Source organism: Pseudomonas glycinis, from assembly GCF_054871425.1.
Genome location: NZ_JBTYHF010000010.1, coordinates 57,304 through 112,037, shown reverse-complemented (window position 1 = coordinate 112,037; position 54,734 = coordinate 57,304). Strand labels below are relative to the sequence as shown.

General features: G+C 60.4%; 59 protein-coding genes (2 of these 59 only partly in view). 29 read left to right on the top strand and 30 right to left on the bottom strand.

What is annotated here, in order from left to right:
- Nucleotides 1-260, bottom strand: the 5' portion of a protein-coding gene (locus ACYSTU_RS22810; protein ID WP_016770883.1) for an ABC transporter ATP-binding protein. 424 nt of this gene lie to the left of the window's left edge; only the first 260 of its 684 coding nucleotides appear in the window; the start codon lies at nt 258-260; its stop codon lies beyond the left edge, outside the window.
- Between the two features lie 10 nt (nt 261-270).
- Between ACYSTU_RS22810 and ACYSTU_RS22805 the strand changes: the two genes are divergently transcribed.
- From ACYSTU_RS22805 to ACYSTU_RS22795, 3 genes are all read left to right on the top strand, one after another.
- On the top strand, nt 271-876 hold the full coding sequence (locus ACYSTU_RS22805; RefSeq protein WP_217878623.1) for an arylesterase: 606 nt from the start codon (nt 271-273) through the stop codon (nt 874-876).
- 57 nt (nt 877-933) lie between these two features.
- Entirely contained in the window at nt 934-1,227 is a 294-nt protein-coding gene (locus tag ACYSTU_RS22800) for a hypothetical protein (RefSeq protein ID WP_016770881.1), read from the top strand.
- A 214-nt stretch (nt 1,228-1,441) separates the two neighbouring features.
- Entirely contained in the window at nt 1,442-2,413 is a 972-nt protein-coding gene (locus ACYSTU_RS22795; RefSeq protein WP_024013783.1) for a L,D-transpeptidase family protein, read from the top strand.
- A gap of 126 nt (nt 2,414-2,539) precedes the next feature.
- Here the strand turns inward: ACYSTU_RS22795 and oprI are convergent, their stop codons facing one another.
- Entirely contained in the window at nt 2,540-2,791 is a 252-nt protein-coding gene (gene oprI, locus ACYSTU_RS22790) for an outer membrane lipoprotei OprI (RefSeq protein ID WP_003183784.1), read from the bottom strand.
- Nucleotides 2,792-3,430: 639 nt separating this feature from the next.
- On the opposite strand from oprI, the gene ACYSTU_RS22785 reads away from it, so the two are divergent.
- Nucleotides 3,431-3,712 (top strand): GNAT family N-acetyltransferase, encoded by a 282-nt coding sequence (locus tag ACYSTU_RS22785; RefSeq protein WP_016770879.1) that lies wholly within the window; start codon nt 3,431-3,433, stop codon nt 3,710-3,712.
- A gap of 60 nt (nt 3,713-3,772) precedes the next feature.
- Here the strand turns inward: ACYSTU_RS22785 and ACYSTU_RS22780 are convergent, their stop codons facing one another.
- Entirely contained in the window at nt 3,773-4,849 is a 1,077-nt protein-coding gene (locus ACYSTU_RS22780) for a 3-deoxy-7-phosphoheptulonate synthase (protein ID WP_016770878.1), read from the bottom strand.
- Between the two features lie 129 nt (nt 4,850-4,978).
- The gene (locus ACYSTU_RS22775) at nt 4,979-5,422 is read right to left on the bottom strand and encodes a PilZ domain-containing protein (protein ID WP_024013780.1); all 444 of its coding nucleotides are present in this window, start codon (nt 5,420-5,422) and stop codon (nt 4,979-4,981) included.
- Between ACYSTU_RS22775 and ACYSTU_RS22770 the strand changes: the two genes are divergently transcribed.
- From ACYSTU_RS22770 to cysB, 5 genes are all read left to right on the top strand, one after another.
- Nucleotides 5,421-5,807 (top strand): thioredoxin family protein, encoded by a 387-nt coding sequence (locus tag ACYSTU_RS22770; protein WP_110601540.1) that lies wholly within the window; start codon nt 5,421-5,423, stop codon nt 5,805-5,807. The genes ACYSTU_RS22775 and ACYSTU_RS22770 overlap by 2 nt on opposite strands.
- Nucleotides 5,804-6,760 carry a putative 2-dehydropantoate 2-reductase gene (locus ACYSTU_RS22765; protein WP_110601538.1) on the top strand — a complete coding sequence of 319 codons (957 nt, stop codon included), beginning with the start codon at nt 5,804-5,806 and terminating at the stop codon, nt 6,758-6,760. Before ACYSTU_RS22770 ends, ACYSTU_RS22765 begins: the two co-directional genes overlap by 4 nt.
- 22 nt (nt 6,761-6,782) lie before the next feature.
- On the top strand, nt 6,783-7,688 hold the full coding sequence (locus ACYSTU_RS22760; RefSeq protein WP_024013777.1) for a 5'-nucleotidase: 906 nt from the start codon (nt 6,783-6,785) through the stop codon (nt 7,686-7,688).
- 97 nt (nt 7,689-7,785) lie between these two features.
- Nucleotides 7,786-8,289 (top strand): universal stress protein, encoded by a 504-nt coding sequence (locus ACYSTU_RS22755; protein WP_016770874.1) that lies wholly within the window; start codon nt 7,786-7,788, stop codon nt 8,287-8,289.
- Nucleotides 8,290-8,402: 113 nt separating this feature from the next.
- The gene (cysB, locus tag ACYSTU_RS22750; RefSeq protein ID WP_016770873.1) at nt 8,403-9,377 is read left to right on the top strand and encodes an HTH-type transcriptional regulator CysB; all 975 of its coding nucleotides are present in this window, start codon (nt 8,403-8,405) and stop codon (nt 9,375-9,377) included.
- Between the two features lie 9 nt (nt 9,378-9,386).
- Here cysB and ACYSTU_RS22745 read toward each other — a convergent pair whose 3' ends face one another.
- On the bottom strand, nt 9,387-9,869 hold the full coding sequence (locus tag ACYSTU_RS22745; protein ID WP_024013776.1) for a GreA/GreB family elongation factor: 483 nt from the start codon (nt 9,867-9,869) through the stop codon (nt 9,387-9,389).
- A 2-nt stretch (nt 9,870-9,871) separates the two neighbouring features.
- Entirely contained in the window at nt 9,872-10,288 is a 417-nt protein-coding gene (locus ACYSTU_RS22740) for a hypothetical protein (RefSeq protein ID WP_056788478.1), read from the bottom strand.
- 125 nt (nt 10,289-10,413) lie between these two features.
- On the opposite strand from ACYSTU_RS22740, the gene earP reads away from it, so the two are divergent.
- Entirely contained in the window at nt 10,414-11,556 is a 1,143-nt protein-coding gene (earP, locus tag ACYSTU_RS22735) for an elongation factor P maturation arginine rhamnosyltransferase EarP (protein WP_264365583.1), read from the top strand.
- Between the two features lie 48 nt (nt 11,557-11,604).
- On the top strand, nt 11,605-12,174 hold the full coding sequence (locus tag ACYSTU_RS22730) for an elongation factor P (protein WP_003226785.1): 570 nt from the start codon (nt 11,605-11,607) through the stop codon (nt 12,172-12,174).
- A gap of 161 nt (nt 12,175-12,335) precedes the next feature.
- On the opposite strand, the gene ACYSTU_RS22725 is transcribed toward ACYSTU_RS22730, so the two are convergent.
- The 5 genes from ACYSTU_RS22725 to ACYSTU_RS22705 form a co-directional block, all read right to left on the bottom strand.
- A complete protein-coding gene (locus tag ACYSTU_RS22725) occupies nt 12,336-13,346 on the bottom strand; it encodes an alpha/beta hydrolase (protein ID WP_281120607.1) in 1,011 nt (336 codons plus the stop codon).
- A 37-nt stretch (nt 13,347-13,383) separates the two neighbouring features.
- Nucleotides 13,384-13,803 (bottom strand): organic hydroperoxide resistance protein, encoded by a 420-nt coding sequence (locus ACYSTU_RS22720; RefSeq protein WP_264365581.1) that lies wholly within the window; start codon nt 13,801-13,803, stop codon nt 13,384-13,386.
- Between the two features lie 83 nt (nt 13,804-13,886).
- Nucleotides 13,887-14,063: a hypothetical protein gene (locus ACYSTU_RS22715; protein ID WP_499001717.1), complete on the bottom strand. Its 177-nt coding sequence runs from the start codon at nt 14,061-14,063 to the stop codon at nt 13,887-13,889.
- A gap of 69 nt (nt 14,064-14,132) precedes the next feature.
- Nucleotides 14,133-14,588 (bottom strand): MarR family winged helix-turn-helix transcriptional regulator, encoded by a 456-nt coding sequence (locus ACYSTU_RS22710; protein WP_073472431.1) that lies wholly within the window; start codon nt 14,586-14,588, stop codon nt 14,133-14,135.
- A 76-nt stretch (nt 14,589-14,664) separates the two neighbouring features.
- On the bottom strand, nt 14,665-15,621 hold the full coding sequence (locus tag ACYSTU_RS22705) for a LysR family transcriptional regulator (RefSeq protein ID WP_016770867.1): 957 nt from the start codon (nt 15,619-15,621) through the stop codon (nt 14,665-14,667).
- Nucleotides 15,622-15,732: 111 nt separating this feature from the next.
- Here ACYSTU_RS22705 and ACYSTU_RS22700 point away from each other — a divergent pair, with 111 nt between their 5' ends.
- Nucleotides 15,733-16,479 carry a sulfite exporter TauE/SafE family protein gene (locus ACYSTU_RS22700; protein ID WP_221264894.1) on the top strand — a complete coding sequence of 249 codons (747 nt, stop codon included), beginning with the start codon at nt 15,733-15,735 and terminating at the stop codon, nt 16,477-16,479.
- On the opposite strand, the gene ACYSTU_RS22695 is transcribed toward ACYSTU_RS22700, so the two are convergent.
- Nucleotides 16,469-17,323 carry a LysR substrate-binding domain-containing protein gene (locus tag ACYSTU_RS22695; protein WP_172667885.1) on the bottom strand — a complete coding sequence of 285 codons (855 nt, stop codon included), beginning with the start codon at nt 17,321-17,323 and terminating at the stop codon, nt 16,469-16,471. The genes ACYSTU_RS22700 and ACYSTU_RS22695 overlap by 11 nt on opposite strands.
- A 97-nt stretch (nt 17,324-17,420) precedes the next feature.
- On the opposite strand from ACYSTU_RS22695, the gene ACYSTU_RS22690 reads away from it, so the two are divergent.
- Entirely contained in the window at nt 17,421-17,642 is a 222-nt protein-coding gene (locus ACYSTU_RS22690) for a DUF1127 domain-containing protein (protein WP_016770864.1), read from the top strand.
- A 64-nt stretch (nt 17,643-17,706) separates the two neighbouring features.
- Nucleotides 17,707-18,933, top strand: coding sequence for a winged helix-turn-helix domain-containing protein (locus ACYSTU_RS22685; RefSeq protein WP_264365580.1), 1,227 nt, complete (start codon nt 17,707-17,709; stop codon nt 18,931-18,933).
- A gap of 89 nt (nt 18,934-19,022) precedes the next feature.
- Here ACYSTU_RS22685 and ACYSTU_RS22680 read toward each other — a convergent pair whose 3' ends face one another.
- A complete protein-coding gene (locus tag ACYSTU_RS22680; protein ID WP_038861070.1) occupies nt 19,023-20,369 on the bottom strand; it encodes a class II 3-deoxy-7-phosphoheptulonate synthase in 1,347 nt (448 codons plus the stop codon).
- Nucleotides 20,370-20,520: 151 nt separating this feature from the next.
- Between ACYSTU_RS22680 and ACYSTU_RS22675 the strand changes: the two genes are divergently transcribed.
- Entirely contained in the window at nt 20,521-21,276 is a 756-nt protein-coding gene (locus tag ACYSTU_RS22675; protein WP_125926341.1) for a spermidine synthase, read from the top strand.
- 109 nt (nt 21,277-21,385) lie between these two features.
- Here ACYSTU_RS22675 and ACYSTU_RS22670 read toward each other — a convergent pair whose 3' ends face one another.
- A complete protein-coding gene (locus tag ACYSTU_RS22670) occupies nt 21,386-22,177 on the bottom strand; it encodes a crotonase/enoyl-CoA hydratase family protein (RefSeq protein WP_024013767.1) in 792 nt (263 codons plus the stop codon).
- Between the two features lie 418 nt (nt 22,178-22,595).
- Between ACYSTU_RS22670 and ACYSTU_RS22665 the strand changes: the two genes are divergently transcribed.
- The gene (locus ACYSTU_RS22665) at nt 22,596-24,269 is read left to right on the top strand and encodes a DEAD/DEAH box helicase (RefSeq protein WP_016770859.1); all 1,674 of its coding nucleotides are present in this window, start codon (nt 22,596-22,598) and stop codon (nt 24,267-24,269) included.
- A 117-nt stretch (nt 24,270-24,386) separates the two neighbouring features.
- Here the strand turns inward: ACYSTU_RS22665 and ACYSTU_RS22660 are convergent, their stop codons facing one another.
- Complete coding sequence (locus tag ACYSTU_RS22660; RefSeq protein WP_123443528.1) at nt 24,387-25,154, bottom strand: DODA-type extradiol aromatic ring-opening family dioxygenase; 768 nt, start codon at nt 25,152-25,154, stop codon at nt 24,387-24,389.
- A gap of 103 nt (nt 25,155-25,257) precedes the next feature.
- On the opposite strand from ACYSTU_RS22660, the gene ACYSTU_RS22655 reads away from it, so the two are divergent.
- The gene (locus ACYSTU_RS22655) at nt 25,258-25,914 is read left to right on the top strand and encodes a thiopurine S-methyltransferase (RefSeq protein ID WP_264365579.1); all 657 of its coding nucleotides are present in this window, start codon (nt 25,258-25,260) and stop codon (nt 25,912-25,914) included.
- Between the two features lie 172 nt (nt 25,915-26,086).
- Here ACYSTU_RS22655 and htpX read toward each other — a convergent pair whose 3' ends face one another.
- Nucleotides 26,087-26,974, bottom strand: coding sequence for a protease HtpX (gene htpX / locus ACYSTU_RS22650; protein WP_007908619.1), 888 nt, complete (start codon nt 26,972-26,974; stop codon nt 26,087-26,089).
- A 303-nt stretch (nt 26,975-27,277) separates the two neighbouring features.
- Nucleotides 27,278-28,489, bottom strand: a complete 1,212-nt coding sequence (locus tag ACYSTU_RS22645; protein ID WP_016770856.1) for a pyridoxal phosphate-dependent aminotransferase — start codon at nt 28,487-28,489, stop codon at nt 27,278-27,280.
- A 224-nt stretch (nt 28,490-28,713) separates the two neighbouring features.
- On the opposite strand from ACYSTU_RS22645, the gene msrB reads away from it, so the two are divergent.
- From msrB to ACYSTU_RS22630, 3 genes are all read left to right on the top strand, one after another.
- The gene (msrB, locus tag ACYSTU_RS22640; RefSeq protein WP_016770855.1) at nt 28,714-29,109 is read left to right on the top strand and encodes a peptide-methionine (R)-S-oxide reductase MsrB; all 396 of its coding nucleotides are present in this window, start codon (nt 28,714-28,716) and stop codon (nt 29,107-29,109) included.
- Nucleotides 29,110-29,213: 104 nt separating this feature from the next.
- On the top strand, nt 29,214-29,699 hold the full coding sequence (locus ACYSTU_RS22635; protein ID WP_071173117.1) for a glutathione peroxidase: 486 nt from the start codon (nt 29,214-29,216) through the stop codon (nt 29,697-29,699).
- Nucleotides 29,696-30,154 (top strand): MarR family winged helix-turn-helix transcriptional regulator, encoded by a 459-nt coding sequence (locus ACYSTU_RS22630; RefSeq protein WP_125917343.1) that lies wholly within the window; start codon nt 29,696-29,698, stop codon nt 30,152-30,154. Before ACYSTU_RS22635 ends, ACYSTU_RS22630 begins: the two co-directional genes overlap by 4 nt.
- Here ACYSTU_RS22630 and ACYSTU_RS22625 read toward each other — a convergent pair.
- On the bottom strand, nt 30,138-32,459 hold the full coding sequence (locus tag ACYSTU_RS22625) for a hybrid sensor histidine kinase/response regulator (protein ID WP_499001705.1): 2,322 nt from the start codon (nt 32,457-32,459) through the stop codon (nt 30,138-30,140). The genes ACYSTU_RS22630 and ACYSTU_RS22625 overlap by 17 nt on opposite strands.
- 165 nt (nt 32,460-32,624) lie before the next feature.
- Between ACYSTU_RS22625 and ACYSTU_RS22620 the strand changes: the two genes are divergently transcribed.
- Nucleotides 32,625-33,515: an ATP-binding protein gene (locus tag ACYSTU_RS22620; RefSeq protein WP_016770851.1), complete on the top strand. Its 891-nt coding sequence runs from the start codon at nt 32,625-32,627 to the stop codon at nt 33,513-33,515.
- A complete protein-coding gene (locus ACYSTU_RS22615; protein ID WP_016770850.1) occupies nt 33,512-33,994 on the top strand; it encodes a free L-methionine (R)-S-oxide reductase MsrC in 483 nt (160 codons plus the stop codon). Before ACYSTU_RS22620 ends, ACYSTU_RS22615 begins: the two co-directional genes overlap by 4 nt.
- Here the strand turns inward: ACYSTU_RS22615 and ACYSTU_RS22610 are convergent, their stop codons facing one another.
- The 8 genes from ACYSTU_RS22610 to ACYSTU_RS22575 form a co-directional block, all read right to left on the bottom strand.
- Nucleotides 33,995-36,940, bottom strand: a complete 2,946-nt coding sequence (locus ACYSTU_RS22610; protein ID WP_264365577.1) for an HD domain-containing phosphohydrolase — start codon at nt 36,938-36,940, stop codon at nt 33,995-33,997. It abuts the gene before it with no gap.
- A gap of 49 nt (nt 36,941-36,989) precedes the next feature.
- Nucleotides 36,990-40,634: a transporter substrate-binding domain-containing protein gene (locus ACYSTU_RS22605; RefSeq protein ID WP_499001700.1), complete on the bottom strand. Its 3,645-nt coding sequence runs from the start codon at nt 40,632-40,634 to the stop codon at nt 36,990-36,992.
- An 8-nt stretch (nt 40,635-40,642) separates the two neighbouring features.
- A complete protein-coding gene (locus ACYSTU_RS22600) occupies nt 40,643-41,269 on the bottom strand; it encodes a response regulator transcription factor (RefSeq protein WP_016770847.1) in 627 nt (208 codons plus the stop codon).
- A 369-nt stretch (nt 41,270-41,638) separates the two neighbouring features.
- Entirely contained in the window at nt 41,639-42,967 is a 1,329-nt protein-coding gene (locus ACYSTU_RS22595; protein ID WP_264365575.1) for a deoxyguanosinetriphosphate triphosphohydrolase, read from the bottom strand.
- A gap of 69 nt (nt 42,968-43,036) precedes the next feature.
- Nucleotides 43,037-44,200 (bottom strand): EAL domain-containing protein, encoded by a 1,164-nt coding sequence (locus ACYSTU_RS22590; RefSeq protein WP_024013699.1) that lies wholly within the window; start codon nt 44,198-44,200, stop codon nt 43,037-43,039.
- Nucleotides 44,201-44,320: 120 nt separating this feature from the next.
- A complete protein-coding gene (locus tag ACYSTU_RS22585) occupies nt 44,321-44,659 on the bottom strand; it encodes a hypothetical protein (RefSeq protein WP_016770844.1) in 339 nt (112 codons plus the stop codon).
- Nucleotides 44,656-45,042 carry a phage holin family protein gene (locus ACYSTU_RS22580; protein ID WP_008079909.1) on the bottom strand — a complete coding sequence of 129 codons (387 nt, stop codon included), beginning with the start codon at nt 45,040-45,042 and terminating at the stop codon, nt 44,656-44,658. Before ACYSTU_RS22580 ends, ACYSTU_RS22585 begins: the two co-directional genes overlap by 4 nt.
- Nucleotides 45,043-45,044: 2 nt before the next feature.
- Nucleotides 45,045-45,359: an ElaB/YgaM/YqjD family protein gene (locus ACYSTU_RS22575; protein WP_016770842.1), complete on the bottom strand. Its 315-nt coding sequence runs from the start codon at nt 45,357-45,359 to the stop codon at nt 45,045-45,047.
- A gap of 301 nt (nt 45,360-45,660) precedes the next feature.
- Between ACYSTU_RS22575 and ACYSTU_RS22570 the strand changes: the two genes are divergently transcribed.
- Entirely contained in the window at nt 45,661-46,869 is a 1,209-nt protein-coding gene (locus ACYSTU_RS22570) for an ammonium transporter (protein WP_133339371.1), read from the top strand.
- Here the strand turns inward: ACYSTU_RS22570 and ACYSTU_RS22565 are convergent.
- On the bottom strand, nt 46,866-48,578 hold the full coding sequence (locus ACYSTU_RS22565; RefSeq protein WP_499001693.1) for a cation:proton antiporter: 1,713 nt from the start codon (nt 48,576-48,578) through the stop codon (nt 46,866-46,868). The genes ACYSTU_RS22570 and ACYSTU_RS22565 overlap by 4 nt on opposite strands.
- A 198-nt stretch (nt 48,579-48,776) precedes the next feature.
- Here ACYSTU_RS22565 and ACYSTU_RS22560 point away from each other — a divergent pair, with 198 nt between their 5' ends.
- The 3 genes from ACYSTU_RS22560 (at nt 48,777) to ACYSTU_RS22550 (ending at nt 50,405) form a co-directional block, all read left to right on the top strand.
- Nucleotides 48,777-49,013, top strand: a complete 237-nt coding sequence (locus ACYSTU_RS22560; RefSeq protein ID WP_016770838.1) for a glutaredoxin family protein — start codon at nt 48,777-48,779, stop codon at nt 49,011-49,013.
- Between the two features lie 113 nt (nt 49,014-49,126).
- Entirely contained in the window at nt 49,127-49,444 is a 318-nt protein-coding gene (locus tag ACYSTU_RS22555; protein ID WP_016770837.1) for a hypothetical protein, read from the top strand.
- A gap of 70 nt (nt 49,445-49,514) precedes the next feature.
- A complete protein-coding gene (locus ACYSTU_RS22550; RefSeq protein WP_130887918.1) occupies nt 49,515-50,405 on the top strand; it encodes a pseudouridine synthase in 891 nt (296 codons plus the stop codon).
- A gap of 82 nt (nt 50,406-50,487) precedes the next feature.
- Here ACYSTU_RS22550 and ACYSTU_RS22545 read toward each other — a convergent pair whose 3' ends face one another.
- Nucleotides 50,488-50,709: a YgdI/YgdR family lipoprotein gene (locus tag ACYSTU_RS22545; RefSeq protein ID WP_016770600.1), complete on the bottom strand. Its 222-nt coding sequence runs from the start codon at nt 50,707-50,709 to the stop codon at nt 50,488-50,490.
- 78 nt (nt 50,710-50,787) lie between these two features.
- Nucleotides 50,788-51,390 carry a molybdenum cofactor guanylyltransferase MobA gene (mobA, locus tag ACYSTU_RS22540; protein WP_499001688.1) on the bottom strand — a complete coding sequence of 201 codons (603 nt, stop codon included), beginning with the start codon at nt 51,388-51,390 and terminating at the stop codon, nt 50,788-50,790.
- Between the two features lie 81 nt (nt 51,391-51,471).
- Between mobA and moaB the strand changes: the two genes are divergently transcribed.
- Both moaB and ACYSTU_RS22530 read left to right on the top strand, forming a co-directional pair.
- A complete protein-coding gene (gene moaB / locus ACYSTU_RS22535; RefSeq protein ID WP_125917349.1) occupies nt 51,472-52,011 on the top strand; it encodes a molybdenum cofactor biosynthesis protein B in 540 nt (179 codons plus the stop codon).
- A complete protein-coding gene (locus ACYSTU_RS22530) occupies nt 51,995-53,221 on the top strand; it encodes a molybdopterin molybdotransferase MoeA (protein ID WP_136493005.1) in 1,227 nt (408 codons plus the stop codon). The genes moaB and ACYSTU_RS22530 overlap by 17 nt, the downstream gene beginning before the upstream one ends.
- 59 nt (nt 53,222-53,280) lie before the next feature.
- Here ACYSTU_RS22530 and ACYSTU_RS22525 read toward each other — a convergent pair whose 3' ends face one another.
- Nucleotides 53,281-53,589 carry a hypothetical protein gene (locus tag ACYSTU_RS22525; protein WP_016770834.1) on the bottom strand — a complete coding sequence of 103 codons (309 nt, stop codon included), beginning with the start codon at nt 53,587-53,589 and terminating at the stop codon, nt 53,281-53,283.
- Nucleotides 53,590-53,904: 315 nt separating this feature from the next.
- Between ACYSTU_RS22525 and yegS the strand changes: the two genes are divergently transcribed.
- Nucleotides 53,905-54,734, top strand: the 5' portion of a protein-coding gene (gene yegS, locus ACYSTU_RS22520) for a lipid kinase YegS (RefSeq protein WP_016770833.1). The gene runs 88 nt beyond the window's last position; the window shows 830 of its 918 coding nt (coding positions 1-830); the start codon lies at nt 53,905-53,907; the stop codon falls past the right edge of the window.

Here is a 54,734-nt window from a genome sequence, read left to right as displayed (position 1 = left end):
TCGGCACGGATTCGTGCGCGCTGGTCTTCGTCGAGATTGCTCAGGCCCTGGCCGGCGAGGGTGACTTCGCCGCTGCTCGGCAGGTCGAGGCCGGCGAGCAGGCCGAGGAGGGTGGATTTGCCGGAACCGGACGCGCCGACGATGGCCAGGCTGTCGCCCTTGTTCAGTTCCAGGCTGAGTTCGTGCAGGATAGTCAGTTCACCTTCCGCGCTAGGGACCACTTTGCTGAGGTTCTTCGCGGTGAGAATGCTTGCGCCCATGGAGAATCCGATGCGTGTATGGTTTTTGAGTGCTGGCCTGGCCTTGATGTGCATGGCCCAGAACGCAGCGGCGGGTACTGTCCTGATCGTTGGCGATAGTATCAGCGCCGGTTTCGGCCTGGATACCCGTCTGGGGTGGGTGTCGCTGCTCGAGCAGCGGCTCAAACAGGAGGGTTTCGACGATAAAGTGGTCAACGCCTCGATCAGTGGCGACACCAGTGCCGGAGGCCAGGCGCGGCTGCCGGCGCTGCTTGCAGAGCATAAGCCGGAGTTGGTGATCCTCGAGCTGGGTGGCAATGACGGCCTGCGCGGGATGCCGCCAGCGCAATTGCAACAAAATCTTGCCTCGATGATCGACAGCTCGCGGCAGAGCGGCGCGAAAGTGCTGCTGCTCGGCATGCAGTTGCCACCCAATTATGGCAAGCGCTACACCGATTCGTTCGCCGAGGTTTACGGCAAGCTCGCCGAAGAGAAAAACATCCCGTTGGTGCCGTTTTTTCTCGAAGGTGTCGGTGGTCATCCGGACCTGATGCAGGCCGACGGTCTGCACCCGGCGGCCGGGGCTCAGAGCAAATTGCTGGAAAATGTCTGGCCGACGCTAAAACCGCTCTTATGAGGCTTTTCTAGTGGCAGGCTTTCGGCTAATGTGGCGCCCCCTAATTTGGAGCCCCCGATGCCGCGTCCTGCCTGGTCCCTGTTTGCCTACCAACTGATCGAGCCTGACGAGCAGCTGGATCTGTTCGCCTGCCAGGAAGTGCGGGTGCATCTGGTGACGCGGCAGCTGGAACTCGGTGGCTCGGCCGATCGCACGCTGTGCGGCACTCTGCTGCCGGCGCAACCGCGCTGGTCGAATGTTGATCGCCGGGTGTTCCAGGATCAGCGTCTGTGCTCGCTGTGCCGGGCGATTCTTGAATCGCAGAAGCGCGGCACCTCGCCGATCTGGCCTGAGCTGCGATTCGAACTCTGAGCGCTCAAGATCAAAAAATGTTGGAGCGAGCCTGCTCGCGAAGGGGGTTTATCAATCGACATTTATGGTCGCTGACACACTGCTTTCGCGAGCAGGCTCGCTCCCACCTTGAAAGCACCCTGTCGCCAATAGCGGTGCTACCTCCCCGAATCCCCAGGCCGCGGTGTACAATCGCGCCCTTATACCCTTGATGATCATGCGAAGGATTTTCCGGATGTTGCCGCGCTTTCCTGCCGTCACCCGCTGCCTGTCACTTGCCGCCCTGTGTGTGGCCGGTCCCGTTGCTGCATTGGAGCTTCCCCTGCCACCACCCGGCGAGGACATCGTCGGCCAGGTGCAGGTGATCAAAGCCAAGTACGAAGACACCTTCGCCGACCTGGGCACCACCTACGATCTGGGCTATTCGGAAATGGTTGCGGCCAACCCGGGCATCGATGCCTGGCTGCCGGGCGCCGGTACCGAGATCGTCCTGCCGACGCGCTTCATCCTGCCGCCGGGCCCGCGTGAAGGCATCGTCATCAACCTCGCCGAATACCGTCTCTATTACTATCCGAAAGGCCGCGACGTGGTGTACACGTTCCCGCTGGGTATCGGCCGCGAAGGCTGGGGCTCGCCGATCGCGCACACCTCGATCATCGCCAAGACACCGAACCCGACGTGGACGCCTCCGGCTTCGATCAAGGCCGAACACGCCGCTGACGGTGATCCGCTGCCGAATGTGGTGCCGGCCGGTCCTGATAACCCGCTGGGGCCGTTCAAGTTCACCCTCGGCACACCGGGCTACCTGATCCACGGTTCGAACAAGAAGTTCGGCATCGGCATGCGCACCAGCCACGGCTGCTTCCGCATGTTCAACAACAACGTGCTGGAAATGGCCGGCATGGTCCCGGTCGGCACCTCGGTGCGCATCATCAACGACCCGTACAAGTTCGGTCGCAGTGGCGGCAAGGTCTATCTGGAAGCGCACACGCCGCTCGACGACAAGGGCAACCCGTCGGTAGTCGACAAGCACACCGCGGTAATCAACGCGATGCTCAAGCGTGAAGACATCACCAGCAACCTGCGCATGAACTGGGATGTGGTGCGTGATGTGGTCGCCGCCGAAGACGGCCTGCCGGTAGAGATCGCCGTGCCGAATACCTCGGCGCCAATGGTGAGCAGTGCACCGATCGATCTGCAGCAATAAGAGCTGATTGAAAACCCGCCGATGCGTGCAGCGTCGGCGGGTTTTTTATTGCCCGGAGAAAAGCACCGGGCACAAAAAAGCCGACCCGGAAAACCGGATCGGCTCGATAACAATCCCGAGGGATTATTACTTGCGGCTAGCTTTTTCCAGCATGCGCAGAGCACGCTCGTTAGCTTCGTCAGCAGTCTGTTGTGCTTTTTGAGCAGCAGCCAGAGCTTCATCAGCTTTACGGTAAGCTTCGTCTGCACGAGCCTGGGAGCGAGCAGCTGCGTCTTCAGTAGCGGTCAGACGTGCTTCGGTTTCTTTCGATGCGCTGCTGCAACCGGTAGCCAGAACTGCGGCCAGAGCCAGAGCAGAGAATTTCAGAACGTTGTTCATCGTGTTCCCCTTCAAGGACTTTCAAATTAAGTGGCTGTCTCCTCACGATTGAGGAAATAGCCGGCGTACATACTACCCATTACTTGTAGTAAGTAAACTGACGTAGCGCAAGAAGCAAAAAAAATTGTAGGCGTTGATTCTTTTTCGAGCAACTTTTAACTGCGCTGTATAAAAAATATCCAGCTGCAAGCCCCGGCGTGAGCGACTCAAACGGAAAAAGTTCCCGCCCTCGTGCGCTGTTTTTGCGACTTCGGCTAAAGTCTTTCTAAATGAATTCGTCCACACTTTTGTTCAGGTTCTGCGAAGCGCTTCGCGTATCTTTGTTGATGTACAGGTGACTTTAAAAAAGGTTGCACGTCTTAAGTCTCAACATTCCGGCAATGTTCAGGCAAACGGCACGCAAAGATTGTCTTGCGGCCGAACCTGCGACCATCGATGCCAATGCACGCAAACCATCCGATGACGAGCGTACCTTGAGCATTTTCGCCAATGGTGCCTACTATTCAGCAGGTGTCAGATTGCGCGAGATCGATGTGGCTCTTCTCAGTGTCCATCAGGCACGGGGTGGCGTAGATGTTCCTTCGCCGGAAAAACATCGGTAAGGTAGGGGTCACAATTCAAGACCCGCGAGGAGTAGTGATGAGCGAGGCGTTGTCCATCCACCATGACCAGGCTGGTCATCAATTCGAGACCACTGTGGACGGTCATCGTGCTTACCTGACCTACATGGATCTGGGCAAGCAGACCCTGGATATCTATCGCACCTTCGTGCCCAACGCCCTGCGCGGCCGTGGCATTGCCGCAGCGCTGACTGAACGCGCGCTGCAATACGCCGAAGAAATGGGCTACACGGTGATCCCGTCGTGCTCCTACGTCGAGCGCTACATGGAACGCCATCAGCGTCGCGCCGCGAAGATCTGAAACGCACACACAAAAACGCCGGACAATGTCCGGCGTTTTTTTATGCCCGTAAAACGCAGCTTACGTGCGCTGACGCTTCGGCAATACGTCCTTGAGCTTGGCGTGCATGCTGCGCAAGGTGTTTTCGGTAGCAGACCAATCGATGCAGGCATCGGTGATCGACACGCCGTATTGCAGGTCGGCGAGGTCTTTCGGGATTGCCTGGCAGCCCCAGTTCAAATGGCTCTCAACCATCAGACCGATGATCGACTGGTTGCCTTCGAGGATCTGGTTGGCGACGTTTTCCATCACCAGCGGTTGCAGGGCCGGGTCCTTGTTGGAGTTGGCGTGGCTGCAATCGACCATGATGTTCGGCTTGATCTTCGCTTTGTTCAGCGCCTGCTCGCACAGGGCCACGCTGACCGAATCATAGTTCGGCTTGCCATTACCGCCGCGCAGCACCACGTGACCGTAGGCGTTGCCTTTGGTGGTGACGATCGACACGCCACCTTCCTGGTTGATACCGAGGAAACGGTGCGGGCTGGACACCGACTGCAAGGCATTGATCGCCACGGTCAGGCCGCCATCGGTGCCGTTCTTGAAGCCGACGGCCGAGGACAGGCCGGAAGCCATTTCGCGGTGAGTCTGCGATTCGGTGGTACGCGCGCCGATGGCCGACCAGCTGATCAGATCCTGCAGATACTGCGGGGAGATCGGGTCGAGGGCTTCGGTCGCGGTCGGCAGGCCTTTCTCGGCCAGGTCGAGCAGCAACTGACGACCGATGTGCAGACCGTCCTGGATCTTGAACGAGTCGTCCAGATACGGATCGTTGATCAGACCTTTCCAGCCGACGGTGGTACGCGGCTTCTCGAAATACACGCGCATGACCAGATACAGGGTGTCGGAGACTTCCTCGGCGAGCACCTTGAGGCGATCGGCGTATTCGTGGGCAGCCTTGATGTCGTGAATCGAGCACGGGCCGATCACGACGAACAGACGGTGGTCGGTCCCATCGAGAATGTTGCGAATGACTTCGCGGCCCTTGGTGACGGTGCGCAGGGCGGCGTCGCTCAGGGGGATATCACGCTTGAGCTGATCGGGAGTGATCAGGGTCTCGTTAGAGGCGACGTTTAGGTCGTTGATCGGTAAATCAGCCATCGTTTACTCGTCAGGTCACGGGTGCCGGCCGCCAGCGATCCCCGCGCGGCGGAGCACAGCAGATTTAGCGCGTCGGGGGAGCCGAACCTTAGCGCGTCAGAGGCGGCTCGACAATGGGCAAACCATGCTTTAGTCCAGCGCTGGCTGCGCAAAAGCCTTGCGCAGGTTGTCGTGGGAGAACTCTTCGGCGTGCTCCTCGACCCATTGCAGGGCCAGCGCCTGACTATCCTGCAGATCGTCGTGGCTGTCCTGCATGCGTGAATAGCGTTCGATCTGACACACCTGCTCACCCATTCGCGCGCTGAACAGGGTCTGTTCGTCAGTGAAGGCGATGCCCACCAGATAGCCTTTTTTACGCCGCAGACACCAGGCCACATAGCCCGGATAACAGAAGTCGGCATTCAGCGTCGGCATGCGTACTTGCAGTGCAGTGCCGTGGCGCCAGGCGCGGTGGTAATTGCAAGCGATGCCGCCGAGGCTGATAGTGTGCAGCTGTTGTCTGGAAATGCATTCAGGCTTGAGTAACGTCAATTCAACCGGCACTTCGTCCGGATGAGGAATGAAACGTCCCATGAGCACAGACTCCCTGTGTCGGCCATCTGACATTGTTTCCCCCAGTATAGTGGTCGAATCCGAGCTGACCGACTTCGACGCCGACCAGCGGCTGCTGGCGATGCGCGGGGTTTCTCTGGTGATCTTCACCAGCGTCGGCTGCGCCAGTTGTCGTTATGCCCGCGAGGTGTTGCCAGGCATGCCGCTGGCAATCGATCGGCTGTGCTGGATCGACGCCGGCAACAACGGCGGCCTGGTCGAGCGTTATCAGGTGTTTCATTTGCCGGCGCTGTTTGTGGTGCGCGACGGCGAGTTCTTTGGCGCAGTGCACAGCCGCCTGACGGTTGCCGAGCTCAACCAGGCAGTGGCACAGGCGCTGGGTCGAATTGCAGAGGAGTTGCCATGAGCGAGACAGTCAGCAAACCGGTGGTGGGGATTATCGGCACCGGTGCGATCGGCGGGTTTTACGGGGTGATGCTGGCGCGTGCCGGTTTCGACGTGCATTTCTTGTTGCGCAGCGAATTTTCCGCAGTGGCTGAGCGCGGTTTGCAGATCAACAGTGCGGTGCATGGGCCGTTGACGCTGAATCCGGCCAATGCCTATTCCGCTGCCGAAGAAATGCCACCCTGTGACTGGCTGCTGGTCGGCACCAAGACCACCAGCAACGCCGGTCTGGCCCCGGCGATTATTCAAGCCGCTAAACCCGATGCAAAGGTGCTGTTGCTGCAGAACGGTCTGGATGTCGAAGACAGCCTGCGGCCGCTGTTGCCGGATTCGCTGCATCTGCTCGGTGGTCTGTGCCTGATCTGCGTGCACCGCGAAGGGCCGGGGCAGATTACCCATCAGGCCCTTGGCGCGGTGAATGTCGGTTATCACAGCGGCTCGGCCATTGATGAAGTAGCGCGCATGGCGATCGTCGAGGAGGGCGCCGGACTGTTCCGTGCCGCCGGCATCGACTCGCAGGCGATGGCCAACCTGCATCAGGCGCGCTGGCAGAAACTGGTGTGGAATATTCCCTATAACGGACTTTCGGTATTGCTCGGCGCGGGAACCGAAGCGCTGATGGCTGATGCTGACAGCCGCGTGTCGATTCAGGCGTTGATGGCGGAAGTGGTGCAGGGCGCCCGGGCCTGTGGATACGAGATCCCGCCCGGCTATGCCGAGTACCTGTTCACCATGACGGAAAAAATGCCCGATTACTGGCCGAGCATGTACCACGACTTTGCACACAAACGCCCGCTGGAGCTGGAGGCGATTTACGCCCGGCCACTGGCGGCGGCGAAAGCGGCGGGCTGCGAGTTGCCGCGCATTGAGACGCTGTATCGCCATTTGGGTTTTATCGACCGACGCAATACCTGAGTCGGTTGTTCTGGGGGAAGGCATGGCCAATAACATCGATGACAAACTGGTGCTGGCGATTTCCTCGCGCGCCTTGTTCGACCTGAGCGAAAGCCACAAGGTCTACCTGTCGAGCGGCGTCGAAGCCTATCGGCAATATCAGATCGAGCACGAAGACGAAATCCTCGCGCCGGGCGATGCGTTCCCGCTGGTGGAAAAACTCCTGAGCCTGAACAGCCGCCTCGGTCGCGCGCGGGTCGAGGTGATTCTGGTCTCGCGCAACAGCGCCGACACCGGTCTGCGCGTGTTCAATTCGATTCATCATTACGGCCTGGCGATTTCTCGTGCGGCGTTCGTCGGCGGGCGCAGTCCGTATCCGTATCTGAAAGCGTTTGGCTGCGACCTGTTTCTCTCGACCCATGCCGAAGACGTGCGTGCCGCGCTGGACGCCGGGTTCGCCGCCGCCACGATTCTGTCCGGTGGCGCCAGCCGCGCGGCCAGCGATGAATTGCGTATCGCCTTCGACGGTGATGCGGTGATCTTCTCGGACGAGTCCGAGCGCGTCTATCAGTCCGGCGGCCTGGAAGCGTTTCAGGCCAAGGAACGCGAATCGGCACGCGAGCCTTTGCGCGGTGGGCCGTTCAAGGGCTTTCTGGCAGCGCTCAATCTGTTGCAGCGCGAGTTTCCCGATGACGATTGCCCGATCCGCACGGCGCTGGTGACCGCGCGTTCGGCGCCGGCCCATGAGCGGGTGATCCGCACCTTGCGGGAATGGGATATTCGTCTCGATGAGTCGCTGTTTCTCGGTGGCCTGACCAAATCGGCGTTCCTCGAAGCCTTCGCCGCCGACGTGTTCTTCGATGACCAGACCGGTCATTGCGAACTGGCTCGCGAAGTGGTCGCCACCGGCCACGTGCCCCACGGCATCAGCAACGAACCGCCGATCTAGAGCCTTTTCATTCAGGACGTTGCGTCGCACGTCGTACTCGCCAAGGCACTGCTAAGCTGAATCAATCTCCGCCATCGTTGGCTCGCGAGGAGGTCCCATGATTCGCTCAATGCTGTATGCCACCGACCTCGGTCTGTACGCACCGTTCGTGATGCAGCATGCCCTGGCCTTGGCGCGCACGTTCAATGCCGATCTGTATGTAGTACACGCGGTGGAACCCATGGGTCTGTTTGCCGAGTCAGTGCTGCAAAGCTATCTCGACGAACAGGCATTGAACGAATTCCATAGTCAGGGTCTGAAAACAGTCATCGCCAATATCGAACAACGGGTGCTCGACAGCTTTCGTGAAGAACTGGGGGACGACGGCGAACAGGATCTGCAGCGCATACGCGCGGTGCGCGTGCTGCAGGGCGACCCGTCGCAGGTGATTCTCGACCAGGTGCACAAGCTCTCGGTCGATCTGCTGATCGTCGGCAGTCACAGCCATGGTGTCGGTGCGGAAACACCGTTGGGGCGCACGGCGGCGCGGGTTCTGCAATTGGCCAAGGTGCCGGTCTATCTGGTGCCGCTGATGGAACGCCGGCGGCGTGAGGATCGCTGAAGCAGGAATAATGGCGTTTTGATAAAAAAGTTCTAGATTTATTCTTCGAACCATTAATATAGTTATATACCGTCGCTGATGCCCGTGGCGTCTACCTGCTTTGAGGGATTGATATGAAGCTTCAACAACTGCGCTACATCTGGGAAGTGGCGCACCACGACCTCAACGTTTCCGCTACCGCTCAAAGCCTGTACACCTCGCAACCGGGCATCAGTAAGCAGATCCGCCTGCTGGAAGACGAGCTGGGCGTCGAAGTCTTCGCCCGCAGCGGCAAGCACCTGACCCGCGTCACCCCGGCCGGCGAGCGCATCATCACCACCGCTGGCGAGATCCTGCGCAAAGTCGAAAGCATCAAGCAGATTGCCCAGGAATTCTCCAACGAGAAGAAGGGCACCCTGTCGATCGCCACCACCCACACCCAGGCGCGTTATGCGCTGCCGCCGGTGATCAGCAATTTCATCAAGCAATACCCGGACGTGGCCCTGCACATGCATCAGGGCTCGCCGATGCAGATCGCCGAAATGGCCGCTGACGGCACCGTCGATTTCGCCATTGCCACTGAAGCGCTGGAGCTGTTCGGTGATCTGGTGATGATGCCGTGCTACCGCTGGAACCGCTGCGTGGTCGTACCCCATGGCCACCCGCTGACCAAGCTGCCGAAGCTGACCCTCGAAGCGCTGGCCGAATATCCGATCGTCACTTACGTGTTCGGTTTCACCGGCCGTTCCAAGCTCGACGAAGCCTTCAGCCATCGTGGCCTGACGCCGAAAGTGGTGTTCACTGCTGCTGACGCCGACGTGATCAAAACCTACGTGCGCCTGGGCCTAGGCGTAGGCATCGTGGCTAAAATGGCGGTCGATACCAAACTCGATAACGACCTGGTGGTACTGGATGCCAGCGAGCTGTTCGAGTCGAGCATCACCAAGATCGGTTTCCGTCGTGGCACCTTCCTGCGTGGCTTCATGTGCGACTTCATCGAGAAATTCGCCCCGCACCTGACCCGCGAAGTCATGGCCAAGGCCATTCAGTGCCACAACAAGCAAGAGCTCGAAGAGCTGTTCGACGGCGTCGAACTGCCCGTTCACTAAGCACCCGCTTCAGAGCACCTCGGTGACAGCAAATTGTTGCCGGGTGCCCGCCACCAGAATCTCCACCTCATCGCCCGCGAACTTGCCCAGCAGACTTTTGCCCAGCGGCGAGCGTGGGGTGATGACGGTGATCGGCTGACCGACCACGTCGACTTTCAGCCCCGCCGCATCCGGCGCCAGAAACAGCCATTGCTCGCGACCCTTTTCGTCCTCCAGACCGAGCAGGGCGCCGACTTCAATGCCGCGATTTTCATCGTAGGCACGCAACGTCAGGTTCTGACACAGCGCCAGTGACTGACGGATTTCCTCAACCCGCTTCGCCTGACCCGCCGCCAGATACGACGCCTCCAGCCCCAGCGTGTCGTATTTGTTTTCGGCGATGTTTTCTTCGTGGGTCGCGGTTTCGTAAGCGGTTTGCGCGGCGCGCTCGGCGATGTCGAGGTCGATGCGCAGCTTGTCGAGAATCAACTGGTGGACGCTGTGTTTGTTCATGATCAATCGCAGAATTGCAAAACGTTGGCGCGGCTCTTTTCGGTCGGCGCGGTCTGGTCCTGCTGCAGCCAGAACTGGCATTTCGGATTGGACGCGTTACGCGAATTGGCGCGCGCCTGATCCAGTCGGGCCTGCTGTTCATTCTTGCGCAGGTTTTCTTCGTACTGTTGGAACAGCGGACTTTGCGGCGGAATGTCAGGCTGAACCTGCACGGGCGCCACAGCCGGGGGATTGACGCGCTGCTGCACCGCTTGCGCGACAGGGGCCAGTTGCTCGGGAAAGATAAAGCGCGAAAGCAGCCAGCAGGTCAGCGCAATCGCCAGGAACCCCAGCCACAGGCCCAGCGCAATGCTGCCGGTCAGATGCAGCGCGCTAAGCTGAACAGGCAAGGGACGACGGGGATTGGGACGGTAGGGCATGGCGGCCTCCTGGCGGATGGTTGCGGGCAAGCGGCGATTGTCGCACGAAGATTAATCGCCGTCGGCTCTTCTGCGCGAGCGCATTTATGCGGACAATCGAGGTTTTTTGCCAACGGGAGAACGGCATGCCTGAAGCGAAACCCCGCTGGGACATTTTTTGCACCGTGGTCGATAACTTCGGTGACATCGGCGTGACGTGGCGCCTGGCCCGGCAGCTGGTGGCCGAGCATGCCTTGCCGGTGCACCTGTGGGTGGATGATCTGCGCGCGTTCGAGCGCCTCTGTCCTGAGATCGATGTCGACGTTGTGCAGCAATGGCAGCAGGGCGTCGAGGTGCGTCAGTGGCCGAGCGAGTGGCTGCACGCCGAGGCGGCCGACGTAGTCATCGCCGCCTTCGCCTGTCAGTTGCCCACTGATTACATGGACAGCATGGCTGCGCGGGAAACGCCGCCGCTGTGGCTCAACCTCGATTATCTCAGCGCCGAAGACTGGGTCACCGGCTGCCACGGCTTGCCGTCGGTAAAATACAAAACGGTGCAGAAGTTCTTTTTCTTTCCAGGCTTCAAACCGGGCACCGGTGGCCTGCTCCGCGAACGCGGACTGCTCGAACAGCGTCGCCAGTTTCAGCAGGATCGGCCGGCCCAGCGACATTTCCTGCAAGCCTTGGGTATCGATCCTGCTCCGGACGCGCAACTGATCTCGCTGTTTGCTTATGAAAACCCCGGGCTGGCCAGTTGGCTGGACGTGCTGGCGGCCGATGCACGGCCGACTCACCTGATGGTTCCGGAAGGGCGGATTCTCGGCGATGTGGCGCGCTGGCTGAATGTGGAAACCCTGACGGTCGGCGCGATTCATGTGCGCGAGTCCCTGACCGTGCAAGTGCTGCCGTTCGTCCGTCAGGACCAATACGACCATCTGCTCTGGTGCTGCGATTTCAACGCGGTGCGCGGTGAAGATTCATTCGTTCGCGCGCAATGGGCTGGGCGGCCGATGCTCTGGCACATCTATCAGCAGGACGATGACATCCATCTGGACAAGCTCGATGCTTTTCTCGCGCTCTACACTCACGGCCTTTCACCCGCTGCGGCGCAGGCGATGAACGGTCTGTGGCGAGCGTGGAGTGCCGGGCAACCGATCGGCGAGCACTGGCTGGCGGTGCGAAATTATTGGCCGGAACTCGAGGAGAACGCCGAAGCATGGTGTCTGGAACAGGCCTTGCAGGCGGATCTTGCCACGGCGCTGGTACAGTTTTATGTAAATTGGATATGATACGCGGCCTAGATTTTTGTAAATCCCATCCAAATTCGGATATTCGCAATGAAAACTGGTAAAGAACTCAAACCCGGTACCGTGATCCGTATCGACAACGATCCTTGGCTGGTTCAGAAAGCTGAATTCACCAAGTCGGGCCGTAACAGCGCGATCATGAAGACCAAGCTGAAGAACCTGCTGACCGGTTACAAGACCGAAACCGTTTACGGTGCGGACGACAAACTGGACGACGTGATCCTGGATCGTAAAGAAGCCACCCTGTCGTTCATCAGCGGTGACACCTACACGTTCATGGACACCACTGACTACACCATGTACGAACTGAACGCCGAAGACATCGAAAGCGTTCTGCCTTTCGTTGAAGAAGGCATGACCGACGTTTGCGAAGCCGTGTTCTTCGAAGAGCGCCTGGTTTCCGTAGAACTGCCGACCACCATCGTGCGTCAGGTTGACTACACCGAAGGCTCCGCTCGCGGTGACACTTCCGGCAAGGTGATGAAGCCTGCCAAACTGAAGAACGGTACCGAGCTGTCGGTTGCCGACTTCATCGAAATCGGCGACATGATCGAGATCGATACCCGCGAAGGCGGTTCCTACAAAGGCCGTGCGAAATAAGCACTGCTTTTTGCGGAAAGAAAAAACCCGACCATTGAGTCGGGTTTTTTTGTGCCTGTAAGAAACACTCGGAACCCTGTGGGAGCGAGCCTGCTCGCGAAAGCGGTGTGTCATGACCGGACGCTTTCGCGAGCAGGCTCGCTCCCACAATGGGACGGTGGTTACTTCAAGTGTTGCTTCAGTTCTTCAGACGCCTGCAACATCGCCGAACGCACCGCCGGTACCTGGCTGACCACGTTGAGCAAGCCGTAATCATGGATCATGCCGTTGTAGCGCACCGAAGTTACCGGTACTCCGGCCTCGTCGAGTTTGCGCGCATAGGCTTCGCCTTCATCACGCAGCACGTCGGCGCTGGCCGTCTGCACCAGTGCTGGCGGCAGGCCTTTGAGCTGTGCGGTGGTGGCGCGCAGCGGTGAAGCGTAGATCTCGTTGCGCTGTTTGGCGTCGGTGGTGTAGTTGTCCCAGAACCACTTCATCATGTTGCGGGTGAGGAAGTGCCCTTCGGCGTACTGGTTGTACGAACCGGTGTCGAAGTTGGCATCGGTCACCGGCCACAGCAGCACCTGGAATTTGATCGCCGGGGTGCCCTTGTCCTTGGCCATCAGCGCAACCACTGCGGCCATGTTGCCACCGACGCTGTTGCCGGCCACGGCCAGGCGCTTGCCGTCGACATTGATCTCTTTACCGTGTTCCGCCACCCATTTGGTCGCAGCGTAGGCCTGATTGATCGCCACCGGGTAATGCGCTTCCGGCGAAGGGGTGTAATTGACGAACACCGCCGCCGCCCCCGAACCGACCACCAGATCGCGCACCAGACGTTCGTGCGTCGGGAAGTCCCCCAGCACCCAGCCGCCGCCGTGGAAGAACATGAACACCGGCAGCTCACCCTTGACCCCGGCCGGCCGGACGATGGTCAGGCTCAGCGGTTGACCATCGACCTGGATGGTCTTCTCGCTGACATCGGCTTTGGGCAACGTCAACTTGACCCCGGACTGCGCGCTGACCAGCACGGCGCGGGCATCCTTGGGCGACAGCTGCTCGATCGGCTTGCCGCTGCCAGAATTCAGCGCATCGAGGAATGCCTGGGTGTTGTGTTCGACATCACCGGCGAAAGCGCTGTGTACCGACAGGGCGAGAAGGGTACCGGTCAAGACTTTGCTGAAAGTGTTCATGTTCATTTTTCCTTGTTCGGGCCGGGGGCTTGAGTGATTACACAGTCACGTGCAGACGGACATCGACGTTGCCACGGGTGGCGTTGGAGTACGGGCAGACCTGGTGAGCCGCGTCGACCAGCGACTGTGCGTCGGCTTGTTCCAGACCCGGCAGGCTGATGTGCAAATCGATGTCCAGACCGAAACCGCCAGGGATCTGGCCGATGCCGACATGGGCGGTGATCGACGCGTCGTCAGGAATCTTGCGTTTGGTCTGGCTGGCGACGAATTTCAGTGCGCCGATGAAGCAGGCCGAGTAACCGGCAGCGAACAGTTGCTCAGGGTTGGTCGCCGCGCCGCCAGCACCACCGAGTCCTTTCGGCGTGGCCAGTTTGACGTCGAGTACGTTGTCGCTGGAGATCGCACGACCGTCACGGCCGCCAGTGGAAGTTGCGATTGCGGTATAGAGAGTTTGCATGGTGTGAGCCTCATTGGTTGTGGTTTTGCGCGCTAATTGTTTGCGCGCTAAGTAGGTGTGAAGAGAATGTATAGCGCTAATGTTTAGCGCGCAAGATAAATTTTTAATAAAAATCGCGTTTTGCTCAAGGGCATGGCGTGGAAGGGGCGGGTAAGGCTTGATTTAGAGCGCTTGACGAGGGAATGCAGCGGGGAAAATTTTTTTTTGTTGGCGCTGAAATCACTGTGGGAGCGAGCCTGCTCGCGAAGGCGGTGGAACATTCAACGACTCGCTGTCTGATCGGACGCTTTCGCGAGCAGGCTCGCTCCCACAGGGGAATGTAGCGGGGCTTAATTCAGGCTGTCTTGCAGATGCCCGCGCAGCGCTTGCAGCTCTGCCTGCAATTTCTGCAGACGTTCAAGGGTGAAGCCACTGGCGCCAAGGATGCACTGCGGCACGGTCTGCGCCTTGTCACGCAAGGCGCGGCCTGCTGCGGTCAGTTCGACAATCACCACCCGCTCATCTTCACGACTGCGGGTGCGGCTGAGCAGGCCTTCGGCTTCCAGACGCTTGAGCAATGGCGTCAGCGATCCCGGATCGGTCAGCAGGCGTGCGCTGATTTCTCCGACAGTCAAGCCGTCCTTCTCCCACAACACCATCATCGCCAGATATTGCGGATAGGTCAGGCCCAGCGCCTGCAACAGCGGCTTGTAGACCTTGGTCATCATCAGCGAGGTCGAATGCAGGGCGAAGCACGCCTGATTGTCGAGCAGAAGGTCGTCGCAGTTGTCGCGTTCGCAAGTCATTGTCAAAGCCTTGATCGTTGATCGTTTTTTAATCTAGCGCTCGAATCTTTAAGGCGCCAGATAAATATGTCCGGCGTCAGTGCCGGGCGAATTGCCGTTGCAACGCCAGATCCCACGGCGGCACCGGGCTGAAGCGGGTTTTCAGGTATTCCAGCAACAACCGACTGCGCGAATGGACCTGCTGTTCCATGCGCAGCGCGTAAATGCCGGTGGACTCCGGCGGCGGCAGGCCGTTTTCACAAAACAGCGGCACCAGCTCGCCACGCAGCAAGTATTCGCTGGCCAGCCAGGTCGGCAGGTGTGCGACGCCCAGACCCGCCGCCGCGCCACACGCCAGGGCTTCGGCATTGTTGGCGCTCAGGCGCACCCGCGATGGCCGGTGCAATTGCATTTGCCCGTCCACTTCGAATTTCCAGGCAAACGGCGGCGCAAGGCCCTCCCAGTCGAGCCCGTCGTGTTCACTCAACTGCGCCGGGTGCTCGGGCACGCCACGCTGCTTGAGATAGTCAGGGCTGGCGCAGGCGACGCGGACCATGCTCGCCAATGGCGTGGCGACCAGGCGCGAGTCAGCCAACTGGCCGGTACGCAGCACCAGATCGACTTTGCCCAGGCTGCTGCCGGCCATGTCGCTGAAGCTGTCGATCAGGTGCATCTGCACATCCAGTCCCGGATACAGCAGGAGAAAATCGGCAATCACCGGCGCCAGATGCCGCCGCCCGAAGGCTGCTGGCGCATCGATGCGGATCAGGCCTTCCGGTGCACTGCTCAATGACACCGCTTCGGCACGCGCCAGTTGCAACTCGGCGATGATCCGTCGCGCCCGTTCGGCAAAGGCCAGGCCGGCCGAAGTCGGCAGCACGGCATGGGTGCTGCGCACGAACAGCTGACTGCCGACGGCACTTTCCAGGCTGTCGATGCGCCGGGCTACAGCGGAAGGCGTCAGCGGATGGCGGCGCGAAGCGGCAGAAAAGCTGCCACTCTCCAGCACATCGAGAAACAGGCCGAGCTGATCGGTCAATTGGTTGGGATTCATGGAAACCACGCTTGTGCAAAATCGGCATAGCCATTGTGCGTTGCTATGCGTTTCCCCGCTAGGCGCGAGTGCGTAGCATTGGCCGCCTGTCGTTAGAGGATTACCGTTGTGATGGATTTTCTGTTGTACCTGCTGTTCGGCGCCGCCCTGGGCACATTGGGCGGGATCTTTGGCATTGGCGGTGGCTTGATTGCGATTCCGTTGCTTGGCGTGTGGTTTGGGCTTGATCAGCAAATCGCCCAGGGCACGGCACTGGTGATGGTGGTACCGAACGTGATGCTGGCGCTGTGGCGTTATCACCAGCGCAATCGCATCGAATTGCGCCATGCGCTGCCGCTGGCGGTGATGGGTTTCTGCTTTGCCTGGCTTGGCTCGATCTGGGCGGTGGGCATCGATGCGCAGACCATGCGTATCGGCTTTGTCGCCTTTCTGGTGGCGCTGTCGGCCTACAACCTGTTGAAGATGTTCGGTCCGCGACCAGCGCCGACTGCCGAGATGCGCTATTCGTGGCCGTGGTTGGGCGTGCTCGGCGCCGCCTCAGGGACCATGGGCGGTTTGTTCGGCGTCGGCGGCGCAGTGGTGGCGACGCCGGTGCTGACCAGCCTGTTCGGCACCAGCCAAGTGGTCGCTCAGGGATTGTCGCTGGCGCTGGCCCTGCCGAGCACTGGTGTAACCCTGGTGACCTACGCCGTGCACCATGAAGTCGACTGGATGATCGGTCTGCCTCTGGCGGTCGGTGGTCTGCTCAGCATCAGTTGGGGCGTGAAAGTTGCCCACGCCATGCCGGAAAAAATTCTGCGCGGGCTGTTCTGCGGCTTCCTGGTGCTGTGTGCGGTGATGCTCGCGTTTAAAGTTTGAAGCCCTCGACAATGTGTTCGGCCAGGCACTCGGTGATCGGCGACGGGTTGTTCAGATTGCGGATCAGCATGATGCTCGCCTCGGGCAGCAGTGGCAGGTCTTCGGCGGCGCCAAGGATGCGCATGTCGGGGGTGATCAGACTCTCCAGTTGCGCGGTGATCGCCAGCCCTGCGCTGACCACGGCCATCAGCGCCGACAGGCTGCTGCTGTTGTAGGCGATGCGGTAATCGCGGCCCATCGCGTCCAGCGCATTGCACGCCCACAAGCGGCAGAAACAATCACTGTTGAACATCGCCAGGGGCAGCGGCGTCTGTTCATGGGCGCTGAAGTTCTGCGCCTCGGCCCAGACAAAGCGCTCCTTGCGCAGCAACTGGCCGATCTCGTTGCCCGGCTCACGGGTGACGATCGATAAGTCCAGATCAGTGCGTTGCAGCAACTGCTTGCTCGACTCGCAATGCACTTCGATCTGGATCAGCGGATAGAACTGCGCGAACCGCGACAGGATCCCCGGCAGAAAACGCATCACATAATCATCCGGCGTACCGATGCGCACGGTGCCGACCATGTGCGGCTCGCGCAGGGTGTTGAACACCTCACTGTGCAGTTTGAGGATGCGCCGCGCATAACCGAGCAGCACTTGGCCTTCAGCCGTAAGCCGCACCTGACGGCCATCGCGCTCGAACAGCTGGCGCTGCAACACGTCTTCTTCCAGACGTTTCATCTGCATGCTCACCGCCGACTGGGTGCGGTTGACCATCTCGCCGGCACGGGTGAAACCGCCCTGATCGGCAATCGCGACGAAGGTGCGCAGGACATCGGTATCGATACTGGGGTAGGCGGACAATTGATGAATCTCCGTGATGCATGCCATCAGAAACATTCGTTGGATTGATCTTAGCGCCGGCGAGAGACTTGAGCCATCCACAAAAGGAGGCAAGACGATGAAAGGTCAAAGAGAGTATGCAAGCCAAGAACAGCTGTCCGGCCACGGCCATATCGTGTCCGATCTGCTGCACAAATTCAGCCGTTGGTATGAGCTGCATCGTGAACGGGAAATGCTCGCCGGTCTGAGCGATGAGGCGCTGAAGGACATCGGCATCAGCCGCGCCGATGTCGAACACGAAACCGTGCGGCCGTTCTGGGACGACCCGATGCATAAATGATGAGGCTATCGCTACACAAACCCCTTTCAGGTGAGGTAGGTTGCGAGCAGACATGGAGGAATAAATGCCCGCGACAGTGTCCTTTTCCCTCAAACAGGCGCGACGTCTGGCGCTGGCCGCCCAAGGGTTCAACGGGCGCCAGCCGCCGACCGTCAATGCCAGTCATCTCAACCGGCTGATCGAACGGTTGGGCCTGCTGCAAATCGATTCCGTCAATGCCGTGGTGCGCTCGCACTACCTGCCGCTGTTTTCCCGTCTCGGCTCCTACCCCTCTGACTTGCTCGACCAGGCTGCCTGGAGTTCGGGGCGTCGGCGCACGCTGTTCGAATACTGGGGCCATGAAGCGTCGCTGTTGCCGCTGTCGATGTACCCGTTGCTGGGCTGGCGTATGCAACGGGCCAAGCGTGGCGAAGACATCTATCAGCAATTGGCGAGGTTTGGTCGCGAACAGCAGGAAACCATTCGCCGCGTGCTGACTGCGGTTGAGGAGCGGGGCGCGCTGGGTGCCGGCAGTCTGTCGACCCGCGAAGACAAGGCCGGGCCATGGTGGGACTGGAGCGCTGAGAAACATGCGCTGGAATGGTTGTTTGCCGCCGGTGAGGTCACAGTGGCGGGGCGACGCGGTTTCGAGCGCTTGTACGATTTGCCCGAGCGGGTGATTCCTGCTGCGATCCTGCAACAGCCCACGCCGGACGAGACCGAGGCGCAACGCGGTTTGCTGTTGCATGCGGCGCAAGCATTGGGCGTTGGTACGGAAAAAGACCTGCGCGATTACTTTCGCCTGAGCCCTGCGGATGCTCGGCCGCGTCTGGCTGAGTTGGTTGAAGCTGGTCAATTGCAGATGTGTGAAGTCGCCGACTGGCGGCAGATCGCCTATTGCCTGCCGGAGCCCAAAGTGCCGCGCAAGGTCATTGCCAGTGCGCTGCTGTCGCCGTTCGACTCGCTGATCTGGGAACGCAGCCGCACTGAGCGTTTGTTCGATTTCCGCTATCGCCTGGAAATCTACACACCGCAGCCCAAGCGGGTTTACGGCTATTATGTGCTGCCGTTTTTGCACAACGAGCGGATCGCCGCGCGGGTTGATCTGCGTGCCGAACGGGCGGCAGGGCAGTTGGCGGTGCATGCGGTGCATGAGGAAGAATCGGGACTGGACGAGGAGGGCATGCTGGCGCTGGCACTGAATCTGCGGCGGATGGCGGGTTGGCTGGGGCTTGAGCGGGTGCAGTTGAATTGTCAGCGCGAGAGTGCGGGGCGGTTGCGGGGGGCATTGGCGCGGATTGAGGTTGCCTGAGCCGGCGCTTTCGCGAGCAGGCTCGCTCCCACAGGGAAACGCATTGCAAATGTGGGAGCGAGCCTGCTCGCGAACGGGGGCGACGCTGTCTAACGGCGAACTTGCTTCAGGGTTTCGGCAATCAAAAACGCCAATTCCAGCGACTGGTCAGCATTCATCCGTGGATCGCAGTGGGTGTGATAACGGTCGGACAAGCCGTCCTCGGTAATCGGTCGGGCGCCGCCGATGCACTCGGTGACATTCTGTCCGGTCATCTCGATATGGATGCCGCCGGCATAGCTGCCTTCCGCTTCGTGCACCTGGAAGAACTGCTTCACCTCGCCAAGGATCTGTGCGAAGTCACGGGTCTTGTAGCCGCTGCTGGCCTTGATGGTGTTGCCGTGCATCGGGTCGGAGCTCCACAGCACTTGCTTGCCTTCGCGCTGCACCGCACGGATCAGTGCCGGCAGATGATCGCCGACCTTGTTCGCACCCATCCGCGCAATCAGGTTGAGGCGCCCCGGATCGTTGTCCGGGTTGAGCACGTCGATCAGGCGGATCAGATCATCAGGGTTCATGCTCGGGCCGACTTTGACGCCGATCGGGTTGTTCACCCCCCGCAGGAATTCAACGTGCGCGCCGTCGAGCTGGCGGGTGCGGTCGCCGATCCACAGCATGTGCGCCGAGCAATCGTAGTAATCGTTGGTCAGGCTGTCGCGGCGTACGAAGGCTTCTTCGTAGTTCAGCAGCAACGCTTCGTGGGCGGTGAAGAAACTGGTTTCGCGCAGTTGCGGCGAGCTGTCCATGCCGCAGGCGCGCATGAACGCGAGGGTTTCATCGATGCGGTCGGCGAGGTGGCTGTACTTCTCCGCCAGCGCCGAGTTGGCGATGAAATCCAGGTTCCACTTGTGCACTTGATGCAGGTCGGCAAAACCGCCCTGGGCGAAAGCGCGCAACAGGTTCAAGGTTGCTGTGGACTGATGATAGGACTGCAGCAAACGCTCCGGATCCGGCACGCGGCTCTTTTCGTCGAAGCCGATGCCGTTGACGATGTCGCCACGGTAGGCCGGCAGGGTTACGCCGCCGATGGTTTCGTCGTTGGCCGAACGCGGTTTGGCGAACTGGCCGGCCATGCGCCCGACCTTGACCACCGGGCAGCCAGCGGCGAAGGTCATGACGATTGCCATTTGCAGCAACACTTTGAAGGTGTCGCGGATCTTCGCGGCGGAAAATTCGGCGAAGCTTTCCGCGCAATCGCCGCCCTGCAACAGAAACGCGCGACCCTGGGTGACTTCGGCGAACTGGCGGCGCAGCTCGCGCGCTTCGCCGGCGAACACCAGCGGCGGATAGCTGGCCAGGGTCTGCTCGACCTGGCGCAGGTGCGCGGCGTCGGGGTATTGCGGTTGTTGCTGGATCGGCAGGGCGCGCCAGCTGTCAGGGCTCCACGGTTGGCTCATCACGGTCTCGAAGTTCATACGCAGGGAAGCGCCATGTTAGCAGCAATTAGTGCGTGACCTGCTCCCGCCCCATCGCCGACAATCGCCGCTTTGCCACGGCGCCACAGCGGTGCCATCGCGTCACCGCGCCCGGTGACCATCAGGAGACGAAATGACTGAGGAGCGCGTCGAGCATCTGCTCGCCGAAGTACAGGATGAGTTCGGCGTGATTCGCGTGCTGGAAGTGGCCGATTACCGCTTTCTCGAGTTCGGCGATGCGATCGAGCAGAGCTGCGTGTTCACCGCCGACCCGAGCTGGCTGGAGTACGACTACACCCGCGCCATGCTGATCGGCGCGCTGTGCCACGAGCAGCCGGAGAGTGCGCTGTTTCTCGGTTTGGGCGCGGGCACGCTGACCCAGGCTTGCCTGAAGTTTCTGCCGCTGGAAGACGTCGAAGCCATCGAACTGCGCCCGGACGTGCCGCGTCTGGCCATCGAGTACCTCGGTCTGGATGACGATCCGCGGTTGTACATCCGCGTCGGCGATGCGCTGGAATTGCTGCCGACTGCCGAGCCGGCGGATCTGATTTTCGTCGACCTCTATACCGATGTTGGTCCCGGTGTCGGGCATCTGGCCTGGAGTTTTCTCGGCGATTGTCAGAAGCGCCTGAATCCGGGCGGCTGGCTGGTGATCAACCAGTGGGCCACCGACGATGGCAAACCGCTGGGCGCGGCATTGTTGCGCGGGCTCTATCACCGGCATTACTGGGAGTTGCCGGTGAAGGAGGGCAACGTGATTCTGATCGTTCCGTCGGATCTCGATCAGGCGCTGGACATGCAGGCGCTGACCCAACGAGCCGAAGCGCTGGCGCCGCAGCTGGGTTATTCGTTGCAGTCGTTGATCAACGCGATTCGCCCGGCGACCTGAGCCGGCAGTACCGCCCCCTTCGCGAGCAGGCTCGCTCCCACATTTGAAATGCATTCTCCCTGTGGGAGCGAGCCTGCTCGCGAAGAGGCCCTGACAGGCAGCAGAATCTTCAGGCGCCTTTGAAGATCCCCGGACGCCGCTCCACCAACGATCGCACCCCCTCCCGGGCATCCTCAGTGGCGAGCAACTTCTTCACCAGCGCCGGTAACGCCTGCGCCGCCGCTGTCTCACCCTCATAACGCGCCTGTCGCGCTGACATCAAGGTCGCCTGCACGCCCAACGGTGCCTGCCGGGCAATCCGTTCGGCCAGCTCGATCGCGCGGGGCAGCAAATCTTCGCTGGCCATCACTTCCTGGACCAAACCCAGATGCAACGCATCGTGGGCATCGAACTCATCGCCAGTGAGCAACCAGCGCATCGCATTGCCCCAGCCGGCAATCTGCTGGAAACGCAAAGTCGCGCCGCCAAACGGAAAGATCCCACGCTGCACTTCCATCTGCGCGAAGCGGGTATTGCTCGCGCACAGGTTGATGTCCGCCGCCAGCATCAGCTCGATGCCGATGGTCAGGCAGTAACCCTGCGCGGCGACGATGACCGGTTTGCTCACCCGTGGGCCGACGAAAACGCCCCAGGGATCGCAGCCGCCGCTCGGAACCTGCCAACCTTCGGCCAGCGCCGCGCTGGCATTGACCAGATCGAGCCCGGCGGTGAAGTGTTCGCCATGGCCGAACACCACGGCGACCCGCGCTTCGCGGTCGGCTTCGAATTCGCCGTAGGCCAGGCTCAGGTCGTTGAGCAGGTCGATATCGAAAGCGTTGCGCTTGGCCGCCCGATCGAGGCCGATCAAGTGCACATGACCACGACGTTCTCGGCTGACGCGGCCGGCGCAGGGCTGATTCATGGCTAAATCCTCAAGCAGGAAGGCGGGTGCGCGGCGCTTTGCCGCAGGTCGGTGAACCGTTTAAGCGTCATCGCCCGCAGGGCCGGGCCTTTGCAAAATAGACCGTTGCGCGATTATCCGCAAAACCCCGTTACACGGCGGTGACACACGGATAAGGGCCACAAAAAAAGCTCCCTTTTCGGGCGAAATCCGGTATAGTGCGCGCCGGCCTTTAACCGGGCCGCGTTTAGGTAGCGCATTTCCCGAAGTCAGCTTCGGCTGCACGTCCGCATTGCGGGCTCTTCCTTGACGATTCATCTTCATTCATTCGTTTTCGCAAATCCCCGCCGACAAAGCTGCCAGGGCGACTCTTGAGTCTCAACACGGCATGCGCAGCTTTGGAGCATGGGTCTTTGCGGATGCACTTAGAGGCAGACCCATGACCCAGGAAACCGGCGGATTCGCCGCTTTTAATCTCAACCCGAATATTCTTGCAGCCGTCGCAGCGACTGGCTACGAAGAGCCTTCGGCGATTCAGCAGCAATCGATCCCGATCATCATGGCCGGCCAGGACATGATTGGCCAGGCGCAAACCGGTACCGGTAAAACCGCCGCGTTCGCACTGCCTATCCTGCACCGCATCGATCCTGCCAAGCGCGAACCGCAAGCCCTGATCCTGGCGCCAACCCGAGAGTTGGCGCTGCAAGTAGCAACCGCTTTTGAAACCTACGCCAAGCAAATGCCAGGCGTTACCGTCGTGGCTGTCTACGGCGGCGCGCCGATGGGCCCGCAACTCAAGGCAATCCGTAATGGCGCACAGATTGTTGTCGCTACTCCGGGTCGTCTGTGCGACCACCTGCGTCGCGACGAGAAAGTCCTGTCGACCGTGAACCATCTGGTTCTCGACGAAGCTGACGAAATGTTGAAGCTGGGCTTCATGGATGACCTGGAAGTCATCTTCAAGGCTCTGCCATCGACCCGCCAGACCGTGCTGTTCTCGGCGACCCTGCCGCAGTCGATCCGCGCCATTGCCGAACGCCACCTGCGCGATCCGCAACACGTCAAGATCCAGACCAAGACCCAGACCGTTACCGCGATCGAACAGGCTCACCTGTTGGTTCACGCCGACCAGAAAACCTCGGCCGTACTCAGCCTGCTGGAAGTCGAAGACTTCGACGCCCTGATCATGTTCGTGCGCACCAAGCAAGCGACCCTGGACCTGGCCAGCGCCCTCGACGCCAAAGGCTACAAAGCCGCCGCGTTGAACGGTGATATCGCCCAGAACCAGCGTGAGCGCGTCATCGACTCGCTCAAGGATGGCCGTCTGGACATCGTTGTCGCGACCGACGTTGCTGCCCGTGGTCTGGACGTTCCGCGCATCACTCACGTGTTCAACGTTGACATGCCGTACGACCCGGAATCCTACGTGCACCGTATCGGCCGTACCGGCCGTGCCGGTCGCGAAGGTCGTGCACTGCTGCTGGTGACTCCACGTGAGCGCCGCATGCTGCAAGTGATCGAGCGCGTAACCGGGCAGAAAGTTGCCGAAGTACGCCTGCCAGACGCTCAAGCCGTTCTCGATGCACGCATCAAGAAACTGACCAACAGCCTGTCGCCGCTGGTTGCTGATGCCGAATCGACTCACGGTGAACTGCTTGATCGCCTGACTGCCGACATCGGTTGCACCCCGCGTGCACTGGCTGCTGCGCTGCTGCGCAAGGCTACCAACGGTCAAGCGCTGAACCTGGCAGCGATCGAGAAGGAACGTCCACTGGTGCCGAACAACGCACCGCGTGGCGACCGTCCTGAGCGTTCCGGTGATCGTCCTGATCGTGGTGACCGCGAGCGTCGCGCGCCAATGCCTTTGGGCGAAGGCCGTGCTCGTTGCCGTACCGCGCTGGGTGCGCGTGACGGTATCGCTGCGAAAAACCTGCTGGGCGCCATCCTCAACGAAGGCGGTCTGGCCCGTGAAGCGATCGGTCGCATCCAGGTCCGTGACAGCTTCAGCCTCGTCGAACTGCCGGAAGAAGGTCTGGAAAAGCTCCTGACCAAGCTGAAGGACACTCGCGTGGCTGGTAAGCAGCTCAAGCTGCGTCGCTACCGCGAAGATTGATCCGCCTTTGGGCTGATTGATCGAACATAAAAAATCCCCGACTGGTTCGGGGATTTTTTTTGCCTGCTTTTTGGGTTTACACAAACCCCTGTGGGAGCTGGCTTGCCAGCGATGACGTCAGCCGAAGCGATAAATATCCATACCCAGCGCCCCCATCGTGAAACCCTGATGCGCCACGCTGAAAACCCCGCCAGCACCGCGAGCAAAATACAACGGCAACAAATGCTCATCACTCGGGTGACTGCGCACCGCATTTGGCGCCTGCTGGCGATAATCATGCAGCGCCGTTTCATCGTCGGCCGCCAGTTTGTCGATCATCCAGTCACGAAAATCCCGCGCCCACGGTTCAATGCTTTCCGGGCCGGCATGCCAGTCCAGCTCGCGGAGGTTGTGGGTGATGCTGCCGGAGCCGATCAACAGAATGCCGTGTTCGCGCAGGCTCGCCAGCGCACGGCCAACCCGCGTCTGTAACGCCGGCCCGCCACGACTCGGCAGCGAGACCTGCACCACCGGAAGGTCGGCCTGCGGATACATCAACGACAGTGGCACCCAAACACCATGATCAAACGGTCGTTGCGGATCGAGCCGCGCCGGCAAGTCATGGGCGTTCAGCAGTTCAGCCACTTCGGCGGCCAGCTGCGGATTGCCCGGTGCCGGGTACTGAACTTCAAACAGCGCACGGGGGAAACCGCCGAAGTCGTGCCAGGTTTCCGGATGCGGGTGGCTGCTGACCAGCAGTTCCTGGCTTTCCCAGTGCGCCGAGACGATGACGATGGCTTTGGGGCGCGGTAGTTCAGCGGCTAGTCGCGCCAGTGCCGGGCCGCTGGCACCGGGCTCCAGCGCGAGCATCGGTGAACCGTGGGAGATAAACAGGCTGGGCAACATGGACGGGCTCCTGAGCGCTAAGATGAACCATCTTCAGTCAGATCACCGATCTGAATCCAATATAAGTTTCTGCGGTTTTTCATCGGTTTTTCGGGAGTGATCCATGCAGCCTGAGTTTTGGTACAAGAAATGGGATTCGAACCAGATCGGCTTTCATCAGGCCGAGGCCAACCCGTATTTGCAGCGCTACTGGCCGGAGCTGGCGATTGCACCGTCGGCACGCGTGCTGGTGCCGCTGTGCGGGAAAAGTCTGGATCTGCTCTGGCTTGCCGGGCAGGGACATCAGGTGCTTGGAGTGGAGCTAGCGGAAAAGGCTGTCGAGGAGTTTTTCAGCGATCATCGATTGCAGCCGCAGATCAGCGAGCAGGGCGCATTCAAGGTTTATCGCACTGTTGCGTTCGAATTGTGGTGTGGTGATTTTTTTGCGCTGACGGCAGAGGATGTTGCTGGTTGCACGGCGCTGTACGACCGCGCCGCGCTGATTGCCTTGCCGGACGCGATGCGCCAGCGCTATGCGGCGCATCTGCAGCACTTGCTGGCGCCGGAGATGAAAGGGCTGGTGATTACCCTGGATTACGATCAGACGCAGATTCCCGGGCCGCCGTTTGCGGTGAATGATGATGAGGCGCAGCGGCTGCTGGGCCAGGGTTGGCAGCTGGAGAAACTGGAAGAGCGGGATATTCTGGCTGAGAGCCCGAAGTTTCAGCAGGGCGGGGTTGAGTGGTTGGTGGAGCGGGTTTATCGGGTTTCTTCCAGATAGTTTTCTGTCAGCAGCTCCGGCGTCTTCGCGAGCAGGCTCGCTCCCACAGTGGGATGCATTCCAAAGGTGGGAGCGAGCCTGCTCGCGAATGGGGCTTTGCCGACAACGCATGATCTGGAGATACAAAAAAAGGCCCGCATCGCTGCGGGCCTTCTTTTTCACTTCGGTCAAATCAACCGCGACGACGCAGTGCGTCAATACGCTCTTCCAGCGGCGGGTGGCTCATGAACATGCGGGCGAAGCCCTGTTTGATGCCACCGTTGATGCCGAAGGCGTTCAGGGTATCGGGCATGTGCACCGGCAGGCCCTGTTCGGCACGCAGGCGTTGCAGAGCGCCAATCATCGCGCTGGTACCGGCCAGGCGGGCGCCGGCTTCGTCGGCACGGAATTCGCGCTTGCGCGAGAACCACATGACGATTGCGCTGGCGAGGATGCCCAGCACCAGTTCGGCGAAGATGGTCGCCACGTAGTAGGCGATGCCCTGGCCTTCTTCGTTCTTGAAGATGACCTTGTCGACGAAGTTACCGATGATCCGCGCGAAGAACATCACGAAGGTGTTCACCACGCCCTGGATCAACGCCAGCGTGACCATGTCGCCGTTGGCGACGTGACCGATTTCGTGGGCCAGTACGGCTTTCACTTCATCGGGCGAGAATCGCTCGAGCAGGCCCTGGCTGACCGCGACGAGCGCGTCGTTCTTGTTCCAGCCGGTAGCGAAAGCATTCGCTTCGTAGGCCGGGAAAATCCCGACTTCAGGCATCTTGATCCCGGCTTCCCGGGACAATTGCTCGACCGTTTGCAGCAGCCATTGCTCATGACGAGTGCGTGGCTGGCTGATGATTTGCGTACCGGTGCTCATCTTCGCCATCCACTTGGAGATGAACAGCGAGAACAGCGAGCCGGCGAAACCAAAGACCGCACAGAAGACCAGCAGCTGACTGAGGTCGAGGTCGACCCCGTTGGCCGCCATGAACCCGTTGAAGCCGAACAGGCTCAGGGTGATGCTGGCTATCAGCACGACCGCCAGGTTAGTGGCCAAAAACAGCAGGATGCGCATCATGGTTGTAGAACTCTCCTCAAGCTAAAGATGTAGCGTACTGCGGGGTATATAAGGTGCGGCACCGGGCTATTCAACCGAGTGACTATTTCAAACTGTGTCCTACAGCGGTTTCCTGAGCAAAAAGAAAATTCCCACCCTCGATTCCGACACGGATGACACAGCCTTTCGCCCCGCCGCCATTAGGTCAGATACGTCTGTACGGCTCGCATCGCAAGTGTAGAAGGGCTGCAAAGGCGCGGAACAAAGATGTGTTGCTGAATCAGACAGTGCGCAACAGCCAATCCGTTGCGCACTGCTGGCCCATTACTGGCGGTAGGACTTGAGGAAGTTGCCGATGCGGCCGATGGCCATTTCCAGATCATCGACGCGCGGCAGGGTGACCACGCGGAAGTGATCCGGCCACGGCCAGTTGAACGCCGTGCCCTGCACAACCAGCAGCTTCTCGGAAAGCAGCAGATCAAGCACGAACTTCTCGTCGTTGTGGATCGGGCAGACCTTCGGGTCGATTTTCGGGAACGCGTACAACGCGCCCATCGGCTTCACGCAGCTGACGCCGGGAATATCGTTAAGCAACTCCCAGGTGCGGTTACGCTGCTCCAGCAGGCGACCCTGCGGCAGCACCAGATCGTTGATGCTCTGGTAGCCCCCCAGCGCGGTCTGGATCGCGTGCTGGCTCGGCACGTTGGCGCACAGGCGCATGTTGGCCAGCATGTCGATGCCTTCGATGTAACTCTGCGCGTTGTGTTTCGGCCCGGAAATGGCAATCCAGCCGGAGCGGAAACCGGCCACGCGGTAGGATTTCGACAGGCCGTTGAAGGTCAGGCAGAGCAGGTCCGGGGCCAGCGAAGCGGTGCAGATGTGCACGGCGTCGTCATAGAGAATCTTGTCGTAGATCTCATCGGAGAACACCACCAGATTATGCGCCCGGGCGATTTCCAGCATGCCCAGCAACACTTCCTTCGAGTAAACCGCACCGGTCGGGTTGTTCGGGTTGATGATCACCATGGCCTTGGTGTTCGGGGTGATCTTGGCCTTGATGTCGGCCAGATCCGGGAACCAGTCGGCGCCTTCGTCGCACAGATAATGCACAGCGTTACCGCCAGCGAGGCTGACGGCAGCGGTCCACAGCGGATAGTCCGGGGCTGGCACCAGCACTTCGTCGCCGTTGTTGAGCAGCGCCTGCAGCGACATCACGATAAGCTCGGACACACCGTTGCCCAGGTAGATGTCTTCGATGCCGACACCTTCAACCTGCTTCTGCTGGTAGTACTGCATCACCGCCTTGCGCGCGCTGAACAGGCCTTTGGAATCGCTGTAGCCCTGCGCGGTCGGCAGGTTGCGGATCACGTCCTGGAGGATTTCGTCCGGCGCTTCGAAACCAAACGGCGCCGGGTTGCCGATGTTCAGCTTGAGGATGCGCTGGCCTTCCTCTTCCAGTCGTTTGGCGTGCTTGAGCACCGGGCCGCGAATGTCGTAGCAGACGTTGGCGAGCTTGTTCGATTTGCTGAACTGCATGGCGATGTGATCCCGAAAATGAACGATCCAGGCGGCAAATGGACAACCGTACTGGGATTGCTGCGTCTTCGCACAGGCGGAGGTCTGGCGCTTTTGCGCTCAGAATCCGTTTGAATGCGCCCGGTCTGGCTGCCAGACTGGCGCGTGACGAGGCGCAATCATACGTGCCGCCCGATCCGTGGAAAAGGTACAGATCGGGCTTTTTCAGCCGCTGAGGTGTGATGATGGAAAAGTTGCAGAAAACCCTGGAAGAATGGCGTGCCATGCTCGACCCCGAGCAGTACAACGTCTGCCGTCTGAGTGCCACCGAGCGTCCCTTCTCGGGCAAATACAACGACACCAAAACCGACGGTGTCTACCACTGTGTGTGCTGCAACGAGCCTTTGTTCGATTCGAAGACCAAATTCGACTCCGGCTGCGGCTGGCCGAGCTTTTACGCGCCGATCGGCGATAGCGCGATGGCTGAGATCCGCGACACCAGCCACGGCATGATTCGCACCGAAGTGAAATGCGCGCGCTGCGATGCGCATCTGGGGCACGTATTCCCGGATGGCCCGCCACCGACCGGCCTGCGTTATTGCATCAACTCGGTGTGCCTGAATCTCGAGCCGCGCGAATAACCGAAACAGGCGACATTGCGTCGCCTTTTTATCGAGCAATTAGATTGCACGCAATTCAATTGCTCGTTATGTTTGCGCCTTCCTCACCATTGCGGAGCCGACCCATGAGCAACAACCTGCTGAATATCCCGTGCACCACCATCAAGGGTGAGCAAAAGACTTTGGCCGATTTCGCCGGTAAAGCGGTGCTGGTGGTCAATACCGCGAGCAAGTGTGGCTTCACTCCGCAATACAAGGGCCTCGAAGAACTCTGGCAAACCTACAAGGATCAGGGGCTGGTGGTACTGGGTTTCCCGTGCAACCAGTTCGGCAAACAGGAGCCGGGCAATGAGGGCGCCATCAGCGAATTCTGCGAACTGAATTTCGGCGTCAGCTTCCCGCTGTTCAAAAAGATCGACGTCAACGGCGCCGATGCTCACCCGCTGTTCGTGCAGTTGAAGAAGCGCGCCCCGGGCCTGCTCGGCTCGCAGGGCATCAAGTGGAACTTCACCAAGTTCCTCATCGGCAAGGATGGCCAGTTGGTCAAGCGTTTCGCCCCGACGACCAAGCCGCAGGACCTGAGCGGCGAGATCGAAGCTTTGCTGAAATGAGTCAGCCGAGTGATTCGCTGAAGCTCGACAGCCAGTTGTGCTTCAAGCTGTACGCGGCCTCGCGGGCGGTGATTCGCGCCTACAAGCCGATGCTCGATCAGTTGGGTCTGACCTACCCGCAGTACCTGGCGATGCTGGTGCTGTGGGAATGGCAGGATGCTGCGCCGGAGCAACCGACGGTCAAGGCCTTGGGCGAACGTCTGGCGCTGGACTCGGGGACGTTGACGCCATTGCTCAAGCGTCTGGAGCAGATCGATCTGGTCCAGCGCAGGCGCTCGGCGCGTGACGAACGTGAGATGCACCTGAGCCTCACGCCTGCCGGAGCCGCATTGCGCGAGCGGGTCGGGCCACTGAAGGCGCGCCTGCTCTGCGACAGTGGCGTTGATCTTGACCGGCTCAACGACTTGCGCGCTGGCCTCGATCACTTGCTCGGGCAAATCAAAGCGCTGGCGTAGTCGGCATCCACTGATCGAGCAGCGCGGCGAGTTCTTCGCGGCGAAACGGTTTGGCCAGATAGTCACTCATGCCCGCCGCGCGGCAGCGTTCGCGTTCCTCGGACATGGCATTGGCGGTCAGCGCGACAATCGGCAGATTCGGCCAGCGCCCGCTCTGGCGAATCTGCCGACTGGCTTCATAGCCATCCATCACCGGCATGTTGCAATCCATCAGCACCAGATCGAAATCGGCAAACTCCAGCTGATCCAGCGCCTCGGCGCCATGCCCCGCCACCACCACATCGCAGCCAAGCTTGCCGAGCATGCCTTTAGCGACCAGTTGATTGACCGGGTTGTCCTCGACCAGCAGCACCTTACCCCGGCGCGCGGACGGCGAGGCGTCCGCTTGCGCTTCGGTGAGGGCGGCGACCTCCGGTTGCAGAATCCGTCGCAGATGCTGGTACAGCGCGTTGCGCGCCAGCGGCCGGGCTTGCTGCTGCAAGGGGGCGAGGGCGGCGGCTTCTTCGCTGGGCAGAAAACTGCCGTAAGCAGTCACCAGCAGAATCGGCGCGGTGATGCTCGGGCGCAGACCGAACAGGCATTCCGGACAATCGGTGATCAGCACATCCGGATTCAGGCCCAGCAGCGAATCATCGATGGTGCGCTGCGTGTATTCCAGGCCCCACACCGGCAACAGGCTTTTCAGCAATTCCGCCAGGCCACTGCTGGCAGCGGTGATGGCGAGAACCTTGCCGCGTAACGGCTGCGGAGCGAGGGCGCGAGTGTGGCAGGGCAGTGGCAGCTCGGCACAGAACTGGCTGCCAAAACCGCTTTCGGAGCTGATGGTCAGGCGCCCCTGCATCGCTTCGCACAGGTTATATGTCAGCGCCAACCCCAGCCCGGTGCCGCCGTACTGACGGGTGATACCAGCGCCGGCCTGGGTGAACGGCTGGAAGATTTTCACCTGCGCTTCCTGGGCGATGCCGATGCCGGTGTCGCAGACTTCGATGCGCACGCCACCCTTGTGCGCCGACAGGCGCACATCGACCCGACCGAAACGGGTGAACTTCAGCGCATTCGACAGTAGGTTGCTGACGATCTGCCGCACCCGGGTCGGGTCGCCCAGCACCAGCGCCGGGAAGTGCGGTTCGATCAGACAGGTCAGCTCGACGCTCGGCGCGGCGTTCTGCGAGAGCAGGTTGGCGGTGTCTTCGATCAGCGAGCCGAGGTCGAACGGGATGTTTTCCAGCTCCAGTTGCCCGGCGTCGAATTTCGACAGGTCGAGAATATCGTTGAGCAGTTCCACCAGCACCTTGCCCGAGTCGTGGGCGATCGACAGTTGTTGCTGCTGCTCGGCGTTGAGCGGGCCATCCAGCGACAGCGCGATCATCCCCAGCAGACCGTTGAGCGGTGTGCGGATTTCATGGCTCATGTTCGCCAGAAACGCCGAACGCGCTTCGGCCATGTCCAGCGCAGTGCGGCGGGCCACTTCGAGCTCTTCGTTGGATTGACTGAGGCGGGCGTTGATTGCCTTGAGCTCGGCGGTGCGCGCCGAGACGATGTCTTCCAGTTGCGCGAGGTATTCGGTCAGGCGGTTTTCTGCGGTTCGCCGCTGCTGGATTTCGGTGGCGATGTTCTCGAACTGCTGATTGGCGACCTTGACCAGCACGCCGATCTCATCGTTGCCGTGGCCGGCCGGGCACTCGAGCGTGGTCGGCTCGGCGCTGCGCGGGTCGCGACCGCTGAGCTCACGGATGACCCGCACCAGTGGCTTGGTCAGCATCACGTAGAACAGCGCCAGGAGGATACCGGTCAGCAGCAGGCTGCGGGCGAAACCGTTGAGCAGGGTGACTTCCGCGCGGCGCAAGAAGCGGCTGCCAAAGGCGTAAGTGTCGACTTCCAGTTTGAGGACGCCGAGGGATTCGTTGGGCAAATGGTCGAGGTACAGGCGATCTTCGAAATGACGCTTGGCGCCGAACAGGAAGTCGCTGATCAGCCGATAGCTGCTCTGCAGTTCCGGGCGTTTGACGTTGGCCAGGACGGTCTCGTTGTTGTCGATCAGTTGCGCGGCGATGATCGCCGGCGAGCGCAGCAGGCCGAGGGTGAGCTCCTGCGCCAGTTCGGCATCGATGTTGTAGGCGATGCGCGAGGCCGGATTGTGGCTGATTTCCAGCAGTGCGAGGATTTCCCGGTTGATGGAAGCGTCTTCGCTGGCATAATCGATGCCGATCTGCAGCAGACTGAGCAGGGTGCCCAGAATGAACCCGACCAGCACGGTAAGCCTGGCTTGCTTGTAAGACAGCCGGTGGGTGAATTTGATATCCATGGGTTGTTGAACCACTTCCGTTTCCCTTCGCTGCTCAAGCATAGTCGATCATGCAGGGATACCGAGGTTCCCGAATCGCCTTGTAACAAGGCTTGCTGAGGCGATTTTATCTGTGTGTCGTCGCTGGATCGTCATCATCACTGTGAAAGTGCCCGAGGAGAAGACGTGGATTCCCGATTGAATGCTTTTCTTGAACGCGCCGAGTCGGTTCTGGCGCGAATCGAACCACTGTTGCCGGCACCGCGCCCCGTTATTGACTGGAACACATGCCTGGCAGCGCGCTGGCAGCGTGACGGTCGCAGCGGCTACCTGTTGCCGCTGGAAGTCAGCCTCGACATGCGTCTGTCCGACCTGATCGGCGTCGACCGGCAGTTGGAGCAGTTGGGGCGCAACACACAACAATTTCTTGATGGCATGCCGGCCAACCACGCCTTGCTCTGGGGCTCGCGCGGTACCGGCAAGTCTTCGCTGGTGCGTGCGTTGCTGGCTGAGCACGCCGCTGCCGGCCTGCGTCTGATCGAGATCGAACGCGATCACTTGGCTGACCTGCCACGGGTGGTCGAGCAAGTCGCCAAATTGCCGCAACGTTTCGTGCTGTTCTGCGATGACCTGTCGTTCGAATCCGGCGAAGGCGACTACCGCGTGCTGAAAAGCGTGCTCGACGGTTCGCTCGAGCAGGCACCCGACAACGTCTTGCTGTACGCCACTTCCAACCGACGCCACCTGGTGCCGGAAAAGGAAAGCGACAACGAAAACTGGAAGCGCGTCGACGGCGAGTTGCACCCGAGCGAAGCGGTGGAAGACAAGATCGCCCTGTCTGATCGTTTCGGTCTGTGGCTGTCGTTCTACCCGTTTACCCAGGAACATTTTCTCAACGTCGTCGAGCACTGGATCGGCCAGTTGGCCGCCAAGGCCGGCCTGAGCTGGCAGCGCGACGAAGCACTGGACATCCTCGCCGTGCGCTGGGCCACCGGCCGCGGTAATCGCAACGGACGTTGCGCGTATCAATTCGCCCGCTACTGGGTGGGACTGAAATTGCTGGAGCACAAGGCATGATTGATTTGCAACAAAGCGGCCAGGGCCTCGAAGGCTACGGTATGTTGGCCGCGCAACTGGAATCGCTACTGGCGGACGAACGCGACTTCATCGCCAATGCCGCGCAGTTTTCCGCGTTCCTGTTCAACCAGCTCGATGATCTGAACTGGGCCGGTTTCTACCTCAATCGCAACGAAGAGCTGGTGCTCGGCCCGTTTCAGGGCCAGATCGCTTGCGTGCGCATCCCGTTCGGGCGCGGTGTTTGCGGCGCTGCTGCTGCCAGCCTGCAAACCCAGCGCGTCGAGGATGTGCATGCTTTCCCGGGCCACATCGCCTGCGACAGCGCGTCCAACAGCGAACTGGTTGTGCCCTTGGTCAAGGACGGACGCCTGATCGGTGTGCTCGACCTCGACAGCCCGAAGCTGGCGCGTTTCGGCGCCGAGGATCAGGCCGGCATCGAGCAACTGGCGGCGATTTTCCTGCGCCTGACCGACTGCTGATCAACCGCTGAGGCCAGCCTTGTGCAACAGGCTGGCCGTATCCACGCTGTCGATTTGCGCGGGATCAAGAAACCGCGTCGCGTACTGCATGTACACACCCTCATTGATGAACAGGCCGAACAGCGGCGCATCGATGTGCGCTTCACGGCACATGGTCGCCATGATCCCCAGCGCCTCGCTCAACGACTTGGCTTTCTTGTAAGGGCGATCGGCGGCAGTCAGCGCTTCGAAAATATCGGCAATCGCCATCATCCTCGCCGGCAGGCTCATTTCCTCGCGCTTCAGCCGTTTCGGATACCCGGTGCCGTCCATTTTTTCATGATGGCCGCCGGCGATCTCGGCAATGCTGTCCAAGTGACCGGGGAAGGGCAGGTGGCTGAGCATCATGATCGTCTGCACCATGTGATGGTTGATGATGTAGCGCTCTTCGCGGGTCAGCGTGCCACGGGCGATCTTCAGGTTGTACAGCTCGCCGCGGTTGTACTTGTACTCGGGTACATCGAGTTTGAAGCCCCAAGGGTTGTCCTCGGGGATCAGCTCGTTCTTGTCGCGTTCGATCAGATGCTCGGGTTTGTCGGCCAGCAGTGTTTCACTGACGGGCAGTGTCGGCGCCGATGTTTTTGCCTGGCGGCGGTTTTCTTCCCAGGACACACCGAGGCGATCATCAAGTGTGCGCAGCCATCTGCGTTGCGCGACTTGCTCGAGGCGCAGCAGATCGGCCTCGGCCATGGCCTCGCCACCGAGATTGCAGCGGGCGACAAAGGCGAAGTCGTCGTCGAGCATCAGCAACTCACTATCACGGGCGCGGGCCAGCGCCGCTTCGTCTCCACCGCTTGCCAGCGTCTGCCAGTAGTTGATCCACACGTCACGCTTGAGCACCTCGAAGCGGGTGCGGATTTCGTGGATGCGGTCGTTGATGGTCTCGAGCTTGGTGGCTTTGTCGACCACGTATTCCGGCGTCGTGACCTTGCCGCAATCGTGCAGCCACGCTGCGATGTGCAACGCCTCCCATTCATCCTCGCTCGGCTGGTAGCCGCTGAACGCCGGGTCCTGGCTTGCCGCAGCGGCCTGGGCGAGCATCAGCGTCAATTCCGGAACCCGCTGGCAGTGGCCACCGGTGTAGGGGCTCTTGGCATCGATCGCGCTGGCGAGCAGTTGGATGAAGGCATCGAGCAGTTGTTTCTGCCGCGCTTGCAGACGCTGACTTTCGATGCTCACCGCCGCCGCGCCGGACACCGCCTGCAAGAAGGCGATACGGTCGGGGCGTAGCTTTTCCAGGTCGCCCGGCGCGCCGCTGTCATTGACCAGCAGAATCAGCAGGCCGATGGTTTCATCGTGCTGGTTGTGCAGGCGGATGCCGATCAGGTGAATGCGCGGTGATTCCATGGCCAGGAGGATTTTCTGCAAGTCGCCGGCCTGATCGAAGCCCAGATGGCTGACGGTATTGTTGGCGCTGGCCAGTTGCTCGAACCACGCCGGGCCAGTGTTTTTATGCAGCTCGCGTCCCTCAATGTCGAACGCCTCCAGCTTCTGCGGCACGCCATCAATCACCAGTCCATAGGGTTCCATGCGCGCGCCGTCGGCTTCGCGCAGGTAGATCAGACCGGCCTGCGCCTGAGCGATCTGCACGGTTTCGAACAGCACGCGTTCGAGTAGCGGGGCAAAACGGGTTTCGGCGCAAAGGCTGTCGGTGATGCGGAAGAAACTGCCGAGGGTTTCTTTCATCCGCGCCATCGACAGGCTCAATTGATCGACTTCCAGTACGGGCGAGCGGCGCGCCAGCGGAGAACTGAAGTCGAAGCTGCGGATCGCGTCGGCTTCCTTGACCAGGGCATGCAGCGGCTTGACCAGAATCCGCGAAATCACCCAGCCCAATGGCAGGCACAGCAACAGGATGGCGAGGGTGATCAGCGCGCCTTGCCAGCGCATCCGGAACGCATCCACCAGCAATTCGTCTTCCGGCACCAGCAGCGCCAGTTGCAAACCTTTCGGCCCGCCTTCCTCGATGCTGGTGCGCGCGACGATCCATTGCCGGTCGTTTACTTGCAGACGCTTGCCGATAGTGTCGGAGCTGAGCAGCGCGTTCAGTTCAGGGCTGAGATCGGCCGCTCTGGCCAGACGCGCAGTGCGGTCATCGACGATCAGGCGATGGCTGTCGTGATAGGCCACGGCGTTGCCATCGGTGTCGTACAGCGCGATCTCTGTCGAAGGCGTGACCCGGTGCTTGCCCAGGGCGGTCGACAGCGAAGCGAGGGTCAGATCGGCGCCAATCACCGCGTTCTCGCCGCTGCGCCGGGCCAGCGTGGTGCCGACATTGTGGGTCGAGAAAAATACATAGGGCTCGGTGGTGATTTGCCCGGCCTGTTGCAGGGCGTCGCTGAACCAGGTCCGGCTGCGCGGATCGTAAGGCTCGTCTGGATGATCGCGGCGGCTGAGCGGCGTCAGGGCCTGATCAAAGAACAGTGATTGCGAGCGTACAGTGCCTTGCGGCTCGTGCTCGATGCTCCAGACCTGATAGGCCGCCGCTTCCGGCGCCTGAAGCTGTGCCTTCAGAGCCGGAGTGCGCAGCGCGCGCACCATGAAGAAATCGCCATTGGCGTAACCCAGATACAACGACGCCAGCGCCGGGTTATCGGTGAGCGACTGGCTGAAGGGTTTGAGCAACGGCAGGCGTTGTTGCAGATCGCTCGCCTGGGCCGCCGGGGTGTCCGCCAGCAGGCTCAGCAGGTTGCGGATCGGCTGATAGGTTGCCTGCAGATCGAGGCGTACATCCTGCTCGATGCGGTCAAACAGCTTTTCGCTGCTCGACAGGATGATCTGCGTGGTCTGGTGGTAATTGAAAAGGCCCAGCACCACGCCCGTGAGCAATAAAAGAAAGGTGAACATGACGCTGATGTGCACGTGCAGCGGCAACCGGCGTTGCTCGGGGCGCAGTGGGCTGTGCATTGCTGGCTCTCCATGAATGTTTAACTCACTGCTCAGCGTCCAAGCATAGTTAAGACTCGCTGACTGTGCCTTGATCGGCCAGGGTCAATTGCTGCTGCAGGGCCTGCGCCAGTTCGAGCATCGCCTGGCTGGTTGCCGCCCAGCGACGGGCAATCTCCTGTGGCGCGAGCGCTTGCTCGCAAGCGGTCTCAAGCTCATCACAACATTCAATCAGCCGCGAGGCCTGCGCGATGCGTGCTGCGCCCTTGATCTTGTGCGCAACCACCGCCAGCGCTTCGCGATCATCCTCGGGTGACAGCCTGAGTAGTTCCTCGCGGTCGAGGCGGCTGCTCTTGAGGAGCTCCACCAGCATGCGTCGGGTTTGCCCGGGGTTGTTGCCGGTCAGCAAGCTCAGACTTTGCAGGTCGAACACCGAGGCCGGTGATGCCGGCGTGATGCCGTCGATCCACTGTCCGAGCAGGGTCAGACTCAACGGTTTGAACAGGCAGTCGTCCATGCCGGCGAGCTTGCAGCGCTGGACTTCTTCCGGCTGGGCATTGGCGGTGAAACCCAGCACGGTGCACGGCGGGCGATGGTTTTGCAGTTCAAGCTGGCGAATCCCACGGGTCATCTCGTAGCCGTTCATCAAGGGCATGTTGCAGTCGACGATCACCAGATCGAAATGATCGGCCTTCCACCGTTCGAGGCCGCTGCAGCCATCTTCGGCAATGCTGAAGCGATGACCGAGAAATTCCAGTTGCTGACACATGAGCAGACGGTTGGCCGGATGGTCGTCGACAACCAGGACATGTAACGGCGTTGTCGCAGGCTTGATCAACGGTTCGCTTTTCGGCGGATTCGCCTTTGCCGGCAGGCTGTCCAGCGGCAGCGATATGCACACCTGAGTGCCGATGCCGGGCTGGCTGCTCAACTGCAGTTGTCCGCCCATCATTTCGCACAGGTTGCGACTGATGACCAGCCCCAGTCCGGCGCCGTTTTTTGCCTGCCGACTGCCGTTTTCCGCCTGCGAGAATGGCTCGAACAAGCGCTGTTGATCTTCGGCGCTGATGCCTGAGCCGCTGTCCTGCACGGTCAGCTGCATCAATGTTCGACCAGCAGCGTCTGCCGGGATCAGGTCGAGGGTGATCCGCACGTGGCCGCTTTCGGTGAACTTGATAGCGTTGCTGACCAGGTTGGACAGCACCTGCTTGAAGCGCAGCGGATCCAGATGCACATCCACAGCCGGGTGCGGCGGGTTGAAGACGACTTGCAAGGCAAGGTTTTTCTGCCGCGCTAGGCCGTCGAAGATGCGTGCAACGGAGGTTACTGTGTCGACCAGATTGATCCACTCCGGGGACAGGCTCAGACGTCCCGACTCAATGCGGGCAATGTCGAGGATATCGCCGATCAGCCCGAGCAGATCCTTGGCCGAATGGTAGGCCGTGTCGATCGATGCGCGATCGGGGTGTTGCGGATCGATGCGTCGCAGGGTCAGTTCGAGCATGCCGATCACGGCGTTCATCGGCGTACGGATCTCATGGCTCATGGTTGCCAGGAAGGTACTTTTGGCCCGGTTCGCCTCGTCCGCCTGTTCTTTGGCTGCACGCAGTTTTTCAAACAATTGGCGGCGTTCACTGATGTCTATCCAGCCGCCGATAATCCCTTGAACGTCACCGCTGGAGTCGCGGTAGGGAAGAATCCAGTGGTAAATCGTCAAACGGCGGTTGCCGATGTGCAGGGGCCGGTCGAGGATCAACGGAGTGCCTTCGGCAATGACTCTCTGGTAATCGGCCTGGAATGCCTCGGCCTCGCATGCGTTGCTCAGGGTGCCCTGCATCACGCCTTTGCCGATGATGTCCTCGCGTCTGGCGTTGAACGCTTCGAGATAACTGTCGTTGCAACTTTGCAGCAGACCCTGGCGATCTCGCACGTAGATCGGGTGCGGCGTGCCGTTGACCAGCGAGCGCATGAACTCCAGTTGATCGTTCAGTGCACGTTCGGCAGCCTGGCGTTGTTTGATCTGGTGGCGCATGTAGGCGTTCCAGGTCAACAACAGCAGCAGGATCAGGCCGGCGGCTGCGACCACTTGGTAGAACAGGCGCTGGTAGTTTTGCCAGATGTTCTGTGATGCCGTGGAGTAACCGCGCCAGCGGCCGTTGATCACGCCGAGCTCCTCGGGAGCGATGCTCAGCAGCGCCTTGTTGATGATCGAGGCCAGTTCGGTGTTGTCACGTGCGGTCGCCAGCGAGAAGGCTGCCTGACTGGTGCCGATCGTGGTGGTGATTTGCAGTGGCCGATCGAATATGCGCGAGGAGATGAAATAGTTGGCGATCACCAGCGAGTTCACCGCACCGTCGACATGGTTGTCGGCGAGCATCGACACGGCGCTGAACGTGTCGGGGGTTTCGATCAGTTCGATGCCCGGAAAATTCTCATGCAAGTAGGCGACCAGCGGATTGCCTTGGGCGATCGCCAGACGCTTGCCTTTGAGTTGGCCCAGATTGGTCGGGCTGTCGGCGCTTTTGCGGGTCAGCAGCACGTAGGAATTTTCCAGATACGGGCGACTGAAGCTCAGGTTTTTTTCACGTTCGGCGCTGGGCAGCAGGGCGGCAATCAGATCGGCCTTGTGATTGTCGATCTGCCTGATCATTTCCGCATCGTTGCGGCTGCGCTGAACCTCGAAACGCAGGCCGGTACGCAAGCGGATCAGCTCGAGCAGGTCGGCGCTGATGCCGCGGAAATTGCCGGCGCTGTCGAAGAAGGTCAACGGTGCGTAAGCTTCATTGACCACCACGCTGACGACGGGGTGCTGCTTGAGCCACTTTTCCTCACGATCAGTCAGCTGCAGTTTTCTGTCAGTGAGCAGCAGGTCGCTGCCGGCGCTCCAGCGCTTGGCGATGTCGTCGCGCTGACTGCTCGGGATCGCCGCGAGCACCGTGTCGATGATGCCCAGCAGCTGCGGATTGCTGCGCCGCACGGCGAAGCTGAAGCCATGGGCTTCCTGCTTGCCGAAGTTGGCCATACGGACATTGTTGAGATAGCCCTTGTTGATCATGTAATGGGTGGAGAGGGTGTCGCCGAGAAACACATCGGCCTGGTCGAAGGCCACCGCGTTGATTGCGTTCTGGTAGGACGGATAGCAAGTGATCAGCGCTTTGGGATACAGCGCTTTGATCTCGGGCACCGGCAGATAGTGATACACCATGCTCAGGCGCAGGCCGGCGAGGCCTTCGGTCAGCGAGCGGGTTTCGTCCTCGCGGGTTACCAGTACCGGCTGATCGACCGCATAGGGTCTGGAAAGCGCGAGGTTGGCATTGCCTGCTTCGTAGCCGTTGGCTGTGCCAAGCAGGTCGATCTGGCCATCGATCAAGGCGCGAATTGCAGCCTCGCGCGAGGGAAAGCGTTGCACGCGAATCGGCAAACCGGTGGCCTGACCGAGAATCCCTGCGTAATCGGCGGTCAGTCCCTCGTAGTCCTGGCCACTGACGGTCATGTCGAATGGCGGGTAATCAGGTGCGGAGGTACCCAGTTTCAGTTCGCTGCGAGTCTGCAGCCATTGCCGTTGTGACGGCTGCAGGACAGTTTGCACGGCCTCGGTGGCCGAGCGGCTGAGCAATGCATAGTCCGGTGAAGCGCTTGGCGCGGCGAGGGCATTGGCGCTCAGGTACAGAACAGCGCTCAAGGCAATCAGGTAGTCCTTTACACGGCTGGGCATGCGGAGTCTCACACGAGTGCGTTACGTTTGGCCATCTCGATAAGTTCTACAAGGGATCTGGCTTTGAGTTTTTGCATCAGACGCTTTTTATAAGTGCTGACGGTCTTGTTGCTCAGAAACATGCCCTTGGCTATTTCCTTGTTGGTACGTCCCTGAGCAAATAACTGCAATACCATCAGTTCGCGGTCATTGACGGATTTGAACAGTTCAAGTTCAGCGTATCGAGTGTCGTCGGCGCGCACCGGATTAAGCGCTTGACTGGGGAAATAGTTATAACCGGAAAGTACCGCTTTGATTGCGCTGACCAATTCGCTCAAGTCTTCCTGCTTGCAGACATATCCCGATGCGCCGGATTGCATGCAACGAATGCCGAACAGCGTAGGACACTGCGCCGTCAGAATCAGAATCTTGAAATTCGAACCCATGGTGTTGAAGCGGGCCAGCACTTCGAGGCCGTCCAGCTTGGGGATGCTGATATCGAGAATGACCAGGTCGGGCATGCATTCACGGACCATCTGCATGGCATCGACACCGTTATCGGTCTCGCCGACGACCTTGTAGCCTTCATGTTCCAGGAGCATTCGCACGGCGAGGCGGATGACCGGATGATCGTCCACAATAAAAACGGAGTTCATAAATAGAGTCCCATGCAAGCATGAATAAAGCGCGCACCTTAGCTCAGATGCATGAGCACTCGCATGGACTGGTAGTGTCGCGACTACGTTATCGGATTAATCCTACGCGTAATGAGGAAAGAGACTACGTTGAAATTAGGTTCGGCGTAAGGAAGGGCGAGCAATCAATTGGCCGAAGATTGAAATGATCCGAAGGCCAATATTGATATTCAATTATTTGTCGATGTTTAAAGTTGCGTTTAATCAGCGGTGTTTATTTGATCGGGTTAATGGGTCAAGCGTAGTTGAATCTCACTCGGTGCACAGGGGCATTCAGCGAAACTCTCATGGTGGTCAGCCGGTCAGGTGACCGGCCGACCACCATCAGACTCAGTGACTTGAACGCCCGGTCATTTCCAGTGCCATGTCACTGGCGTAACTGTCGGTCATGCCGGCGATGAAATCGATCATGCGCAGAAACGAACTGTGCAACGAACCCTGCGGATCCGGCGCATTGTTGCCAAGCAAATCGAGGATGCGCCGGCTCTTGAACGACGGCGTGCGACCGTTGTGCTGCTCCAGCGCGGCGCCGCAGAACGAATTGAGCAGGATCTCCAGCGTCGTGTACGCGCCGATCTCATGCAGGGTCTTGCGTTTGTCCTGAAAGATTTTCTTGCGCGCGATGTCCTTGGCGTTCAACACGCAGCGCTTCGCCGGCCCGTGCATGTGTTCGACCAGATCGCCGGGCAGCGTGCCGGCGAGCAGAGCATCCTGCTGTTCGACAAATGCCCGCGCCGCCGCGTTGGTCAGGTGCTCGATGGCCTTGCCGCGCAGGATCGCCAGTTTACGCCGCCGGGAATCCTGCGGGCCGAGCTGGCGATAGGTTTCCGGCAAGTCGTCACCGACGAGACCGAGCAGCAGTGACTCGACTTCGGCGTATTCGAGCAACTCCATTTCCAGACCGTCTTCGAGATCGATCAGCGCATAGCAGATGTCATCAGCGGCTTCCATCAGGTAGACCAATGGATGGCGTGCCCAGCGCTGGTCTTCGATTTGCGGCAGACCGAGTTTGTGCGCGATCTGTTCGAGCAATGGCAGCTCGCTCTGATAGCAGCCGAATTTGTGTTTCTTGTAGCCGAGGGAGTCGGCGTGGCGCGCGGTCCATGGGTATTTCAGATAGGTGCCCAGCGTCGCGTAGGTCAGGCGCGTGCCGCCGTCGAACTGGTGATATTCCAGCTGCGTCAGCACGCGAAAGCCTTGAGCATTGCCTTCGAAATTGAGGAAATCACCACGCTCGGCCTCGCTCATGCCGTCCAGCCAGCCACGCCCGGCGGCTTGTTGAAACCAGTGGCGAATCGCGTCTTCGCCGGAATGGCCGAACGGCGGATTGCCGATGTCATGCGCCAGGCAAGCCGATTGCACGACCATGCCGAGGTCGGCCGGGTCGCACCAGTCTGGCAGCGCGCTGCGCAAGGTTTCACCGACACGCATGCCCAGCGAACGGCCGACGCAGCTGACTTCCAGCGAGTGGGTCAGGCGGGTATGAATGTGATCGTTGCTGGTGACCGGGTGCACTTGGGTCTTGCGCCCGAGGCGGCGGAAGGCACCGGAGAAAATGATGCGGTCATGGTCTTTGTGAAAAGGGCTGCGGCCGAGTTCTTGCGGGCTGTGCAGCGGCTTGCCGAGGCGTTCGCGGTTGAGCAGGGTTGGCCAATCCAAGGCTGATTCTCTCCGTCTGGTAACTGATCGCCCTAGCTTCCCGGTTCGGCCCTGTGCCTGCAAGCAGAACTACAGGCCTGCTGCGTCGATATCGATCAACAGCAAGCGTTCACCGTTATCGAAAAACTGTCCGGCAGTCAGGCAATACTGGTTGCTGGTGGCATCGCGATAGGTGTTCGACAGGGTCAGGCGGCGTTCTTCCCAGCCTTCGGCCAGCAGATGATAGAAATACGGTCGCCACGACCAGTTGTGCCCCAGATAGCGGTCATCGGCAAACCAGCCGTCATGGCGCCATTCGAGGTTGGGCGTCAGTTGCGTGCCGTGGCGATCGCACTGATAAAAGCGCAGCAGCCAGGGAAACGCCTGCAATTGCGGCAACGCACTGAGCGGGGCGCGGGCCTGCGCCCATTGCTGCAGAATCGCCATCAGTTCGCTGAGCTGCTGACGCATCTGCATCAGCCTTCCGCGCTCGCTGAGTTTCTGTTTTACGTAGCGCTGCCTGAGTTGGGCGAAATGCGCGACGAAAGCATCCGTAGCGAAGAAGTCTTCCTGCGCCCGGGCGAAAAGAAAACCTTGTACGTAGCGCGAGCCGCACTCCAGGGCGAAATTCAGCTGTGCTTCGGTTTCGACGCCTTCAGCGATGATCCAGCAGCCGGTTTTTTCGGCCATCTGCGCAAGTGCTTTGACCACGTCACTGCTCGGTCCGCCGAGGGCCGCAGCCTGAAACAGGCGCATGTCGAGCTTGAGAATGTCCGGTTGCAGGGCCAGTACCCGATCCAGCTGCGAATAGCCGGCGCCAAAATCATCGATGGCGATTCTCGCCCCTGCGTTACGGTAGCGCCCGACCACGTGGGCCAGGCGTTCGCTGTTACCGCCCAGTTCGGTGATTTCGAAAACGATGCGCTGCGGATCAACCTGGTGTCGCGCCAATTGCTTGAGGCTTGGCAGCGCTTGATCGGCGCGCAGGCGACTGATCCAGCGTGGCGACATGTTCAGGCTGAGGAACCACTCCGCCGGCGCTTCATGCAGGCGGCTGAGGGCGTGGTCACGGATCTGCCGATCGAGACGGCGCAAGGCAGTGGCCGGTGTCCGTGGGTCGGCGAACAACGGTCCGACCGAGGTCAGTTGACCATCGCTCTGGCGCAAGCGACCGAGTGCTTCGACACCAGCGATGCGGCCGGTGGCGGTATCGATGAAAGGCTGAAAACAGGCGAGCGGTTGCCCGTCGATCACGGCAAGTCCTTAATCTTGTTTTTGGTTTGGCCGCGCTTGCCGGATAGGCACGCGGGATGGAATCTCCCGATAAGGAGATTCATCCCGGCGCTATTGCAAGAATGTAGCCAGATGGGCGCTTCAGCGTTTGCCCGAGCTGTGCATGACCAGTCTGATCAGCGGCCCAAGCGTCGTGCCCAGACGCAGCAGTCGCGTCAAACCGCCACCACTGCTGCGTTTCGAGCCTTTGCCGGTGAGGAAACCCAGCAGCGTCACCGCCGCCACGCCCCACAACGGCGCGTGCTTGATGCCAAAACCGTCCTGCACGTTCTGCTTCATGCCACGCATGCGCTGCAACGGTTGCAACACTTGCGCGGTTTCGTGGCGGATTTCCTGACGGTGCATTTCCATGCGCAGGCGGATCAGCGCCTTGCGCATTTCCCGGCGTGAGCTGTTGTGCGGAAGTTCAGGCAGGCTCATGGCAGCAGGCGCTCCCGGTCGTTGGCCAGCTCTTCGAGCGTGCCGTGGAAAGGCGAGGACTCATCGAAAATCGCCGCTTTGAGGCGTAGGCCGCAGAAGATCGACGCCAGCGTGTAAAACACGCACAGGCCGATGATCGCTGCCAGGCGGTAGGTGTCCCAGAAGATGATCATCACCAGCGTCGACAGACCCACCAGCAACAGCAGGGCAAACACCAACGCCAGGCCGGCGAACAGCAGCAGGCTGACAGTGCGTGATTTCTGCTCCTGCAGTTCGATGCCGAACAGTTCGACATGACTGTGCAGCAGGCCCAGAACGGCAGCGCCGAGGCGACGTGTGGAGGAGGCGGTGCCCGCAGTCGGGCCGGATTCACCGATCGACATGATCAGCGCCGAGTTGCCAGCAGGCCGATCAGAAAGCCGACGCCGGCAGCGATGCCCACCGACTGCCATGGGTTGGCCGATACATAGTCTTCAGTAGCGGTGACCGCCGCCTGACCGCGTTCGCGCAGGGTGTCTTCAGTCACTTTCAAGGTTTCCCGGGCACGCAGCAGGCTGTCGTGAATCTGGGCACGCAGCTCATCGGCCTGATCGCCAGCGAGGGTCTTGGTGTGCTCGAGCAGGCGTTCGGTGTCGGCGACCAGAGTCTGGAAGTCGTTCATCAGGATTTCTTGAGCAGTCTTTGCCTTGATGCTGGCCATAGGTGGATCTCCGTAGGTGGCTTTGAAGCGTTCGAGTATGAGCCTTGCGCGAAGGTTCAGTGCAAATGCCTGGTACAACTTTTGCTGTGTCGTGGTGCGTCGCTCGGCGTATGTGCGCTGTTGCCGGGCGTCCAAGCAGAAAAACTCTAATTCATTTGCCGGCGGTCCGTGTTGGGACATCGATTCATGCGCCAAATCAGTTCATCGACCCTGCCGTTGAATGACTGGTGAGTCGTAATTTGGTGCATGAAATGCCCGCATGAACCGCTTTGGTGCCTTTTAGCCTTGGGTCTGCCTCCTCATGGAAAATCTGCAAAGCGCTGTGGACACGCTGGTTCACAGCTCCAACACGTTGTTCATTCTGATCGGTGCGGTGATGGTACTGGCGATGCACGCCGGTTTCGCCTTTCTGGAGGTCGGCACGGTCCGGCAGAAGAACCAGGTCAACGCGCTGGCGAAAATCCTCAGCGATTTCGCCGTCTCGACCCTGGCCTATTTCTTTATAGGCTATTGGATCTCCTATGGCGTCACCTTCATGCAACCGGCGGCGGTGCTCACGGCTGACCATGGCTATGGATTGGTGAAGTTTTTCTTTCTGCTGACCTTCGCTGCCGCGATCCCGGCGATCATTTCCGGCGGCATTGCCGAACGCGCGCGTTTCGTCCCGCAGTTGTGCGCGACGGCGCTGATCGTAGCGTTTATCTATCCGTTTTTCGAAGGGCTGATCTGGAACGGCAACTTCGGCTTGCAAGGCTGGCTGGCGGCGCAGTTTGGCGCGGCATTCCATGATTTCGCCGGCTCGGTGGTGGTGCATGCCGTGGGCGGTTGGCTGGCGTTGGCCGCTGTTCTGCTGCTCGGCCCGCGCAATGGTCGCTACCGCGATGGGCGCCTGGTCGCGTTCGCGCCGTCGAGCATTCCGTTTCTGGCACTGGGCTCGTGGATCCTGATTGTCGGCTGGTTCGGCTTCAACGTGATGAGCGCGCAAACCCTGCAAGGTGTCAGTGGCCTGGTCGCGGTCAACTCGCTGATGGCCATGGTTGGCGGTACCGTCGCGGCGTTGATCGTTGGGCGCAACGACCCTGGCTTTCTGCACAACGGCCCGCTGGCCGGGCTGGTGGCGATTTGCGCCGGCTCCGACCTGATGCATCCGGTCGGTGCGCTGGTAACCGGCGCGATCGCCGGAGCCTTGTTTGTCTGGTGCTTTACCGCTGCCCAAGTCAAATGGCGCATCGACGATGTGCTGGGCGTATGGCCGCTGCATGGTTTGTGTGGCGTGTGGGGCGGGATTGCCTGCGGCATCTTCGGTCAGTCTGTGCTGGGTGGCCTGGGCGGTGTCAGCCTGATCAGCCAGTTGATCGGCACTGCGCTTGGCGTCGCGGTCGCGCTGGTCGGCGGTTTCGTCGTCTACGGCACGATCAAGGCATTGCATGGGCTGCGCCTGAGTCAGGAACAAGAGTATTACGGCGCCGACCTGTCACTGCACAAGATCGGCGCGGTGAGTCAGGACTAGATTTCCTCATCATTGGCTCCGGGATAGAAACCGTGGAGCAGGCGATAGCGATCGATACGCACTTGATCGACCTTCTCCTGCACTTTGTGCGCGGGCAGGCCGAGCATGATCAGCGCGTGTGAAGCGAGCATCAGGCTTGACTCCAAAAGCTCCGGCACCACCTCGGTGGCGCCGGCGGCTCTGAGCTCCGCCGATTGGCTGTCGTCACGGGTGCGTACCAGAATCGGCACCTGTCGGTTGAGTCGCCGGGCTTCGCGCAGAATGCGCAACGCCACGTCGCTCTGATCCACGGCGATTACCAGCAGCCTGGCGCGCAACAGGCCAACCGCAGTAAGCAGATCGCCACGCGCCGAGTCGCCGTAATGCACGTCGCTTTCCGCAGATGCGGCTTCCTGCACCCGCACCGGATCGTTGTCCAGCGCAACATAGGCTTGCCCCGCATTGCCCATGAAGCGGCCAATGGACTGGCCGACGCGACCGTAGCCGCAGATCACCACGTGCTGGTCGAGGTCGGCGTTGAGCGCGCTGATCTGTTCGATCTGCGCTTCCTTATTGGGCTTGCGGTGCAGCACGGCGGCAATGCGCGGCGCCGCACGCAACAGCAGTGGCGTGAGCAGCATCGAACAGAACGTCGCCGCGAGCAGCAGGGCGCCCGGTTCGGCCGGCAACAGGCTGTTTTGCTGCATCTGCGCCATCAAGGCAAAACAGAATTCGCCACCCTGGGCCAGGGCCAGGCCGCTGCGCCATGCGGTTTCGCTGTCACTGCCGCGCCACTTCACCAGCAGCGCGACCACGATGCCCTTGATCAGCATCAGGCCGAGCGTCAGGCCGATGATCAACAGGCTGTGACTGACGAACAATTGCAGGTCGATCAGCATGCCGATGCTGACGAAGAACACGCCGAGCAGAATGTCGCGAAAGGGCCGGATGTCGGCTTCGATCTGGTGCCGGTAATGGCTTTCCCCGAGCAACATGCCGGCGAGGAAAGCGCCGAGTGCAGGCGACAGCCCCAACAAGTGCGTGAGCCAGGCAGTCAGCAGCACGATTACCAGCGCCAGCAGGACGAACAGCTCCGCAGAGCGCGAGGCCGCCACCTCATGAAACAGCCGTGGCAATAACCAGCGACTGGCGAGCAGCAGGCCGAAGAACAGCACCACGGTTTTGCCCAGGGTCAACGGCAAGGCCCAATACCAGGCCTGCTCGCTGGTGCCGGCGAAGACCGGAACCAGTGTCAGCAGCAATACCGCGACAACGTCCTGAAACAGCAACACGCCGACCGTGTTCTGGCCGTGGCTGCTGAATACTTCACCAAGACTGCCCAGCTCCTTGGTCACGATCGCCGTGGATGACAGCGATAACCCTGCACCGAGCAACAGCGCCGGCATCAGCGGCATGCCCAGGCCCATCAACAGTGTGCCGAGCAGCGCTGTGCTGATCAGCACTTGCTGACTGCCGAGGCGAAACACCACCTGACGCAGCGCAATCATCTTCGACAGGGAGAACTCCAGACCCAGCGAAAACAGCAGAAACACCACGCCCAGCTCGGCGACATCGGGCAGATGTTCGCTCTCGTTGACCCAGTCGAATGCGTTCGGCCCGACCAGTAATCCCACGCACAGGTAACCCAGCACCGGCGGCAGTCGCAGGCGCCGGAACAGGGCAATCACCACCAGGGATGAGGCGAGGATGATCAACAGATTTGCAAACACGGGACACTCCGCTGTCAGGGCGTTGGCCTCTGAAGCGTAGAGGCAAAAAGTCCGCGAGGATGACGCATTTGCAATTTGCGCTGAATGATTTGCGTCAGGATTTTGCGCCGGGAGCGCTGGGTCCTTTGGGCGCCGCCGGGTCGACGAGGGTTTAGTGGCGTCCTAGAATGGGCTCACTTGTTTTCCGGTAATGCCGTCATGCCTCCTGAATGTCAGCTGTTCGGCACCCTCGGGTGTCACCTGTGTGAAGTCGCCGAAGCCGAGCTGATGCCCTTCGTCGAGCATGGTCTGCTGGTTGAACTGGTGGACATCGCCGAAGACGAATCGTGGTTCGAAAAATACAGCTTGCGCATCCCGGTACTGCGGCGGGTCGACACGGGCGCGGAGCTGGATTGGCCGTTCAGTGGCGATGAAATCGCGGCGTTTTTACGATGATGAGTTTCACTACCGTTCTCCCGCTGGTCGCAGCAATACATCCTTGCGTTGGCGCTCGCGGAATTCTTCGGTTACTGTATGTCCATACAGCAATCGAGTCAGAGGGATGAACCGTGGTCAATGTCGAACAGTTGAAGAGCAGCGTTAACCGGATGTCGGTGGACGTGGTGCGCGAGGCCGTCCTCGAATTGCGCCTGGACGGGCTGGTCACGGAAGGCAAGACGCCATTCAACAAGCTGCATTTCAATACCTGCTTTGCCGAAATCGAAGCCCTTTTTCAACGCGCCGGTTATCACAAGCAGCTGGATGTGGTCGGTTATCAGGGATTGTTATACGCGTTGTACGACCCGGGGCGCTGGGAGGCGGTCGATGTCTTGCGCTGGCTGAAGGAGTTCACCGAAGCAGCGGCTCTCAAATCGATTCCGGCCTGATCAAACTGCGCTAGGTGGCTTTGCCTCACTGTTGGATAATGCCGGCTTGCATTGAGGAATTCTGTTTCGTATGTCCAGTCCCGTATTTTCCGCTGCGCACAATCAGGCCAGCACCTTGTACTTGCCGCCCGGTTCCTGGCTGACGGTACTCGATTGCCTGTGCGAGCACTTCAGTGCCATCGGCCGCGAACAGTGGCTTGACCGGATTGCTCGCGGACGGGTGCTGGATGCGCATGGCCAGCCAATTGCGCTGGACTTGCCGTACAGGGAGGGTCTGCGCATTCACTACTTTCGCGAAGTGCCGGACGAGAAGCCGATCCCGGTTCTCGAGTCGATTCTCTATGCCGATGAACACTTGGTGGTGGCCGACAAACCTCACTTTCTGCCAGTCACCCCGGCCGGGGAATATGTCGAACAAACCCTGCTGCGGCGGCTGATCCGTCGGCTGGACAATCCGCATCTGGTGCCGCTGCACCGCATCGATCGGCATACGGCGGGGCTGGTGATCTTTTCGGCCAATCCGCAGACCCGCTCGGCCTATCAGTCGTTGTTTCCGACCCGGCAGATCGACAAGCGCTACGAAGCGATTGCCCCGGCGTTGCCCGAGCTGAATTTCCCTCTGGTGCACAAGAGCCGCCTGGTGGATGGCGAGCCGTTCTTCCGCATGCAAGAGGGGCCTGGCGCCAGCAATACCGAAACGGCGGTCGAGGTGCGTGAGAAAAATGGTGATCTGTGGCGCTATGGTCTGTATCCCGTGACCGGCAAAAAGCATCAGTTGCGGGTGCACATGACGGCGCTGGGCGCGAGTATTTGCAACGACCCGTTTTATCCGACGGTGTTGAAAGATGTCGAGGACGACTACGCCAACCCGTTGAAGCTGCTTGCGCAAGGCCTGCGCTTCATCGACCCGGTGACCGGTGAGTTGCGGGAGTTCGAGAGTCAAATCACCTTGCAGTGGTAATGCTGAAACTGCTTTCCGAGCGCCCATGAAAAAGCCCGCATGACAATGCGGGCTTTTCTGTATCCGGTAACGACGCGGAGCCTTACAGCTCTTTAACGGTACGAACCTGATCCTTGTTGATGCGGGTCTCTTTGCCGTCCAGCTGCTGGAACTCGTAGAAGCCCGAATCATCATCGTATTTCGGGGTGTCGACGGCCTGGATTTCGCGACCGTCATTCAAGGTGATCACTGTTGGCGAGGAGCAACCTGCGAGGGTTGCCAGGCCCAGTGCGAGCATGAAAGTGGCGAGGGTCCGTTGAGTCATGAGTGTGTCTCCGAATGGGAAATCTTCTGGTTACTGAGCTTGAGACGTAAACAAGGCGTGAGAGTTCCTTGGATAGTGTCAGTCTGACACAGTGTTGTGCAGATGTAACAATTCGGGGGTGTTGAGGTTGGCCAGTCGCGGGTCGTTGTCAGGGCATTGCAACGCGACGGCGCCGAGACTGCGCATCACCCGCCCCGGGCTGCGCTCGCCTGCATTCCAGGCTGCTTCGAATGCCGGCAACAGCGCCACCGGAATCACGCACAGCAGCGGTTCCCAATGTTCGCCGTGGCGCAGCATTAAAGGTTTGTCACGTTGCAGATCGGCAGTGGTCAGCATGTCTTGCAGCAAGGCCTTGTCGATTCGCGGCACATCACATGGCAACACCAGCAAATGCGCATGGCGCGCCGCTTTCAGCCCTGCGCGAATACCGGCCAGCGGGCCCGGAAAATCGCCCTCGTCATCGATGACCAGTTGATCGGCAAACGTGGCATAACGCTCGCGATTGCGGTTGCACGAGATGATCAGATCGTCGGTCAGCGGCCGTACCTTGCGCTGCAGATGCGCGATCAACGGCTCGCCCAGCCACTGGATGAGGCCCTTGTCCTGACCGCCCATGCGCTGGCCGCGTCCACCGGCCAGAAGCAGGACGGAGCAGGGTGGCAATGGGTTGCTCGAGGGCATGACGACTCTCCAGAGGGGCGGCGGAAAAATGAGCCGCTGTGATATAACACCGGGCTGTTTCCCCTACAACTGGAAGAGCCTATGAAAGCCAAGGCTGATGTACCTTTCGTGCCGCTCAATATTGCGGTGCTGACTGTCAGCGACACCCGAACCCTGGAAACCGATACCTCCGGCCAGGTCTTCGTTGATCGCTTGATCGCGGCCGGACACGCGCTGGCCGAGCGGGTTTTGCTTAAAGATGATCTCTACAAAATTCGCGCGCAAGTCGCCCACTGGATTGCCGACGATGTGGTTCAAGTCGTGCTGATCACCGGCGGCACCGGCTTCACCGGGCGTGACAGCACGCCGGAAGCGGTGGCATGCCTGCTCGACAAACAGGTCGACGGATTCGGCGAACTGTTCCGCCAGATTTCCGTGGCTGATATCGGCACTTCGACTGTGCAGTCTCGGGCCTTGGCAGGTCTGGCCAACGGCACGCTGGTGTGCTGCCTGCCGGGTTCGACCAATGCAGTGCGCACCGGTTGGGACGGCATTCTCGCTGAGCAACTGGACGCCCGTCATCGTCCCTGCAACTTCGTCACCCATCTGAAGCAGGCGGCGCCTTGTGAATCCCGTGGGTAAGCCGGGCAAGACCGGCAGTTTGCTGCCTGTCGAAACGGCGCTCGAGCGTTTGCTGGCCATGGCCGATGCGTCGCGGATTGTCGAGCGCGAGCACTTGCCGCTGGCTCAAGTCGAAGGGCGGGTGCTGGCGGAAGATCTGATCTCGACACTGGATCTGCCGCCATGGCCGAACAGCGCCATGGACGGCTACGCCTTGAACCTGGCGGATTGGCAGGGCGAGCCGCTGCCGGTCAGTCAAAAGGTCTTCGCCGGGCAATCTCCGCAACCGTTGGAACCAGGCACCTGCGCACGCATCTTCACCGGGGCACCATTGCCGCCGGGCGCCGACTGTGTCGAGATGCAGGAAAACGCCGAAGTTCAGGCCGATGGCCGAGTGCGCTTCCTCGAGCCTTTGAAAGCCGGGCAGAACATTCGTCCGCAGGGCCAGGAAACTACGGTCGGCGAATTGGTGCTGCAAGCTGGAACCCGGCTCGGACCGATTGAGCAAGGCCTGGCTGCTTCGCTTGGCTGTGCCGGGGTTAACGTCGTGCGCAAGCCGCGGGTGGCGGTTCTGTCCACTGGCGACGAGCTGGTTGAACCCGGCCAGGCATTGGGGCCGGGCCAGATCTACAACAGCAATCGCGTACTTCTGTGCAGTTGGCTGCAGCGTCTGGGTTGTGAAGTGATTGATGGCGGAATTCTCCCGGACGATCTGCCCACCACGCGGGCGCGGCTGGGCGAGTTGCAAGACGTCGATCTGATTCTGTCTACCGGCGGTGTCTCGGTCGGTGAGGCGGATTTCCTCGGCATTGCCCTGCGTGAAGAAGGCGAGTTGGCCCTGTGGAAGCTGGCCATCAAGCCCGGGAAGCCGTTGACCTTCGGCCATTTTCGCAACGTGCCGGTGATTGGCCTGCCCGGCAATCCCGCCTCGACGCTGGTGACGTTCGCCCTGCTGACGCGGCCTTATCTTTTGCGTCGCCTGGGTGTGCAGGCCGTCGAACCGCTCAAGTTTGCAGTGCCAGCAGGTTTTGTCTGGTCGGTGGCCGGCAACCGTCGTGAATATCTGCGCGGGCGCTTGGAACAGGGGCGGGCGATCATTTACCGCAACCAGAGTTCGGGTGTGCTGCGTAGCGCCGCGTGGGCCGACGGGTTGGTGGAAGTCCGAGAGGGCCGCACGCTGAGCGAGGGTGATGAAGTGAGCTTCATTCCCCTCAGTGACCTGCTGGGGTAGCCGGTCTTGCCCATGCACGCGTCGGCGGGTAAGCACGGCGCGTGCAACAATTGATTCGGTCAGTTGCTGATCAACGTCACCAACTGGTCGAATCGGCTGTTGGCAACCCATCCCAGCAGTCCAAGGATGACAGCGGTAGCACCCGCCGAATACGCCAGACGGTGTTTGATCGTCCGCACATCATTGAGCACTTCGTCCATGTCGCGGCGCATGTATTTGAAGTGAGTCTCCAGCTCGCTGACTCGGGGTTCCATATCAAACTCTCCAGGGGTCTTGGCGCTGTTACAGAAGTCTGGTTTCTTGCTGGCACGACTTTCGGCGAGAGCGGCGACCGGGCTCACCGGTGCCTTGGTTTCATGGTTGCGCATGGAAGTACTCGCTGGTCGTAGCAACTGCACGCTTGCTGATTATTCCATTGCTCGATTCATGGAAATGAATCGCGGGGTATCCGTTCATTACCGGCACATCCTTGTGTTATTGAGTTGAAAGTTGGTGCTGCCGGCACACGGTGACCCAATGATCGGACGGGGTCAATTAAGCCGATTCCTCTTGTTCCGTACGAAAAAATACCGCTATGTAGGACGCTGGCCGTTTGAAAAGCAATTAATTGCCATCCCTGCGGCTTTTTTAACGCGCGCAGTGGTCAAGATGTTTCAATCGATTTCAATTCTTGGAGTGACGTTATGAGTGAACGCCGGGCACTGCTGATCTTGCATGGCAAACAGGCACTCAACGAAGATGTCCGCGCTGCCGTCGAAGCCAAGCGTGAGCAAGGCTGGGAACTGGCTGTACGAGTGACCTGGGAGGCTGGCGACGCCCAGCGTCTGGTTGAGGAAGCGTTGGCGGCCGGCTACAGCAAAATCATCGCCGGTGGCGGTGATGGCACGTTGCGCGATATTGCCGAGGCGCTGGCGCAGCATCCGCAAAAAGCCAGTCTCGTCCTCCTGCCGCTGGGCACCGCCAACGATTTTTCCCGTGCCGCCGGTATTTCCCTGGAGCCGGCCGAAGCCCTTGAGCTACTGGATGTTCAGCCCTCGGATATCGATCTGGGCGAGGTGGGCGGGCAGATTTTCCTGAACATGGCGACCGGCGGATTCGGTAGCCAGGTGACCGCCAATACTTCGGAAGACCTGAAAAAGGTCTTGGGCGGCGCCGCTTATCTATTTACCGGCCTGACCCGGTTCAGCGAACTGCATGCCGCTTACGGCGAGTTGCAAGGCCCGGATTTTCATTGGCAGGGTGAACTGCTTGCACTGGGAATCGGCAACGGACGGCAGGCGGGCGGCGGCCATGTGCTGTGCCCCGAGGCGCGAGTCGACGATGGTTTGCTGGACATCAGCATTTTGCCGGCACCGCAGGAGCTGGTCGGCACGCTGAAGAATCTGCTGAGCGAGGGCTTCGGCCTCGACAATATGTTTGTGCGGGCGCGATTGCCGTGGGTCGAGATCAAGGTCGCCGAAGGGCTGAGCATCAATCTCGATGGCGAGCCGCTGGAAGGCGACAGTCTGCGATT

Coding starts and splice junctions, on each gene's coding strand:
- ACYSTU_RS22645 (WP_016770856.1), bottom strand. CDS start 28,489: ATGCAGTTCAGCAAATCGAACAAGCTCGCCAACGTCTGCTACGACATT.
- ACYSTU_RS22670 (WP_024013767.1), bottom strand. CDS start 22,177: ATGAATCAGCCCTGCGCCGGCCGCGTCAGCCGAGAACGTCGTGGTCAT.
- ACYSTU_RS22680 (WP_038861070.1), bottom strand. CDS start 20,369: ATGAGCCAACCGTGGAGCCCTGACAGCTGGCGCGCCCTGCCGATCCAG.
- ACYSTU_RS22795 (WP_024013783.1), top strand. CDS start 1,442: ATGTTGCCGCGCTTTCCTGCCGTCACCCGCTGCCTGTCACTTGCCGCC.
- ACYSTU_RS22705 (WP_016770867.1), bottom strand. CDS start 15,621: ATGAATCCCAACCAATTGACCGATCAGCTCGGCCTGTTTCTCGATGTG.
- ACYSTU_RS22600 (WP_016770847.1), bottom strand. CDS start 41,269: ATGAACTCCGTTTTTATTGTGGACGATCATCCGGTCATCCGCCTCGCC.
- ACYSTU_RS22730 (WP_003226785.1), top strand. CDS start 11,605: ATGAAAACTGGTAAAGAACTCAAACCCGGTACCGTGATCCGTATCGAC.
- earP (WP_264365583.1), top strand. CDS start 10,414: ATGCCTGAAGCGAAACCCCGCTGGGACATTTTTTGCACCGTGGTCGAT.
- ACYSTU_RS22765 (WP_110601538.1), top strand. CDS start 5,804: ATGAGCGAGACAGTCAGCAAACCGGTGGTGGGGATTATCGGCACCGGT.
- ACYSTU_RS22560 (WP_016770838.1), top strand. CDS start 48,777: ATGCCTCCTGAATGTCAGCTGTTCGGCACCCTCGGGTGTCACCTGTGT.
- mobA (WP_499001688.1), bottom strand. CDS start 51,390: ATGCCCTCGAGCAACCCATTGCCACCCTGCTCCGTCCTGCTTCTGGCC.
- ACYSTU_RS22805 (WP_217878623.1), top strand. CDS start 271: ATGCGTGTATGGTTTTTGAGTGCTGGCCTGGCCTTGATGTGCATGGCC.
- ACYSTU_RS22710 (WP_073472431.1), bottom strand. CDS start 14,588: ATGACTTGCGAACGCGACAACTGCGACGACCTTCTGCTCGACAATCAG.
- ACYSTU_RS22525 (WP_016770834.1), bottom strand. CDS start 53,589: ATGCGCAACCATGAAACCAAGGCACCGGTGAGCCCGGTCGCCGCTCTC.
- ACYSTU_RS22675 (WP_125926341.1), top strand. CDS start 20,521: ATGACTGAGGAGCGCGTCGAGCATCTGCTCGCCGAAGTACAGGATGAG.
- ACYSTU_RS22720 (WP_264365581.1), bottom strand. CDS start 13,803: ATGCAAACTCTCTATACCGCAATCGCAACTTCCACTGGCGGCCGTGAC.
- ACYSTU_RS22775 (WP_024013780.1), bottom strand. CDS start 5,422: ATGGGACGTTTCATTCCTCATCCGGACGAAGTGCCGGTTGAATTGACG.
- ACYSTU_RS22760 (WP_024013777.1), top strand. CDS start 6,783: ATGGCCAATAACATCGATGACAAACTGGTGCTGGCGATTTCCTCGCGC.
- ACYSTU_RS22605 (WP_499001700.1), bottom strand. CDS start 40,634: ATGCCCAGCCGTGTAAAGGACTACCTGATTGCCTTGAGCGCTGTTCTG.
- moaB (WP_125917349.1), top strand. CDS start 51,472: ATGAAAGCCAAGGCTGATGTACCTTTCGTGCCGCTCAATATTGCGGTG.
- ACYSTU_RS22570 (WP_133339371.1), top strand. CDS start 45,661: ATGGAAAATCTGCAAAGCGCTGTGGACACGCTGGTTCACAGCTCCAAC.
- ACYSTU_RS22630 (WP_125917343.1), top strand. CDS start 29,696: ATGAGTCAGCCGAGTGATTCGCTGAAGCTCGACAGCCAGTTGTGCTTC.
- ACYSTU_RS22660 (WP_123443528.1), bottom strand. CDS start 25,154: ATGTTGCCCAGCCTGTTTATCTCCCACGGTTCACCGATGCTCGCGCTG.
- ACYSTU_RS22780 (WP_016770878.1), bottom strand. CDS start 4,849: ATGGCTGATTTACCGATCAACGACCTAAACGTCGCCTCTAACGAGACC.
- ACYSTU_RS22800 (WP_016770881.1), top strand. CDS start 934: ATGCCGCGTCCTGCCTGGTCCCTGTTTGCCTACCAACTGATCGAGCCT.
- msrB (WP_016770855.1), top strand. CDS start 28,714: ATGGAAAAGTTGCAGAAAACCCTGGAAGAATGGCGTGCCATGCTCGAC.
- ACYSTU_RS22580 (WP_008079909.1), bottom strand. CDS start 45,042: ATGTCGATCGGTGAATCCGGCCCGACTGCGGGCACCGCCTCCTCCACA.
- ACYSTU_RS22550 (WP_130887918.1), top strand. CDS start 49,515: ATGTCCAGTCCCGTATTTTCCGCTGCGCACAATCAGGCCAGCACCTTG.
- htpX (WP_007908619.1), bottom strand. CDS start 26,974: ATGATGCGCATCCTGCTGTTTTTGGCCACTAACCTGGCGGTCGTGCTG.
- ACYSTU_RS22685 (WP_264365580.1), top strand. CDS start 17,707: ATGCCCGCGACAGTGTCCTTTTCCCTCAAACAGGCGCGACGTCTGGCG.
- ACYSTU_RS22745 (WP_024013776.1), bottom strand. CDS start 9,869: ATGAACAAACACAGCGTCCACCAGTTGATTCTCGACAAGCTGCGCATC.
- ACYSTU_RS22625 (WP_499001705.1), bottom strand. CDS start 32,459: ATGGATATCAAATTCACCCACCGGCTGTCTTACAAGCAAGCCAGGCTT.
- ACYSTU_RS22725 (WP_281120607.1), bottom strand. CDS start 13,346: ATGAACACTTTCAGCAAAGTCTTGACCGGTACCCTTCTCGCCCTGTCG.
- ACYSTU_RS22755 (WP_016770874.1), top strand. CDS start 7,786: ATGATTCGCTCAATGCTGTATGCCACCGACCTCGGTCTGTACGCACCG.
- ACYSTU_RS22655 (WP_264365579.1), top strand. CDS start 25,258: ATGCAGCCTGAGTTTTGGTACAAGAAATGGGATTCGAACCAGATCGGC.
- ACYSTU_RS22715 (WP_499001717.1), bottom strand. CDS start 14,063: ATGTTCCACCGCCTTCGCGAGCAGGCTCGCTCCCACAGTGATTTCAGC.
- ACYSTU_RS22700 (WP_221264894.1), top strand. CDS start 15,733: ATGGATTTTCTGTTGTACCTGCTGTTCGGCGCCGCCCTGGGCACATTG.
- oprI (WP_003183784.1), bottom strand. CDS start 2,791: ATGAACAACGTTCTGAAATTCTCTGCTCTGGCTCTGGCCGCAGTTCTG.
- ACYSTU_RS22615 (WP_016770850.1), top strand. CDS start 33,512: ATGATTGATTTGCAACAAAGCGGCCAGGGCCTCGAAGGCTACGGTATG.
- ACYSTU_RS22545 (WP_016770600.1), bottom strand. CDS start 50,709: ATGACTCAACGGACCCTCGCCACTTTCATGCTCGCACTGGGCCTGGCA.
- ACYSTU_RS22610 (WP_264365577.1), bottom strand. CDS start 36,940: ATGCACAGCCCACTGCGCCCCGAGCAACGCCGGTTGCCGCTGCACGTG.
- ACYSTU_RS22585 (WP_016770844.1), bottom strand. CDS start 44,659: ATGAGCCTGCCTGAACTTCCGCACAACAGCTCACGCCGGGAAATGCGC.
- ACYSTU_RS22665 (WP_016770859.1), top strand. CDS start 22,596: ATGACCCAGGAAACCGGCGGATTCGCCGCTTTTAATCTCAACCCGAAT.
- ACYSTU_RS22770 (WP_110601540.1), top strand. CDS start 5,421: ATGAGCACAGACTCCCTGTGTCGGCCATCTGACATTGTTTCCCCCAGT.
- ACYSTU_RS22785 (WP_016770879.1), top strand. CDS start 3,431: ATGAGCGAGGCGTTGTCCATCCACCATGACCAGGCTGGTCATCAATTC.
- ACYSTU_RS22740 (WP_056788478.1), bottom strand. CDS start 10,288: ATGCCCTACCGTCCCAATCCCCGTCGTCCCTTGCCTGTTCAGCTTAGC.
- ACYSTU_RS22635 (WP_071173117.1), top strand. CDS start 29,214: ATGAGCAACAACCTGCTGAATATCCCGTGCACCACCATCAAGGGTGAG.
- cysB (WP_016770873.1), top strand. CDS start 8,403: ATGAAGCTTCAACAACTGCGCTACATCTGGGAAGTGGCGCACCACGAC.
- ACYSTU_RS22575 (WP_016770842.1), bottom strand. CDS start 45,359: ATGGCCAGCATCAAGGCAAAGACTGCTCAAGAAATCCTGATGAACGAC.
- ACYSTU_RS22690 (WP_016770864.1), top strand. CDS start 17,421: ATGAAAGGTCAAAGAGAGTATGCAAGCCAAGAACAGCTGTCCGGCCAC.